The sequence below is a fragment of the Hymenobacter taeanensis genome, assembly GCF_013137895.1.
GTDB classification, from domain to species: Bacteria; Bacteroidota; Bacteroidia; order Cytophagales; family Hymenobacteraceae; genus Hymenobacter; species Hymenobacter taeanensis.
The window spans coordinates 878714-934414 of sequence record NZ_CP053538.1 but is presented as its reverse complement, the minus strand read 5'-3'; the positions used below and the strand labels follow the sequence as shown (position 1 = coordinate 934414).

Below are 55701 nucleotides of genomic sequence, written 5' to 3'. Positions count from 1 at the left end.
AGAGCCGCCGTGTAGGTGGTGCTACCTTCCAGGTGCCTACCGAAGTTCGCCCTGACCGTCGTATCGCTGTAGGCTCGAAGTGGTTGATTCAGTACGCTCGTCGTCGTGGTGAGAAAACCATGAAAGACAAGCTGGCTGGCGAAATCATTGCCGCTGCTAAAGGTGAGGGTGCTGCCGTTAAGAAAAAGGACGACACCCACCGGATGGCCGAAGCCAACAAGGCCTTCTCGCACTTCCGCTTCTAATTTAGACAGACAGGGGCTTTAGAAGTTGGTAGCTCTGGGAATGAGAAAAGTGATTTTCGTGTTCCCCAAGCTCAACTACTGAAGTCCCTACGTCACAAAAAAGCAATGGCTGTAAACAAAGACCTGCAATACCTCCGGAACATCGGGATTATGGCGCACATCGACGCCGGTAAGACCACGACTTCGGAGCGCATTCTCTACTATACCGGTAAGACCCACAAAATCGGGGAGGTGCACGAAGGTGCTGCCACGATGGACTGGATGGAGCAGGAGCAGGAGCGTGGTATCACCATCACGTCGGCTGCTACTACTACCTTCTGGAACTACCCTACCGTACAGGGTGATCCAACGCCGGAGACCAAGCAATACAAAATCAACCTGATCGATACCCCCGGTCACGTGGACTTCACCGTAGAGGTGGAACGTTCACTGCGTGTTCTGGACGGTGCCGTAGCTCTGTTCTGCGCCGTTTCGGGCGTAGAGCCGCAGTCGGAGACCGTGTGGCGTCAGGCTGACAAATACAAAGTGCCGCGCATCTGCTTCGTAAACAAGATGGACCGCGCTGGTGCTGACTTCTTCAAGGCTGTTAACGAGATCAAGGAGAAACTGGGCGCAACCCCCGTGCCTCTGCAAATCCCGATTGGCGCTGAAGATACCTTCAAAGGTGTAGTTGACCTGCTCACTGGCAAAGCCATCGTGTGGGACGACGAAACCCAGGGCAAAACCTACAAGGAAATCCCTGTTCCCGAGGACCTCGTGGATACGGTTGCCGAGTGGCGTGAGAAGCTCGTAGAAAGCGTAGCTGAATACGACGACACGCTGATGGAGAAGTTCTTTGATGATCCAGACTCCATTACCCGCGAAGAAATGATGGTGGTAATCCGCAAAGCGGTTATCGACATGAAGTTCTCGCCCGTAATGTGCGGTTCGGCCTTCAAAAACAAGGGTGTACAGTCGATGCTGGATGCCGTTATGGCCTACCTGCCTTCGCCGCTGGATATGCCTGCCATCATCGGTACCAACCCCGATACTGGTGAGGAAATCGAGCGTCACCCCGACAATGACGAGCCCTTTACTGCTCTGGCATTCAAAATTGCTACCGACCCGTTCGTAGGCCGTCTGTGCTTCTTCCGCTGCTACAGCGGTCAGCTCGACGCTGGTTCGTACGTGTTCAACAACCGCACCGGCAAAAAGGAGCGTATCTCGCGCCTGATGCAGATGCACTCCAACAAGCAGAACCCCATCGACAAGATCCAGGCCGGTGACATTGCTGCTGGTGTTGGTTTCAAAGACATCAAAACCGGTGACACGCTGACCGACGAGAAGTCGCGCGTAGTTCTGGAATCGATGTCCTTCCCTGAGCCCGTTATCGGTTACGCCATTGAGCCCAAAACTCAGGCCGACGTTGATAAGATGGGTATGGCTATTGCCAAGCTTGTAGAAGAAGATCCTACCCTAGTGGTACAGACTGACCCCGAGACGGGCCAGACCGTACTGAAAGGTATGGGTGAGCTTCACCTAGAAATCATCATCGACCGTATGCGTCGTGAGTTCAAGGTAGAGATCAACCAGGGTGCTCCTCAGGTGGCCTACAAAGAGGTTCTCACCAAAACAGTTGAGCACCGCGAGACTTACAAGAAGCAGACGGGTGGTCGTGGTAAATTCGGTGACATCGTATTCGAACTCGGTCCGAAACTGACCGACCCAGAGAAACCAGGTCTGGAGTTCGTAAACGATATCACGGGTGGTGTTATCCCCCGCGAATTCATCGCTCCGGTTCAGAAAGGCTTCGAAGAAGCTATGAAGAACGGTCCGCTGGCTGGCTTCCCTATTGAAGGCATGCGTGTACGTCTGTTCTTCGGTTCTTACCACGATGTTGACTCGGACGCCCTGTCGTTCGAACTCGCTGCTCGTGGTGGCTTCCGTGAGGCTGGCAAGCAGGCTGGTCCGAAACTGCTCGAGCCCATCATGGCTGTAGAAGTAGTATCGCCAGACGAGTACACCGGCTCGGTAACGGGTGACCTGAACCGTCGTCGGGGTATTATGAAAGGTATGGACACCAAGGGTGGTGCTAATGTTATCAAGGCTGACGTTCCGCTGTCGGAGCTGTTCGGTTACGTAACGTCGCTGCGTACCATCTCTTCGGGCCGTGCTTCGGCTTCGCTCACGTTCTCGCACTATGATCAGGTGCCGCAGAACTTGGCCGAAGGCATCATCGCTAAGCAAAAGGGTAACGCCATTCGCTAATCCGCTTTCTCATTAATTGACATGAACCAGAAAATTCGCATCAAACTGAAATCCTACGACCACAACCTGGTGGACAAATCGTCGGAGAAGATTGTGAAGGCGGTGAAGGCTACGGGCGCTATCGTAAGCGGTCCTATTCCACTGCCAACCGATAAGGAAAAATTCACCGTTCTACGTTCGCCCCACGTAAACAAGAAGTCGCGTGAGCAATTCCAACTCTGCACCTACAAGCGTCTCGTTGACATCTACTCGACCTCGTCGAAGACCGTAGATGCGCTGATGAAGCTGGAGCTGCCTAGCGGCGTAGACGTTGAGATCAAAGTCTGAGGACTGATTCCCGACTAATTAGGAACAACACCTCATCGATTCTTCGGAGTCGGTGGGGTGTTTTCGTTTTAATCGGTGCAACTTGTGGCGTAAGATGTAAGCTCTGCCGTATGATAGAGCTTTTGACAGCGGTAACTTTACTACAAGTCCGCTTATTCCGTACCCGCTTGCATGCCCTCCTCACTCAGTTCACAACTGACTATTCCACGAATATTAACGGCTAGCACCGTTTTTTGCGCCTGCGTAATTGTAGGCCTGTTTACAAGTACATTCTTTCGTATTCTCCCGAGCATCGGCATTGTAGGCGTGCTGTTATGTGGCCTACTCTCTTTTATTCTCCACGGTGATTCCTATACCCGTAACAGTAGAGCGGTCTATCTGCCCTTCGTACTCATTTACGGGATACATGCGGCATCGGGTCTGCTGACTAGTAACGCCAATTTGCGAGAGTATGAACGGGACATTGTGTTGCAGCTACCCTTTCTGGCATTACCTATTGGCTTTTGGCTTTTGCCCCCAATCCCAACCCGGCAGTTGCGTCTGCTTTGGTATTTGTTGATTGTGGTTACCGTCGTTAGTGCTGCAATAAGCACAGGCAACTACTTGTTCCATATAGACGAGATCAATGAGCTATACCTGCGTTCCAAGGTAATGCCCACTGAGCCAGATCATATTCGGTTCAGTCTCATTGTTACGTTGGCCATAGCAGTAGGCGCAGTGCTACTAGGCCAGTCAAAGTTGGAGCCACGTACTCGTACGATGCTACGAGTAGCAGTTATAGGCCTAGCCTTGTATCAGCATCTATTAGCTGTGCGAAGTGGCTTAGTAACCTTCTACGTGCTGGGGGGAATAGCCTTGCTTTGGCTGGTCCTGTACCGTAAGCAATATAAGAGAGCAACTGGCCTAGGAAGTATTCTGGTAGTACTTCCATTACTCAGCTACCTCTGCTTTCCAACCTTCAGAAATAAGTCGGCTAACACTCGAGAAGATGTAGGGCGAGTCGAGCATACAGCTTCCGCTAATAACTATTCCCTGGTTGGGCGGGTGTACTCGTACAAGGTAGCCTTGAAGGTTGTGGAAGATAATCCTTGGTTCGGTGTAGGTAAGGCAGACATGGAGCAAGAGCTAGCTCAGCATTACAAGCGAGAGTTTCCGAACATTCAGCCAGAGGCCTACATTTTGCCGCACAACCAATTCTTGTTTACTACCGTGGCACTTGGTTGTGTAGGAGTAGTCTTATTCATTATAGGGTTTTACTACCCTGGCATTACGAGCGGCACACGCTACGCCCCACTGCTGCTAACCCAATATATAATTGTTACTATATCATTTTTGGTGGAGTACACTATTGAGACGCAGATAGGCATTGCTTTCTCTCTGTTTTTCCTGCTACTAGCTTTAGAAGGGGCAAAGAAGGAAAATAATGAATCAGCAGAGGGGCTCTGGCGTCCTTGTTAGGCCTATTGGATTTTTCCGAAGGAATAGCTTAAGAGAATTTTATTGAAAAAGGTATTTCGTGGGAATCGAAAAGCACAAGTGATAGGGTAGGGGTAAAGGAAGTCATTAACTATTAGAAAGAGAGGTTTGATGGGAGCTAAGTAAGTGACGCTGAAAATATTTCAGAAGGTAGGTAGCTTATAACGTAACAATTTCCTAGCTTTGCACTCCATTTCCGAAAACGCCACTTGGGCGTTTTCAAGTGTGTCTTTTTCTAAAACCCCAATCGAATGCCTGGCATCATCGGTAAAAAAATCGGTATGACAAGCCTCTTCACTCCGGACGGGAAGAACATTCCCTGCACGCTCATTGAAGCGGGTCCGTGCGTAGTGACGCAGGTTAAGACCATCGAAACGGACGGCTACACTGCCATCCAGCTCGGCTACGGCGAGAAAAAAGCCAAGAATACCACCAAAGCACTGGCTGGTCACTTCGCTAAAGCCGGAACCACCCCCAAGAAAAAACTCGTTGAGTTCCGTACCGACGAGGTTGCCAATTTCGCCGCTGGCGCTACTATCGACGCTTCCCTCTTCGAAGAAGGTGAATTCGTTGATGTAGTTGGTACCTCAAAAGGTAAAGGTTTCCAGGGCGTTGTGAAACGCTACAACTTCGCCGGTGTTGGTGGCCAGACTCACGGTCAGCACAACCGTCTGCGTCACCCCGGTTCTATCGGTGCTTGCTCCTGGCCTTCGCGCGTATTCAAAGGAATGCGCATGGGTGGCCGTATGGGTAACGACCGTGTGAAAGTGCAGAACCTGAAGGTGATGCGCATTGTAGCCGACAAAAACCTCATCCTGGTGAGCGGCTCGGTTCCCGGTGCCAAGAACTCTTTCGTGGTCCTGGAAAAATAACCTAGCAAATGGAACTGTCAGTATATAACATCAAAGGCGAAGACACCGGCCGTAAGGTTACCCTGTCTGACGCCATCTTCGGTCTGGAGCCGAACGAGCACGTGATGTATCTCGACGTGAAGCAGTACTTGGCCAACCAGCGCCAGGGCACGCACAAGTCGAAGCAGCGTAACGAAGTGCACGGCACTACCAAGAAGCTGAAGAAGCAAAAAGGCACCGGTGGTGCTCGCGCCGGCTCTATGAAGTCAGGTGTATTCGTAGGTGGTGGCCGTATGTTCGGTCCTCAGCCCCGCGACTACGGCTTCAAGCTGAACAAAAAAACCAAGCGTCTTGCTCGTCTGTCGGCTCTCTCGAGCCTCGCTAAGGATGGCAAAGTAGCGCTGGTGGAAAACATCACGCTGTCGGCCCCCAAGACCAAGGATTTCCTAGACATCCTGAACGGTCTGAAGCTGAACAACGGCAAGAAGACGCTGCTCGTAACGGGCGCAGTTGATAAAAACGTGGTGCTGTCGGCCCGTAACATCCAGAAAGTAAGTGTTGCTACCCCCGTAGCTCTAAACACGCACGATCTGCTGAACACTGACACGCTGCTGCTGTCGGAGGATGGCCTGACGGCATTGGAACAACTCTATACCACTGCTGAGTAATGAGCATCCTGAAGAAGCCCATCGTGACCGAGAAGGCCACGGCTCTGAACGAAAAAGGCCAGTATGCCTTCGAAGTAGCCATCGACGCTAACAAGGTTCAGATCAAAAAAGAGATTGAGCAACTGTACGGGGTAACGGTAACGGGCATCAGCACGATCCGTACCATCGGCAAGCTGAAATCTAAGTTCACGAAAGGCGGATCAGTTTCCGGCCGTCGTGCACATGGCAAGCGTGCCGTGGTAACCGTGAAAGAAGGCGACGTAATCGACTTCTATAGCGGCCTGTAAGCCCGCCTTTTCGCAAAGAGCATTTTCTAAGCTAGAGTAATGGCACTCAAAAAACTAAGACCAACATCACCGGGTCAGCGCTTCCGCATTGCACCGGCCTTCGACGAGATTACTGCGTCGACGCCGGAGAAGTCGCTGTTGGCACCCATGAAAAACTCCGGTGGCCGTAACAACTCGGGCAAAATGTCTAACCGCTACATCGGTGGTGGACATAAAGCCAAGTATCGTATCATTGACTTCAAGCGTGACAAAGCTGGTGTTCCAGCCACGGTGAAGACGATTGAGTACGACCCTAACCGCACGGCCCGTATCGCTCTGCTGAGCTACGCCGACGGTGAAAAGCGCTACATCATTGCTCCTGCCGGTGTAACCGTAGGTGCAACAGTAGTGTCGGGTACGGGTGTGGCCCCGGAAGTAGGCAATGCCCTTCCCCTCCGCGAGATTCCGCTGGGAACTATCGTCCACAACATTGAGTTGATGCCCGGCAACGGTGCAGCAATGGCTCGGTCGGCTGGAACATACGCTCAGTTGGTAGCCCGCGAAGACAAATACGCCACCCTGAAACTGCCTTCCGGCGAGATGCGCATGGTACTCGTGACCTGCATGGCTACGGTAGGTACTGTGTCGAACGGTGACCACATGAACGTACGCCTCGGCAAAGCCGGTCGTAACCGTTGGTTGGGTCGTCGTCCACGTGTTCGTGGTGTTGCAATGAACCCTGTCGATCACCCAATGGGTGGTGGTGAAGGTAAGTCGTCGGGTGGTCACCCACGTAGCCGTAACGGCATCTTCGCTAAGGGTCAGAAGACTCGCAACAAGAACAAGTACTCCGAGCAGCTCATCGTTAACCGTAAAGGCAAGAAGTAATCAATGGCACGTTCACTAAAAAAAGGGCCGTACATTGACTTCCGGCTCGAGAAGAAAGTAACGGCAATGGAAGAAACCGGCAAAAAGTCGGTGGTGAAGACCTGGTCTCGCCGCTCGATGATTTCTCCGGATTTCGTAGGCCACACCTTCGCCGTTCACAACGGCAATAAGTTCATCCCGGTATATGTGACGGAGAACATGGTAGGACACAAACTCGGTGAGTTTGCCCCGACCCGTAACTTCCGCGGCCACATTGCCAAGAAAGATAAAGGCAAGCGCTAAGAATGGAAGCAGTAGCTAAACTCCGTAACGTGCCTACCTCGCCGCGCAAGATGCGCTTGGTAGCCAACCTGGTGCGCGGTCAGAAAGTGACCCGTGCTCTCGGCCTGCTGAAGTTCGAGGCTAACTCGGGCGCTGCTCGCATCGAAAAACTGCTCCTGTCGGCTTTGGCCAACTGGCAGCAGAAAAACGAAGACGAGCGTATCGAGGATGCGAACCTCTACATCAAAGAGATTTTCGTGGATGAAGGTCGCCAGCTGAAGCGTCTGCGCCCCGCCCCTCAGGGCCGTGGCCACCGCATCCGCAAGCGCAGCAACCACGTGACGCTGGTGATTGATTCTAAAGTAGTACCGCTGGGTAGCAAAGCTGCCACTCTGCAAGCTGCTGAGAGCAAGCCCGCCGCTACTACTGCTGAAGCCGCTCCGAAGAAAACTCGTCGTAGCAGCGCAGCCAAGAAATCCACTGAAACCACGGCGGAAGCCACCGCATAAGCACTATGGGACAGAAAGTAAATCCGGTTGGCTTCCGTCTGGGCGTCATCAAAGGATGGGACTCGAACTGGTACGGCGGCAAGGACTTTGCCGACAAACTGGTTGAAGACGAGAAAATCCGCAAATACATTAACGCTCGTATTCCGAAGGGTGGCATTAGCCGCATCGTTATCGAGCGCACTCTGAAGCGCGTCACCATCACTATCAACACGGCTCGTCCGGGTGTGGTAATCGGTAAGGGCGGTGCTGAGGTTGACAAGATCAAGGACGAGCTGAAGCAGATCACTGGCAAAGACGTTCAGATCAACATCTTCGAAATTAAGCGTCCTGAGCTTGATGCTAAACTGGTAGGTGAGAGCATTGCTCAGCAGCTCCAGGCTCGTATCTCGTTCCGTCGCGCCATGAAGATGGCCATCCAAGCTGCTATCCGCGTTGGTGCCGAAGGCATCAAGATCCAGTGCGGTGGTCGTTTGGGCGGTGCTGAAATTGCTCGCTCTGAGCAGTACAAAGAAGGCCGCACTCCGCTGCACACGTTGCGCGCTGACATCGACTACGCTCTGTCGGAAGCGCAAACTGTGTATGGCAAAATCGGCATCAAGGTGTGGGTAATGCGTGGTGAAGTGTTCGGCAAGCCCGACCTGTCGCCTAACCAGGTTCCTGCTAACCAAGGTGGCGAGAGCCGTGGTAACGACCGTGGCCCACGTGGTGAGCGTGGCGACCGTGGTGGTGACCGTGGCCCGCGTCGTGACCGGAATGACCGTGGTGGCGAAGGCCGTGGCGGTGATAACCGTGGTGGTCAAGGTGGTGGACAGCGTCGCGGTGGTGGCGGTGGTCAGAACCGTGGCGGCCAGAGTGGCGGTGCTCCGCGTCGCTAGGCTTTTTCTCTTCTTTCGAATTTCAATTCAAAATAAATCATGTTACAACCGAAAAGGACCAAGTATCGCAAGATGCAAAAGGGTCGCGTGCATGGCTTAGCCCACCGCGGCAGCTCCATTGACTTCGGTTCGTTCGCTATCAAGTCGCTGGAACAGGCTTGGATTACGGCTCGCCAGATTGAGGCTGCCCGTATTGCCATGACCCGCGCCATGAAACGCGAAGGTCAAGTTTGGATCCGCATTTTCCCTGATAAGCCGATCACCAAGAAGCCTGCTGAAGTGCGGATGGGTAAGGGTAAAGGTTCACCCGAATATTGGGTAGCCGTAGTTAAGCCCGGTACCATCATGTTCGAATCAGATGGCGTTAGCCTAGAAGTAGCACAAGAGTCGCTACGTCTGGCTGCTCAGAAGCTGCCGGTTCGGACTTCATTTGTTGTTCGTCGCGACTACGTAGAAAACAAGTAAGATGAAGAACGCTGAAATCCGTGCCCTCTCACTAGAGGACCTCAAAACCCAGATTAAAGCTGAGCAGACTAACGGCCAGAGCATGCGTTTTGCGCACGCTATTTCTCCCCTGGAGAATCCGATTCGTCTAAAGCAAGCCCGCAAAAATGTCGCCCGTCTGCTGACCGAGTTGAAGCGTCGCGAGAACGAGCAGGCAACTAACACTGCTAACTAACGATGGCAAGCAACGAAGAACAGCAGGCAACGACCGCAACCGAGCGGAACCTGCGTAAAGAAATCATCGGCCGCGTTTCCTCTTCCAAGATGGATAAGTCCATCACGGTAGTTGTGGAAAGCAAAATGAAACACCCCATCTACGGCAAGTTCGTTACCAAGTCGACCAAGTTCATGGCTCACGACGAGAATAACGAATGTGGCGAAGGCGATACGGTTCGCATCATGTCGACCCGTCCCCTGAGCAAAAACAAGCGGTGGAGACTGGTAGAAATCGTAGAACGCGCCAAGTAAGATGATACAGCAAGAATCCCGTCTGACCGTCGCTGATAACAGCGGCGCCAAAGAAGTTCTCTGCATTCGTGTCCTCGGTGGCACGGGCAAGAAATACGCCAGCGTAGGCGATAAGATTGTAGTAGCAATCAAGTCGGCTATTCCTTCCGGCAACGCCAAAAAAGGCACTGTATCGAAGGCTGTTGTAGTTCGCACGAAAAAGGAAGTACGTCGTAAGGACGGTTCCTACATTCGTTTTGACGACAACGCCGCCGTACTGCTCAATAATAACGACGAGCCCCGCGGTACCCGCATCTTCGGCCCCGTGGCCCGTGAACTTCGCGAAAAGCAGTTCATGAAGATCGTTTCGCTGGCTCCTGAAGTTCTCTAAGCAATGGCAACGAAAACGAAAGCAACGCCCGCGAAACTGCATGTGAAAACTGGTGATACCGTTTTGGTGATTGCTGGTGACGAGAAAGGCAAAACCGGTGTGATTAAGTCGGTGAACCGTTCTACGCAGCGTGTTATCGTGGAAGGCCTAAACCTGGTAACTAAGCACAATAAACCCAGTGCTAAGAATCCCCAGGGCGGCATCACCAAGATCGAATCACCAATTCACGTGAGCAACGTGAAGCGCGCTGATTCGACCAACGCCTAATCCGCTCTACGACCATGGCTCGACTCAAAGACAAATACAAAAAAGAAGTAGTACCCGCGCTCCAGGAGAAATTCCAGTTCAAGAGCATCATGCAGGTACCACGCATCACCAAGATCTGCATCAACCGCGGTATTGGCGCAGCTGTTGCTGACAAGAAGCTGGTAGATAATGGCGTAGACGAACTGACGACCATCGCTGGTCAGAAGGCCGTTGCTACTATCGCTAAGCGTTCGGTGTCGAACTTCAAACTGCGTGAAGGTATGCCTATCGGCGCCCGCGTTACCCTGCGTGGTGAGCAGATGTATGAATTCATGGACCGTCTGCTGACTATTGCTCTGCCTCGCGTTCGTGACTTCAAAGGCATCAACGACAAAGGCTTCGATGGCCGTGGTAACTATACCTTGGGCATCAAAGAGCAAATCATCTTCCCAGAAATCTCGATCGATAAGATCAAGTCAATTTCTGGTATGGACATCACCTTCGTAACGACCGCTGAAAACGACGAGCAGAGCTATGAGCTGCTGAAAGCTTTCGGTATGCCGTTCGCTAACGCTAAGAAACAAAGCTAATGGCTAAGGAATCCATCAAAGCCCGCGAGCGGAAGCGCATCGCAATGGTAGCTCGCTATGCTGAGAAGCGCAAAGCCCTCAAAGCTGCTGGTGACCTAGAAGGTCTGGACAAGTTGCCCCGCAACTCGTCGCCCGTGCGTCTGCACAACCGCGACAAGATTGACGGTCGCCCCCGTGGTTACATGCGTAAGTTCGGCATCAGCCGTGTACGTTTCCGCGAGATGGCATTAGCCGGCAAAATCCCCGGTGTAACGAAGTCTAGCTGGTAGTACAGCTTTTACTGCAGGATACATTTATCAGGCAGTTCTATTTGGCAGGTTGCCGAAAGAAACCATTGGCCGAGCCTAAATAAGTCGAGCCAAGTAGTCTTAACCGAAAATTTCGTCGCCACTTTCCGTGGCGGCGAAATTTTCCTATCTTTGCGGCTCCCTAAAAATGGGCGCCTCTTTTCTACAGAAATGAATACAGATCCAATTGCCGACTACCTGACCCGGGTACGCAATGCCATCAAGGCAAACCACCGGGTAGTAGAAATCCCGGCCAGCAACATCAAAAAGGAGATTACGAAGGTGCTCTATAAGAAGGGCTACATTCAGAGCTACCGTTTTGATGACAGCGCTGTACAGGGCACGATTAAAATCGCGCTGAAGTACAACCCCGCTACGAAGCAGCCTGCTATTACGAAGCTGGAGCGCGTGAGCACTCCCGGTCTGCGTAAGTATGCTCACGTAGAGAACCTGCCCCGCGTATTGAGCGGTCTGGGTGTTGCAATTCTGTCGACGTCGAAGGGCGTGATGACGGAGAAAGAGGCGAAAGCCGAGAACGTGGGCGGCGAAGTGCTGTGCTACGTCTACTAATCTGAAAGGAAAACGAGACTATGTCACGCATTGGTAAACTGCCCATCAGCCTGCCCGCCAACGTGCAGGTTGAAGTGAGCAACGAAAACACGGTAACCGTGAAGGGCCCGAAGGGTACCCTAGTGGTTCCAGTTGACCGCGACATTACCGTAGCTACCGAAGATGGTCAGCTAGTGGTAACGCGTCCGACCGAGCAGAAGCGTCACAAGGCTATGCACGGCCTGTACCGCTCGCTGCTGAACAACGCTATCAGCGGTGTTAGCAACGGTTTGGAAGAGAAGCTGGAGCTAGTAGGTGTAGGTTACAAAGCCGCTATGGCTGGAACCACCCTTGAACTTTCTCTGGGTTACTCGCACAACATCTTCCTGGCTCTGCCGAAGGAAGTAACTGCAACGGCTGTAACTGAAAAGGGTAAAAACCCTATCGTTACGCTGACTAGCATTGATAAGCAACTGCTAGGCCAGGTGGCCGCCAAGATTCGCTCGTTGCGCAAAGTTGAGCCATACAAAGGCAAAGGCGTGCGCTTCGTGGGTGAGCAAATTCGTCGTAAGGCTGGTAAAACGGCTTCGAAATAACATCACACCATGGCTTTCGATAAAGCAACTAGAAGAAAACGGATCCAGCGCATCATCCGCACTAAGGTGGCTGGCACGTCCGAGCGTCCGCGTTTGTCAGTGTTCCGCAGCAATACGGGCATCTATGCTCAGATTATTGACGACACGACTGGTCACACGCTGGCGTCTGCTTCCTCGAAGCACGTTTCGGTGGAAGGGGGCAACGGAGTAGCCCTCGCTGCCGCAGTCGGCAAAGAACTTGCCGCCCGTGCTACAGGAAAAGGAATTTCGAAAGTGGTATTTGACCGTTCCGGTTACCTCTACCACGGCCGCGTAAAATCATTGGCAGAAGGAGCCCGCGAAGGCGGCCTCAATTTCTAAATCATCATGGCAGAATTTAACACCGGCAACCGTGGTGGTAGCGGCGATAACCGTGGCGGCGGCAATGACCGTCGTGGTGGTGGCAATGACCGTCGCGGCAATGACCGTAACAATGACCAGTCGCGCACTGGTGATTCCGATCTAAAAGAAAAGGTTGTTGCTATCAACCGCGTAGCCAAAGTAGTAAAGGGCGGTCGTCGCTTCAGCTTCTCGGCTATCGTAGTAGTAGGTGACGGCAACGGCACCGTAGGCTACGGCCTTGGCAAAGCCAACGAAGTAACCGACGCCATTGCTAAAGGCATTGACGACGCGAAGAAGAACCTCGTGAAGGTGCCGCTGTATAAGCACACGGTTCCTCACGTGATGGAAGGTAAGTACTCTGGTGGTTTCGTGCTGGTTCAGCCGGCCGCTGCTGGTACGGGTGTAATTGCAGGTGGTGCTATGCGCGCTGTTTTCGAAAGCGCTGGTATCAAGGATGTGCTTGCAAAGTCGAAAGGCTCGTCTAACCCCCACAATGTGGTTAAGGCTACCTTCGATGCCCTTCTGAAAATGCGCGACCCTATGCAGATTGCCCAGGCTCGTGGCATTACTCTCTCCCAAGTATTTAACGGCTAAGAGCAGATGGCGCAGATCCACATTAAACTCGTTAAGAGCGTTATTGACCGCCCCGAGCGTCAGAAGCGCACTATTAAGGCCCTAGGCCTAGGCAAGATCGGCAGCACCAAGGCAGTGGAAAACACTCCCCAGGTAGCTGGTATGGTTAATGCCGTGAAGCACCTGTTGGAAGTAACCGAACTCTAGGAATCTCCCGAAAATGAATCTCAGCAATCTCAAACCCGCCGTTGGCTCTACCCGCAATGAGAAGCGCGTAGGTCGTGGTACGGGTTCCGGCCGTGGTGGCACATCCACGCGCGGTCACAAAGGTGCCAAGTCCCGTTCGGGTTACTCCAAGAAGTCGGGCTTCGAAGGTGGTCAAATGCCCCTTCAGCGTCGCATACCTAAGTTTGGTTTTACCAACATTAACCGCGTCGAGTACAAAGCTGTTAACTTGGACGTATTGGCTGCTCTGACCGAAAACGGCAGCACCACTACGCTTGACAAAGACTTCTTTGTAAATGCTGGTCTGGCTTCTAAGAACGCCAAGATTAAAGTTCTAGGCCGCGGTGAAATCACCAAAGCTCTGGAAGTACATGCCCATGCTTTCTCTAAGTCAGCTGTTGAAGCTATCGAGAAGGCAGGTGGTAAAGCTGTGACGCTTTAAGCCTGATTGGCAATGAACAAGTTCATCACCACGATTAAGAACATTTTTGCGATTGAAGATCTGCGTATGCGGATCTTCAATACGCTTTTCTTCATTGCCATCTATCGGCTGGGTTCTTACGTGGTGCTGCCCGGAGTGGATCCGAACCGACTGAAGAGCAATGCCGGCGGAGTACTAGGCATCCTAGATACTTTGCTCGGTGGTGCTTTCAGCCACGCTTCGGTTTTCGCGCTGGGCATCATGCCATATATCTCAGCCTCAATCGTGCTGCAGCTGCTCACGATTGCGGTGCCTTACTTCCAGAAACTACAGAAGGAAGGTGAGTCAGGTCGCAAGAAGATCAACCAATATACTCGGGTGCTTACAATCCCGATTGTAGCCTTACAGTCCATTGGGTTTATTGCTACAATTAACGCGGAGGCAATCACTAACCCTGGACCTTTCTTTACGATTTCTACGGCACTGATCATCACTGCCGGGACATTGTTTTGCATGTGGCTAGGAGAGAAAATAACTGATAAAGGTATTGGTAACGGTATATCTATGATCATCATGATCGGGATTGTGTCTCGTCTGCCCGGTGCCTTGATTGGTGAAGCAACTGCTCGCACAATGCGTGGCTCGCTGATCTTCCTGATTGAGCTTGCCGTGTTGTTCTTGGTTGTAATGGCCGTTATCATCTTGACTCAAGCAGTGCGCCAGATTCCGGTGCAGTATGCCAAGCAGGTAGGTGGTGCCGCTCAGCTAAGCTCACAGCGTCAGTACATCCCGATGAAAGTAAATGCTGCCGGCGTAATGCCAATCATCTTCGCTCAGTCGCTGATGTTTGTGCCCGCTATTGCAGCATCTGCTTGGAACAAGGATAGTGAGACTGCTGGTCTTATTGGCACCTGGTTCCAGCCTAATCACTGGGTGTATAACTTAGTGTTTGGTTTGCTTATCATCATCTTCACTTACTTCTACACTGCTATCAGCGTTAACCCCAATCAGATTGCGGATGACCTGAAGCGCAGTGGTGGTTTCATACCTGGTGTTAAGCCAGGCCGTGACACCTCAGAATACATAGATGAAGTGCTAACCCGTATTACCTTGCCGGGTGCAGTTGCTCTGGCAGCTATTGCTATCCTGCCTTCATTGGCTACGGTAGCAGGTGTTACCCGGCCCTTTGCACAGTTCTATGGCGGTACTTCGCTCATCATCATGGTGGGTGTAGTGCTCGACACGATGAACCAAGTGAAGAGCTACTTGCTCATGCGTCATTACGATGGCATGATGAAGTCAGGTAAGGTGAGAGGCCGCTCACAAAATATTGCGCTGGCTTCGTAACAAAATGATTGTTTACAAGACAGAGGAAGAAATTGAGCTCATGCGGGCTAGTGCGAAAGTACTAGCCCAAGCCCACGGAGAGGTAGCTGGCATGATTCGGGAAGGAATTACTACGCGAGAGCTGGATCAGCGCGCGGAGGAATTCATCCGGGACCATGGTGGGCAGCCTTCTTTCAAAGGGTATAATGGGTTTGAATATAGCCTGTGCATTTCTCCTAACTCGGTAGTTGTGCATGGTTTTCCGGGAGACTACACTCTAAAGAGTGGCGATGTTATCTCGGTTGATGCAGGCGTCTTGCTTAATGGCTATCATTCGGATAGCGCTTACACCTACCCAGTAGGGGAGGTGGCACCAGAGGTGCTTAAGTTACTGGAGGAAACCAAAAAGTCACTGTATCTGGGCATTGAACAGGCGGTGGCTGGGAACCGGATGGGCGACATTAGCTTTGCTATCCAAAACCACGTTGAAAAACAGGGTTATGGAGTTGTAAGGGAACTAGTCGGCCACGGAATTGGTAAGAAGCTGCACGAGCGGCCAGAGGTACCTAACTACGGTAAACGTGGAGCGGGCCTGAAGCTGCAAACCGGACTGACACTTGCCATTGAACCCATGGTAAATCTGGGCACGAAAAGCGTGGTACAGGAAAAGGATGGCTGGACTATCCGGACTAAAGACCTTAAGCCTTCGGCGCACTTTGAACACACAGTTGTTGTTCGCAAAGACAAGGCGGAAATATTAACCTCCTTCGAATACATAGAAAAAGCCTTACAGTAGCCTTATGGCCAAACAAACTTCCATTGAGCAGGACGGTGTCATCCTGGAAGCCCTTTCCAATGCCATGTTCCGAGTGGAACTGGAAAACGGTCACCAGTTGATTGCCCACATTTCGGGTAAGATGCGGATGCACTACATTAAGATTCTGCCGGGAGATAAGGTTAAACTCGAAATGTCGCCCTACGATTTGTCGAAGGGTCGAATTGTGTACCGTTACAAATAATCTGACGACATGAAAGTCAAAACCTCCGTTAAGAAGCGTAGCGTTGACTGTAAGCTGGTTCGCCGCAACGGCAAGCTTTACGTCATCAACAAAAAGAACCCCCGCTACAAACAGCGTCAGGGGTAGTAGCACCAGACTTTTTAAAAAAGCACATGGCTCGTATTGCAGGGGTAGATATCCCAGACAACAAGCGCGGTGAAATCGCGCTGACCTACATTTTCGGCATCGGCCGTCCTTCTGCTCAGCAGATCCTCACCAAAGCAGGCGTTGACCTGAACAAGAAGGTGAAAGATTGGACTGAAGCAGAGGCTGGCGAAATCCGCGGCGTGATTGCCGCCGAGTTTAAGACCGAAGGTGTGCTGCGCTCAGAAGTGCAGCTGAACATTAAGCGCCTGATGGACATCGGTTGCTACCGGGGTCTGCGTCACCGCAAAGGTCTGCCAGTTCGTGGTCAGCGCACCAAGAACAACTCGCGTACTCGTAAGGGTAAGCGCAAGACCGTTGCTGGCAAGAAGAAGGCTACTAAATAAACCGTAGTGGGAATCGAATGGTGACTTCTTCTGTTAGAAGCACTCTTCAACAACTCCCGCAGATTTTTGCGATAACCAAATGGCACAAAAGAGAAAAGACAAAGCCAAGAAGCGCGTTGTCGTTGTTGAGCCGGTAGGCCAGGTTCATATTAAGGCCTCGTTCAACAACATCATCATTTCCATCACTAACAACAATGGCCAGGTAATTTCCTGGGCATCGGCTGGTAAGATGGGTTTCCGGGGTTCTAAGAAGAACACCCCCTACGCAGCTCAGATGGCTGCTACGGACTGCGGCAAAGTAGCTCATGACCTGGGCATGCGCAAAGCTGAAGTGTTCGTGAAGGGTCCGGGCGCTGGTCGCGAATCGGCTATTCGTACGCTGGGTAACGTGGGTATTGAGGTAACGACCATTAAGGACGTGACGCCGCTGCCCCACAACGGCTGCCGTCCTCCCAAACGTCGTCGCGTTTAGTTAATTGAACAGGCCTACACCGTAGGTCAGCGATGTCGGGTTTCTGATGCGCCTTTACTCCCCTGCAAGGTGCGCCTCTGGAGCCCGACATGTGCGGTTCAACCCCCACATTACTCAACAACCCCGAAATGGCACGTTATACTGGTCCTAAAACCAAGATTGCCCGTCGCTTTAATGAGCCGATCTTCGGCCCAAGCAAGGCACTCACCAAGAAAGCATACCCCCCCGGCCAACACGGCCGTGGTCGTCGTAAGAAGCAGAGCGAGTACGCTGTCCAGCTGATGGAGAAGCAGAAAGTGAAGTACATGTACGGCGTACTGGAAAAGCAGTTCGAGAATCTGTTCCACAAAGCAGCAACAATGCCCGGCATCACCGGTGACAACCTGCTGGCTCTGCTGGAAGCTCGTCTGGACAACACGGTATACCGTCTGGGCATCGCTCCGACTCGCCGTGCTGCTCGTCAGCTGGTTCTGCACAAGCACATCACCGTAAATGGTGAAATCGTTAACATTGCTTCGTACAAACTCCGCGCTGGTGACGTTGTTGCCGTTCGTGAGAAGTCGAAGTCGCTGGAGGCCATCACTACGAGCTTGAGCGCCCGCAACGCACGCGCTTTCTCGTGGCTGGAGTGGGACGGCAAAGAAATGGTGGGCAAGTTCCTGAACGCCCCCTCACGTGACCTGATTCCGGAGAAAATCACGGAGCAGCTCATCGTCGAGCTTTACTCGAAGTAATAACGAAAGCGGCCCGGGAGTCTGGGCCGTTTTCCTGCTTCGACTTTTCCTTTGTTATAAATGGATTTGGGTAGCAGGTAGTAAGGAATTAGGCTAGATTGGCCGCATTCTTACTACCTGCTATTCACTACTTCAAACCGCCCCACTTATGTCAATCTTAGCTTTTCAAATGCCGGAGAAGGTCGTGATGGAGAAATCTGACGACTTCTACGGAACGTTTGAATTTAAACCGCTGGAGAAAGGCTACGGCGTCACGATCGGCAACGCTTTGCGCCGCATCCTGCTGTCGTCGCTGGAGGGCTACGCCATTACGTCGGTCCGCACCAGCAGCGTACTGCACGAGTTCATGACCATCGAAGGTGTGATTGAGGATATGTCCGAAATCATCCTGAACCTGAAGCAGGTCCGCTTTAAGAAGGTCAGCGACGCCATTGAGGACAAAATCACGGTCCGCATTAAGGGCCAGGACACGTTCACGGCGGGCGAAATCAACAAGTTCACCAATGGTTTTCAGGTGCTGAACCCGGATCTGGTGATCTGCAACGTGGACCCAGCTACTGAGCTGGAGTTCGAGTTCACGATTCAGAAAGGCCGTGGCTACGTTCCCGCTGAGGAGAACAAGCCAGCTGACCAAGTATTTGGTCAGATTGCTATCGACGCCATCTTCACGCCTATCAAGAACGTGAAGTACAGCATCGAGAACACTCGCGTGGAGCAGAAGACTGACTATGAGAAGCTCCTGATTGAGATTCACACGGACGGCTCTATCCACCCAGAGGATGCGCTTAAAGGTGCTGCCAATATTCTCATTCAGCACTTCATGCTGTTCTCTGACAGCACCATGACCTTCGAAACGGCTAAGGCTGAAGAAGAGGAGACTGTGGACGAAGAAACGCTGCACATGCGCAAAGTTCTGAAGACGCCGCTGGCGGATATGGATCTGAGCGTACGTGCTTACAACTGCCTCAAAGCTGCCGATATCAAAACCCTCGGTGACCTGGTGCAGCTGGACATGGCTGACATGATGAAGTTCCGCAACTTCGGTAAGAAGTCGCTGACCGAGCTGGAAAACCTCGTAGAGGAGAAAGGCCTGACCTTCGGGATGGACCTAGGCAAGTACAAGCTCGACGAAGAATAGAACACCTAGTGAAAGGTGCTGAGAATGAGAAAGTGGCCTAGTGCACTATTTCATCTCAGCACCTTTTTTGTGTCCAGGTATTGCGTACCTTTGCACTCCCATTTACACTTCAACCAGTGAGCCCAAGGGATGACGGTTCTAATGAGAAAGTGGCCTAGCGCTTTTCTTTCCGCCGTGGTCGTCGTTCGCAAGCCCACACATTCATTTTTTTATGCGTCACGGTAAAACCATCAACCACCTCGGCCGGACGGCCTCGCACCGCAACGCCATGCTTTCGAACATGGCTTCTTCGCTGATCATGCACAAGCGCGTGACCACAACGGTTGCTAAAGCTAAAGCTCTGCGCAAGTTCGTTGAGCCCTTGCTGACCAAAGCTAAGAGCGACACTACGCACTCGCGTCGTCTTGTTTTCTCGGTTCTGGAGAACAAAGAGACCCTGAAAGAGCTGTTCGGCACGGTATCCGCTAAAATTGGTACTCGCCCCGGTGGCTATACCCGTATCATCAAGCTGAGCGCTACCCGTCTGGGTGACAACGCTGAGATGTGCATCATCGAGCTGGTTGACTTCAACGAAACGCTATTGGCTACTAAGACTGCTGGTGAGGCCAAGGCTACCACTACCCGTCGTTCGCGCAGCAAGAAGAAGGCTGATGCTCCTGCTGGCGAGGCTGTAGCTCCCGCTGCTGTGGTTGAAACCGCTGCTCCTGAAGACACCGCTACTACTACGGTAAAAGAAGGTGAAACTCGTGATGAGGCTAAAGCTGACGAGGAAGCTGCTTCGTAGTTCGAGTAACTGCTGAAATACTAAAGGGACGTGCCGCGAGGTGCGTCCCTTTTTTCATTTTAGGCCAGTAGATTTCTAAATACAGTCACAGAATAACTGTGGCTAATAAGGGGCTACTGAATAGGCAATGACAGGAAATGAGAAGTAACAGACTTCAAACAAGAAATACATTATAGTACGCCTTTGGCTGTTTATGATGCTGGCTTTGCACTGGCAATATTTCGCACTGGGCAAAAAGGTCCAATTGAGTACCTTGCCGCCCCAACGCAACCGGGCCTAGGTCGGGTTTGGATTGTGAAATTTCCCAAGCCATTCTATTCTTCCATTCAACCCATTTCTCATGAGTATCATCACCGAAATCCACGCTCGCCAGATCTTTGATTCGCGCGGCAACCCAACCGTGGAAGTGGACGTGACCACCGAAAGCGGCGCCGTAGGCCGTGCCGCCGTGCCCTCGGGCGCATCTACCGGCAAGCACGAAGCCGTGGAACTGCGCGACGACGACAAGTCGAAGTACATGGGCAAAGGGGTGCTGAAGGCCGTGGAAAACGTGAACAGCAAAATTGCCGAGGAGCTGATTGGTTTCTCAGTGTTCGAGCAGGGTTTGCTCGATAAGATCATGCTGGAGCTCGATGGCACGCCTAACAAAGCCAATCTGGGCGCTAACGCTATTCTGGGTGCTTCGCTGGCTATTGCCCGCGCTGCCGCTGCTGAAGTTGGCATGCCCCTGTACCGCTACGTGGGCGGCGTAAACGCCACCACGCTGCCCGTACCGATGATGAACATCCTGAACGGCGGCTCGCACGCTGACAACAGCATCGACTTCCAGGAGTTCATGATTATGCCCGTGGGCGCTCCTTCGTTCTCGGAGGCGCTGCGCTGGGGCACTGAAATCTTCCATCATCTCAAAAACGTGCTCAAGAAGCAAGGGCTGAGCACGAACGTGGGTGATGAAGGTGGTTTCGCGCCAAACATCAAATCAAACGAAGACGCTATCAAGATTGTAATTCAAGCCATTGAAACGGCTGGTTACAAGCCCGGCGACGACGTAATGATTGCCATGGACGCCGCTGCTTCGGAGTTCTACTCCGATGGTCATTACCACTTCAAGAAGAGCACCGGCGACAAGCTGACTTCTTCGGAAATGGTGGCCTACTGGACCGACTGGACCAAAAAGTACCCCATTATCAGCATTGAAGATGGCATGGACGAGGACGACTGGACCGGTTGGAAAGACCTCACCAACAGCATCGGCTCGACCACGCAGCTGGTAGGCGACGACCTGTTCGTGACCAATGTAAACCGTCTGCAGCGCGGTATTGATGAGCAAATTGCTAACGCCATCCTCATCAAGGTAAACCAAATCGGTACGCTCACCGAGACGATTGATGCCATCAACCTGGGCCGTCGTAACGGCTACAAGAGCATCATGTCGCACCGCTCGGGCGAGACGGAGGACAACACCATTGCCGACTTGGCTGTGGCGCTGAACACCGGCCAGATCAAAACGGGCTCGGCTTCGCGCTCCGACCGGATGGCGAAGTACAACCAGCTGCTCCGCATTGAGGAAGAACTGGGCGAGGTAGCCTACTTCCCCGGCAAGAAAATGTAAGTGAGCTGAGCGTTGAGTAGCGCTGAGCCATATTTACAACGGAACGGTGTCGTTACCTACAAGGTGGCGACACCGTTTTTGCGTAGTGCTGGTGTTAGCCGAAATCGTGATATTTGTACACGCAGCTGCTGATGGGCAGCTTCTTTAGCCGCTTCTGCTATGAGTTTCTCCGATGCATTCAGCCGAGTGCCGCGCTTCCTGCGCAGCTTTTACTTCCTGACTGGCCTAGGCTTTCTGGTGTGGATGTTCGTGTTCGATGCCAACGACTTTGTGAAGCAGTACGACATGTACGCTAAGTGGCAGGAGCTGCGCACCGACAAGGACTATTACCTGCGCGAGATTGATAAGGTGAAGAAAGACCGCGCCGAACTGCTGAGCAGTCCTGAGCTGCTGGAGAAGTTTGCCCGTGAGAAGTACATCATGAAACGCCCCGGCGAGGACGTATTCGTGCTGGTGTCGCCGGAAAAAGAGGAGGAGTAAGCCCGGCCGATGTGGCGTGGTAGTTGCCCCTGCTTTTCGTAATGAATGTATTTCGATCTTTCTCAGTGCGATGGGCACTGCTAGGCCTGTTGGTGTTGGTGCCACTGCTGGCTAAGCCCGCTCAGGCTCCCACTTCTCAAGTGCAAGTGGCTCGTCAGTTTTTGCTAGCCGTTGTGCGTGGCGAGTGGGCAGTGGCCTACGGGCATTTAGCGCCCGAAGTCCGGCAGGGCTTATCGGCCCAACAATTCCGAAAAGCAGCTGAGCCCCTGTATAAGCAAGGCAAGCAGTACGGCCCAACCATTAGCCTCTACAAGCTAGGCTACCGCCTCCGCGACACGCAATTGCCGCAGCCCTTCGTGGCCTTTTCTTACAAAGCCGATACGCTGCAGCCGCACCCGCATTTTCAGCTCGATGTTACCTTCCGCGACTCTACGGCCCGGCAGGTGCTGGGCTTCGGGCTGGTGCCGTTGGTGGCGCCCGTGAAATAACGTAGACCACTTATAAAGCGAAAAGCCTCCTTCAATACACTGAAGGAGGCTTTTTTATATCTAACCCAACATCAAATAGCCGGATCAGCGGGTGTATTGGGGTTATTGACGCGTTCCTGCTGCGGATAAGGGTAGAAGTTGCGCGTGCGTTCCGTAAGTGAGGTAGGTGGTGCTGGGCGGCCAAAGCGGCGGCTGTCATCCAGGCGTAGGCCACTCAGGAACAGCTCGGCACTGCGCTGTTTGTACACTTCCAGCAGCAGAGCATCTACCGTGAGCGGGCCGGAGTAGGCAGGCAAGCCAGGGTATACCCCAAATGGGTCGCCGGTGGTTTGGGTGCGCACAGCATTGATATCGGTAAGGGCCGCGGCGATGTTGGGCGTGGCTGCCCGCAAGTTCGCTTCAGCCCTGATCAGGCGCATTTCGTCGGGCAGATAGGCGGGGATTGGGCTGGTCTGGCTGGTAAAGAAGCCAGCCAGGCTGCGGATATTGTCTGTGCTGCCATTGTTATTGTCTACCACCACGGGGCCCGTCAGGTAAAACGCCAAGCGTCCGTCGCCGGGCTCTACCAGGTTAGCGGGCAGCCCAAACCGGTCGCGGGGCCGGAAGTTGGTGCCGGGGAGAATAGTGAATTGGTAGACCGGGTTGGGGTTTTGCGTGGAGTAGGTAAAAGCTGAGCGTACCGTTAGGTTCACCAGGTTGGCAGCGGCCAAAGCCGCCGCATAATTGCCGGCCATCAGGTTGAAGCGGGCCCGGTAGGCCTGTACCGTATTGGGCAGGTTAAAATCGGGGCCAATCACCTGCGAATTAAACTCAGCTGATGGGGGAGTAGTAGCCAACTCCTGAGCCGCCAAATCGAGCAGTCGAATAGCTTCCTGGAGAAGCTGCTGGCGTGGAACAAACGTTGGCGCTGCATCGGCGCTTAATGGCCCCTGCTCAAAGCCCAACGCCACGCCAGCCAGTGATGCCGCTTTAAATAAGTAAGCATGGGCCAGTACTCCGCTGCGCGCGGCGGCATCAGCTGAAAAGACGGAGGGGGCCGCGGCAATCAACTGATCTGCAATAAGTATTACCCGATAATTGCGGGCGAACAGGGCGGAGGTATTGGCATTACTTGGGGACAGCTGCGCGCCGCCTTGCTCCAGCTCGGTAATATTGAAAAATGTAGTGATGCCCTTTACTTCCCGGCTGGTGGTGCCAGTAGTCAGGACAATGGGCTCCAGGGCAGCTGTGGAGTAGATTTGGCGGAGGCCTACACTGAGGGCAAACAGTCCTTCACGCGTGGTGAGGGTTTGCGCGTCGGTGGCGGCGTTGGGGTTAGGCAGGTCCAGGTCGCAGGCGGCGGTGCCTAGCAGCAGGCCCCCAAGCAGTACGGCGGCCAGCAGGCGGCGCGGCCTAGGTAGAAAGTGACGCATATCGGTAGAAAGCAAGGTCAGAGAAGGATTTAAAACGAGGCGTTGAAGCCCACCGACACGGACCGGGGGATAGGCACCTCTACGAAGTCGAAGCCACGCACGGCGTTGCTCTGGCCCGCGGCACTTACTTCAGGGTCGTAGCCGCTGTAGTTGGTAATCACCCACAGGTTGCGGCCGGCCACGGAGAAGCGCAGGTCGCGCATGCCCAGAAACTTGGGCGTAAGCAGGTAGCTGACAGAAGCCTCGCGCAGCTTGATAAAAGAGCCATCTTCAATCCACCGATCAAACGTGTTGTAGGTGGCCACGCTGGTACCCTTGGGCACCTCACCGCGCAGTTCTGGCTCATACTGGGCCAGGCCCCCGAAAATGTCGCGGCTACCTACACGCTGGGTGAAGTTGAACACGTCGAAATCCTGCTGGGTATCAAACTGCACCCGCAAGGAAAGGCGACCATTAAGCAGGCCCACCTCGTTGATAAGTGAGGCCACGTAGCGCGGATTTGGGTCGCCGAGCACCGCGTTCAGCAAAGCCCCGGAGGGTTGCCCGTCGGCGGCGCGTTGGGGTGTGTTGGCCGCCCCAAATGTTCCCTGAACGCCCCGCTCGCGCTGAGGCAGGCCGCCGGGGGTGAGCAGCAGAGAGCCGTCGGGTTTGCGGGCCGAGTAGGTGCCGTAATAGGTACCCAGCGGATACCCTTCAACGCCCGCCACCAGTCCGAATCCGTTCGGAAACGTCACGACCCCGCCCGGAATGTTGGTGATACGGTTTTTATTGTGACTAAACGTGCCCGTAATGTTCCAGGTAACGGCCTCTGTTTTCACGGCCGTAGCGCGCACTAGCAGCTCAACGCCTCGGTTGCGCATGTTGCCAATGTTGTCGAAGCGGTTCAGGAAGCCTGAGCTGAAGTTTAAGTCGCGCTGTAGCAGCAGATCCTGAACGCGCTTATTGTAGTAAGAAAATTCAATGCCTATCCGGTCATTGAATAAGCTCAGGTCGGTACCCACTTCAAACTCCTTCTGGCGCTCTGGTTTCAGGTTGTTGTTGCCCTGCAGGGTAGAGGTGCCCAGGCCTGGCAGTGCGCCCTGAATTAACGGGTTGAAGTTGGTGAAGCGCTGGTAAGAGCCAATGGCCGTGAGGTTGCCGGCTTCGCCATAGGAGGCACGCAGCTTAAGCTGCGGAATGAAGCGGGATAGGGCACTTTCCTTCCAGAAGTTTTCCTCCGATACCACGTAGGAACCACTGAGCTTGGGGTAGAATTGGGTGCGGTTGTTTGCGCCGTACACTGAGGCAGCATCCACACGAGCGGCAGCAGTCAGGAATAACCGGTTGTAAAACCCAAACGTTTGCTGAATGAAGGCACCCTGAATGGTACGCTCCGAGCGCTCCTCTCCAGCTACCGTGGTGCCATTGATAATTTCTACCACCGGCGCCAGGTTGATGGACTGAATGCCCGTAGAGAGGGCCCGCTCATACTGTAGCGTGCCGCCCGCCGTGGTGGTGCTGGCCAGCCATTCCGTGAAATCTCGCTTATAGCTGAAGGTCAGGTCGTTGTTGACGAGGAAGGAGGTGCGGTCAGCGCGGCGGGCAAGGCCAGTGGTATAGGTGGGCGCCGTGCTGTTAGTGGGAATGAAGCCCGTGGCTACCTGGGTGCTGGCGTCATAGCCCAGCACGTAGTCGATGGTGAAGCCCGCAAAAGGGGTGAGGTTCAGCTGAGCATCCCCAATAAAGCGAGACGTGCGCTGGCGGAAGTTAAAGCGGTTGATGGCCTCTAGGGGGTTGGTACGCGCAATGTTTAGGGCGGTGCTGGGGTAGCGGCCGGTTATGGGGTCGGGGCTGGGGTCAATGAAGTTATTCGAGAAGATAAAGCCCGTGAGGGCGCCGTAGGCCTCATTGATGCCGCCGTTGGGCACTTCCTGGCTTTGGCTCAGGGCGTAGTTGGCCCCCACACTCAGGCTAGCTTTCGAGCCCAGGGTTTGCTGAAGCCGCAGCCGGCCACCGCCCCGGTTGAAGTCAGTGTTCTTGACAATACCCTGGTTATTGAAGTAGTTGCCCGAAGCAAAGTACTTGGTGCCCGTGCTGCCACCCGTCACCGATACGTAATTATCGGTGCCAATTGCGGTGCGGAAAATCTGCTTTTGGTAGTCGTAGCGCTGCACCGGCACTTGGCTTAGATCAGTGGCAATGGTGTTGGTGAAGCGAAAAGGGTACTCGTTGTAATCAAGCGTTTTGCGGATCTGGGAAGTCAGGAACTGCGACGACACCGTGACCTGGGGCTTGCCTTCCTTACCACGCTTCGTGAAAATCTGCACTACGCCGTTGGAAGCCCGTGACCCGTAAATAGCGGCGGCGGCAGCGCCCTTAATCACTTCAATCCGATCAATATCGTTGGGACTGATATCTACGAGCCGGTTTTGGGCGTAGCCGCCCAGGTCGAGGAGCTGCGGGGAGTCGTTGTTGATGATTACCCCGTCAATGATATACAGCGGATCAGAGGAGCCCGCCACGGTGCTGGGCCCGCGCAAGCGCACCGAGATGCCGCCGGCGGGGTTACCGGAGTTTTGGGTGATCTGCACGCCGGCAAACTTGCCCTGCAGGGCTTGGTCAATCTGGGTAGGTACGGTAGTGCGCAGCTCCTCGCCCGAAACGGTAGCAATAGTATTGCCGAGCTGCTTCTTGCTGGTAGCTACGGAGGTACCCGTCACGACCACATCATTCAGCCGAACCAGGTCTTCGCTCAGCGTCACGTCGGGTACCGTAACGGTGGTTTCAGTACCCAGCACTACTCTTCGGCGCACGGGGCTGTAGCCCACTGAGCTAAGTTCAAGCTGGTATGTTCCGGGATCTAGGCCAGCAGTTAGCTCGAAGCGCCCTTCACTGTTGGAGGTAACCCCCAGCACTGTGTTGAGCAGGCGCACGGTGGCTCCGGGTAATCCTTCTGCCCGGGCATCAAGCACGCGGCCCTTAATGGTGTAGCGGGTATTCTGAGCCAAAACGGGCTGCATAGCTCCCAGCCAGAGCAGGAGCAGCGCTACCCACATCCAACAGTAACTGCGGCGTTCCGCAAAAAGGTAGGCGTGTGGCATAGAGAGAGGATTAGGGGTGAAAAAGGAGGGCTTACTACGGAGCCCAACGGCACCGATAGCAAGCCACTAAACATAGCAAAAAGAAGAATCTTTTGTGCTTTTTATCGTTCTGTTTATCTGGGGAACGAAACCTTGCCCATGCTCACCGCCGGTACCCGCTGGCGCCCCGCGCCAATGCTCACTGGCTGGCCTGCTACCGCTTCATTAGCCAGCAGTGCAAACAGGATAGCCTCCTTGGCATCGGGTAATATTCCGAGGGTCTCGGTGGTATCGAAGCGGCAAGCGGGTAAGTGGCGCTGCAGAGCCGCCCGTAGTGCCGGATTGTGGGCACCGCCTCCGCTGGCATAAACCGATAAAGCCGGCTTAGGTCCGAAAACCTGCGTTGCGGCTCGGGCCACCCCCATAGCACTCAATTCCGTGAGCGTTGCTAATGTGTCTTCCAGGCCTAAGCCAGTGGTATTGCTGCGCTCCTGCGCCTGTTGCAGATACGCGGGTCCGAAGAGTTCGGGACCAGTGGTTTTGGGTAGTGTTGCCGCAAAGAAGGGGTGGCCTAGCAGCTCAGCTAAGAGGCCTTCGTGTATTTGGCCGGCACTGGCTAAGCGGCCATCTTCATCGTAGGCCAGGTTGGGGCGGTGCTTGCGCACGGTAGCATCGAGCAGGGTGTTGCCGGGGCCGGTGTCGGTGCTGAAGGCCGTACTGGCATCCTGGCCGGCGCGGGGCAGGTACGTGAAGTTGGCAATGCCGCCCAGGTTAAGGAGCAAGCGTTCTTCCTTGGGGCTGCTGAGCAGAAGGTAGTCGCCGTAGGCAGCCAGGGGAGCCCCCTCGCCACCAGCTGCAATGTGCTTCTGCCGAAAATCACTGAGGGTGATGATACCGGTGCGCACGGCTACATGGTCACCATCGCCTAGTTGTAGCGTGGCGTTTAGGTTAAAATCGGTGCGTAGATGTTGATGCTGGGGGGCGTGGTACACCGTCTGGCCGTGGCTGGCTATGAGGTCTACTTCCGGGGGGGCAATGTTCCACTGCTCCAGGCATTGCAGAATCATATCGGCGTGCAGGTGGCCTAGCCAGGGGTTGAGCAGCGTCAGATATTCCAGGCTCACTTGCTCACGGGCAAATACCTGCCGGATGCGGTAGCGCACATCCTCGTGGTAGGGTACGGTGGCAAAGTGCTCCAGCTCCAGCCGCGTAGTAGTGCCGTGCCCATGCAGGCGGCAGAGCGCCACATCCAGCCCATCCAGAGAAGTACCCGACATTAGCCCAATAATCCGCCGGCTAGGCTGCTGAGCAAATTGATAGAGGCGGCGAAGGTCTGGATTCATGGCGCAGTGGGTGCTTTGTACCGTTTACAACTAGGTTCCCTAGCCTAAAATATTTTTTGTGCTTCCTAATACTAAATCACCGGCAGGATGGAACAATCTATTGCGGCGTAAATAACGCAAAAGGGCTCCACCGACATGCAGTGGAGCCCTTTTATAAATGGTTCTAAGTAAGCAAGAAGGAGTTTAGTCCTGCTATTGTATTACTGGTTATTCAATCTTCTTGCCCGCCATGGCTTGGCTGATGCTGATGTTCATTACGCGTTCGGCGAAGGGGCGGGTGAGTTCTTCCAGCTCATCCACGGCCTTCAGGATAGTGTCTTTCTCCTGGGTGGCAAGGGCGGCTTTGAGTTTCTCCACGCCAGCAGTGGTTTGGCTGGTTTCCTCGGCGGTGAGGTGCTGGCCGTTTTTGCTGACAAAGCGCTCTACTTGGTAAAGCATTTGCTCGGCTACGGTACGGGCTTCAATCACCATGCGGGCCGCAATATCCTCGCGGGCGTGGGTCATGGAGTCCATTAGCATCTGCTCCACCTGCTCATCAGTGAGGCCGTACTGGGGTTTGATTTCTACCGCCTGGCGAGTGTTAGAACGCAGCTCAATGGCCTCTACTTTTAGAATGCCATCGGCGTTCAGGATAAAGTTTACGTCAACCTTCGGCAGGCCCGCCGGCATGGCCGGGATACCGCGCAGGTCAAACTCGGCTAGTTTGCGGTTTTCCTTCACCAAGTCCCGCTCACCCTGATACACGGAAATTTTCAGGTTCACCTGTCCATCAACGGAGGTAGTGTACTGCCGGCCGGCTTTGGTCGGGATCTTGGAGTTACGCGGGATGATGGGGTCCATCAGGCCGCCCAGCGTTTCGATACCCAGCGTGAGCGGCGTCACGTCAAGCAGTAATACGTCGCGGCGGTTACCACCCAGAATGTCGGCCTGAATGGCGGCACCCAGGGCCACTACTTCATCGGGGTTGAGGGAATTGTTGGCAGGCTGCTGGAAATATTCTGATACCGAGTCATACACCAGCGGCACGCGGGTAGAGCCACCTACCAGCAGCACAGCGTTCAAATCCTGGGGTGTGAGCTTAGCATCGGCCATTGCCTGGCGGCACGATACTAGCGTGCGCTCAACCAACGGCGCAATCAACTCATTAAACTTAGCTTTAGTGAGCGGAAGCACGGTGCCCCCAAACTCCGCGGCAAACTCCTCGTTTTGGCTCAGATGCTTCTTAGCCGATTCAGCCAGCAAGCGGAGCTCCTGCTGGGCCCCGCTGTTCTGAAAGAGCACTGTAGCCAGCTGATACTCGCCACTCCAGTACTCAATGATGGCGCGGTCAATATCGTCGCCGCCCAGGTAGGTGTCGCCGTTGGTGCTCAGCACTTCGAAGATGCCCTGCTGAATGCGCAGAATGCTCACGTCGAAGGTGCCACCGCCTAGATCATACACGGCTACGGTCTTCTCCTCATCCGGCGATAGGCCTACGCCGTAGGCCAAAGCGGCGGCGGTGGGCTCGTTCACAATGCGCAGCACCTCCAGGCCCGCTAGGCGGCCGGCATCGCGGGTGGCCTGGCGCTGGGAGTCGTTGAAGTAAGCAGGTACCGTAATTACGGCCTTGTTCACGGGTGTTTTTAGCGCGTGCTCCGCGCGGGTTCTAAGCTCCTTCAGAATCTCGGCCGACAGCTCAATGGGGGAGTAGAATTTATCACCCACCCGAATCTTCACCATGCCTTCGGAATTATCGTCGATAACCTTATACCCTAAATCAGAGGCGTGCTGCCCTAGATCCTGGTACGACTTACCCAGCAGGCGCTTCACCGAGTAAATGGTGTTCTGCGGGTCAGTAAGCAGGTAGCTCTTGGCATCAGTGCCCACAATGGGGTCTTCGCCGCCTTGGGGGAAGTGTACCACCGAGGGTACAATGGTACCGCGGCCCTGGTCGTTGATGGCCAGGGGCTGGCGTGTATCGGGGTGAATGTAGGCCACCAGGGAGTTGGTAGTGCCCAAGTCAATACCCACAATGATTTCTTCCTGTTGGAGGCTGCCGGTGGACAGGTTAATTGCGACTTTAGCCATATGCAAGCGGCGTGCAAAAACACGCGGAAATGAGCGGAAAGAGGAGCGGAAAAAAGCTATAACAGCTACTGGGCTCGGAAGGCACAAAAGTAGCGAAGAAAATGGCCTGCCGGCTGGGAAGGCGAATGGCCTACTATTCAAAGAATAATATAGGTGCCATGAAAGAGCTGTGAAGTGATGCGTTAATTGTTAAAGGAGCAGCGCAAACTGAAAGCTTGCAATCGGGGCGGTAAATGCAGACTTTCGGGCCGAATTGTGCTGTTTGCCATGAATCAACTATTACGCTTGCTATCAATGCCTCGGGTGGCTGCTAGGCCACTACACATGGCCGCTGTGCTAAGCCTAGTTGGGCTGCTGCCTTCCTGCCAGACCTCCGTGGGCGAAACCAGCAACGCTTATGCAGCCAGCAAGCGGACGGTAGAAGCAGCTACGCCTCTCGGTTCAATGAGTACTACGGCAGAGCTGCCGGATTCTTTGCGCCTCACGCCGCTGGCATTGTTACCGGGCGTTCCAGATTCACTGCACCAGCAAATTCAGGCCCTGCACGCCAGCTTAGGCCCCAACGCCGCTGAACTCCGCCTAGAAGTGTTGGAACGGGCTTGTGTGGGCTACCTTAACCTGCGAAAAAAAGGCCGCGTGAGTAAGCCCGGGGTTTTGGCGGTTGCCGATATGGATATGCCCTCCTCCGCAAAACGCCTGTGGGTGCTAGACTTGAAGGCCGGCAAGGTGCTTCAGCGCAGCCACGTAGCGCATGGGGAGGGCTCAGGCTACCTGCGGGCACGGCGGTTTTCCAACGTGATGCGCTCAGAATGCACCGCTCTGGGTTTCTACCGCACCCAGGATACTTACCAGGGGAAACATGGCCTCTCGCGTCGTCTCCGTGGCCTCGATGTAGGCCAGAACGATAACGCCCTGCACCGTTACGTGGTCCTGCACGCCGCCGACTACGTGAGCAAGCGATATATAGAACGGCATGGGCAAGTAGGCTACAGCCGCGGCTGCCCGGCGCTACCGCCTGATCAATACCGGGCCATCATTAACGCGGTAGGAGAGGGGGGCTGTCTGTATGTGGGTGGGCCCGGCCTGAAGTCAAAATGGCTGGATGCTACTATTGCGGCCCAGCAATTAGCGGCCAGTGGGTGGCGGTAACTAAACAAGCGCACCTTTCGGGATGATAATAAGATAGCGCCATTATGGACAGCCGATGGATCACCAACACAAGCTTTATCATTGGAACATGCTAGAGCTTTTCTATAGTTAGTAGAAGTGTCATTTGGCCGACAAAGTAAGCAGATAAGTTTGCCTTTTAAAGGGGTTGGGAACTCTGAGCGGTAAGAGGAAGTTTTAAATAGAGTAAAAGCGCTATATGTCAACAAACAGTAAGGTGTATCGTTTGTTAGTGTAGTGCGTATAGCTCTCTGGCTCAGAAGTACTAGCTGGGCCTTTCTCACAACCACAACATTTCGTGCAGATGGAAAAGAAGAGTGTAGTAAGTCGTCAGCGCCTTAAGCGCCGGGCCCGCCGAATGGCACGTCGGGTACTCCCGTTTGTGGCTTCGCTGTTCTTGGCTACGCCCCTGGCGGCTCCTATTGCCCGCACGCAGGCCGCTACGCCTAAAATAGCGGTGCGCCGGGTAGCTGCCCCCACGCCTACGAAAGAGGCATTATATGATCAGCGTCTGCGTGATGTGTACCAAGACCTGGGCCTGACCCAGCAGGGCTTGCGTTACGAGGTGTTTGAGAAGGCCATGACCGGGTACCTCAACCTCGAAGATGAAGGCAAGCTTACTAACGACAAGCAGTTTCTGACCGTGGTTGACTTTAGCCTGCCTTCCACCGAAAAGCGCCTTTGGGTGCTGGATTTGGCGGCCAAGCAAGTAAAGTTTCATACGCTGGTGGCCCACGGCCATAACTCCGGCGAAAACATGGCGACTAACTTCTCCAACGAGAACGAGTCGAACATGAGCAGTCTGGGTTTTTACGTTACTAAAGGTGAGTATACCGGCAAGCACGGCCGCTCCCTGAAGTTGCAGGGCGTAGATGAAGGCTATAATACAAATGCCCTGAAACGCTCCGTAGTGATGCACGGCGCCGATTACGTTAGCGAAGATTTCATTAAGCAATACGGCCGCCTGGGGCGTAGCCTAGGCTGCCCGGCCCTGCCCATGGCTGAAAAAGACGCCATTATTGAAGCCGTAAACGGTGGCACCTGCTTATTCTTTAACGGACCCGACCAGCAGTACTCTTCTAAGTACCTAAATGAAGACATTGCCATTCAGCGCCTGCTAAACGACACCCAGATGATTTAACCGGCATACTGGCCTAGCGCATAAAAAGCCCGCTTTGCGAATGCAAAGCGGGCTTTTTTGTGTTAAGGGAAGTTGAGAAACAGCGTTACAGCTTCACGCCAAACTTTGCTCCTACTGATTCCAGATCCTTGATTACTGGGTCGAGCAGCGGGATGCCTTCAATCAGGCGCTTACCGCTCATTTCGCGCTCCGGGTCGCCGGGAATCAGCACGTGCTGGCCTTCAGTGGCGCGGGCATTGCGGAAGGTGGTAATCCAGTTATCCATGTGGGCCTTAAACTCGGCGGCGGGCCGGAAGGCATCTACGCGCATGGCTCCGAAGAAGTGGCCTAGGCCTTGCCCAACCGGATTGGCGGACGGCTGCAGAAACGCCACGAAGGGCGGTACCCAGGGGCCGTAATTGGCACCGCTCAGTACTGCCGAGAAAATATCAACCACTGCACCCAGGCCGTAGCCTTTGTGCGAGCCGGTAGCCCCGCCCAGCGGCAACAGTGCGCCGCCATTTTTCACGGCGTTGGGGTCGGTTGAGCCCGTACCGTCGGCGTTTTGGGCCCAACCTTCCGGAATGGGTAAGTTCTTGCGCTGGGCAATTTCCAGCTTGCCGTTGGCGGCCGTGGTGGTAGCCATATCAAGCACAAAGTCGGGCTGGTCGCCGGCGGGCACGGCTACGGCAATGGGGTTGGTGCCCAGCAGGCGTTCCAGAGAGTAGGTGGGTGCCACCAGCGGCGAAGCATTGGTCATGGCAATGCCCATCATATCGTGGGCCAGGGCCTTCATAGCGTGGTAGCCCGCAATACCGAAGTGGTTGGAGTTTTTCACTGATACCCACCCGGTACCTACTTGCCGGGCTTTCTCAATGGCTACATCCATGGCTTTAGGTCCTACTACCAGGCCTAGGCCACCATCGCCATCTACCACAGCAGTGCTGGGCGTTTCATAGGTCACGCCTACCCGGGGCGTGGGGTTGATGCGGCCGGCTTCCCAGAGCCGCACGTAGCCAATGAGGCGCGCTACGCCGTGAGAGTCGATGCCGCGCAGGTCAGCGGCCAGCAGGGTTTCGGTAGCCAGCGTGGCGTCCTCATCGGGGCAGCCAATGCTTTTAAAAACGGCTTCCGTAAAGCTGAAAAGGTGGGTATAGGAAAGCGTAGTTGCCATGAAGAAAAGTGTGGCGGGAAGCGTGGAGTTCCTCGCATCATGAAATAAGCCGGCTTGGCTGATTAGTGCTGAGCCGTGCCTTGCCTTGAGTAGGAAAAGAAAGCTTACTGGCTTAGCAGCTCACTCAGCAGGCCTTCCTTCAGAGCGTAAGCAGAGGCCGTGATGGTGCGGAGTCCATACGTTGTCAGCACGAAATCAATCAGCACACAAGCCACCACAATCATATCGGCCCGCAACGGCGTCATGCCGGGGAGGCTCAGGCGGCCAGCATGGTCTAGGTGCAGGAGCTGCTCGTAGCTGGTGCGGAAGCTCTCAAAGGAAATACGGGTGGCCGGGGCGGCGTGGCCCACCAGCTCCGGCTGGCCGGCCCTGGCGGCTTGCAGGTCGCAGAGCGTATCGAAAGTGCCGGAAGCGCCCACCAGCGCCGCGGGGTGGTACTGGGCTATAGCTGTCGTTAGAGGCGCGAGCACCTCCGCAAGGTAGGCCTGCTGGGCCTGCACGGCGGAAGCGGGCAATGGATCGGCGGTGAAAAACTTATCAAGCAGGCGCTGCGCCCCAATTTCAAAGCTCTGCTTCCAGAAGGTGGCATGCTCATCAGCAATGATAAACTCCACGGAGCCGCCCCCAATATCCATGAGCAGATGCGGCACCTGGCCTAGCGGCACTGCCTGCCGGATGCCTTTGGCTATCAGCTCCGCCTCCCGGTCGCCGGGAATAACCTCCACCCGAATACCCGTCTGCTCAAAGATCTCCTTCACCAGCTCCGGTCCGTTTTTGGCTACGCGCATGGCGCTGGTGGCAGTAGCACGTACTTCCGTAACCTGGTGCAGCTCAATTTCCTCCTTAAAGCCAATCAGCGTCTGGAGCGCCCGCGCGTAAGCCTCCGGTGCAATGTGGTCGGCACTGATGCCGCCCTCTCCCAGGCGCACCCCTACTTTGGTGCGCAACAGCGTAATGGGCTCCTGGTGCTTGGGCTCGGGCAACTCCACAATCAGCAGGTGGAAGGTGTTGGTGCCCATGTCAATCAGGGCCAGACGACGGTGGCGGGGAGGGTGCTGTGACACAGAGTGATTAATGAGGTGATGACGTGATAGGGGGAATGAGGTTACTGAGTGATGAGGTAATGGGATAAAGTATTCAGCGCTTTTCAGCTTGTTACTATTCACCCCATCACCCCGTCACTTTATCACCTCAGGTAGCAAACCGGCAAAACGTGCCGAGCGGCAGTTTGCGCGCACCGGCGTCGTGCAGGTATATCTCCCCAATTTCGCGCTTCTGCTGCATGCCGGGGAAAATTTCCGATACTAGATTGTCGAGAATCAGGGCTGAGAAACCCAGCGAGTATAGGTTGATCAGGAAGAAGTGGTCCTCGGGGTCGAGGAGCTCTTTGCAGAGCTTGAGCATCTCGTTGAGCTCATCTTCCAGCTGCCATTTCTCCCCGTTGGGGCCGCGGCCGTAGGCGGGCGGGTCGAGAATGAGGCCCTGGTACTTGCTGCCGCGCTTTACCTCGCGCCGCACGTACTTCATGGCATCTTCCACCAGCCAGCGCACCCCATCCAGGTTAGAGGCCTCCATATTGTCGCGGGCCCAAAAGTTCACCTGCTTCACGGAGTCGAGGTGAGTAACGTCGGCGCCGGCGGCGCGGGCGGCCAGCGTGGCGGCGCCAGTGTAGGCAAACAGGTTCAGCACCCGCGGCTGAGCGGCTTTGCGCTGGCGGGTTTGGTTGTAGATGAACTGCCAGTTGGGATCTTGCTCCGGGAACAGGCCTACGTGCTTAAACGACGACAACCCCAGCCGAAACCGCAGCTTTAGGCCATCAGGACGCTCATAGCCAATAACCCATTGCTCGGGCGTGCCAGGCTTTATCTTCCACTGGCCGCGCTCCTGGCTGCCTTTCTCGCGGGTGAAGGTGGCATGGGCGCGCTGCCACTCGCTTTGCGCCAGGTGCGGGTCCCAGATAGCCTGCGGCTCGGGCCGGGCCAGAATATGTTTACCAAAGCGCTCCAGCTTTTCAAAGTTGCCGGCATCGAGTAGCTCGTAATCGGCCCAGGGGCTGGTAGTAAGGAAAGTGTACATAAGGCTATCTTTACGCTGCCCAGCAGGGCAGGGCGGCAAAGGTACGGTACAGTTTGGACCAGCAACCTATACGAGCCGCCACGGATGGAAGGGGAGAAGTGGGCCGAAGGCGCTGGTACTTATTTTCACCTGGGGTTTGGGCTGGGTACTGGCCTAGCCCACTGCTTGCTAGTAAACTGTTTTATGGCGAGCGGGTGTCCTATCTTTACTCTAACAAACCAGTAGCTTTTTAAGCTGATTTCACTGCCATACGCATTATACCGTGACTCTCACCTTCTACAAATACCAAGGCACCGGCAACGACTTCGTGATGGTGGACGACCGCGCCCAGCAGTTCGACGCCGGCAACCACCAGCTGGTGCGCTTTCTCTGCGACCGGCGCCGTGGCGTAGGGGCCGATGGCCTGATTCTGCTCCGCCTGCACGCGCAGTATGATTTTGAGATGGTGTACTTCAATGCCGATGGCTATTTGGGCTCCATGTGCGGCAATGGCGGCCGGTGCACCGTGGCTTTCGCCCGGCAGATTGGCGTAATTGAAAATGAAACCAAGTTCCTGGCTGCCGATGGTCCGCACGAGGCCCGTATTGACGCCGATGGCACCGTACACCTACGCATGCAGGACGTGCTGGGCCAGCAGGAAGTAGAGGAGTACGGCGTGTTCCTCGACACGGGCTCGCCCCACCTGGTACGCTTTCAGCCCATGAGTACTCTGGCCGAACTGAACGTGTACAGCGAAGGCCGCGCCATTCGTTACAACGACCGGTTCCGGGAGAAAGGCACCAACATCAACTTCGTGGAAGCGCCCGTCGTGCCCGGCCAGCCCTGGCAGGTGCGCACCTATGAGCGCGGCGTAGAAGACGAAACCCTGAGCTGCGGCACTGGCGTAACGGCCGTGGCCCTGGCTGCTTCCCGCCGCGGCGCCACCAGCCCCGTGCACCTGCGCACCCCCGGCGGCGACCTGCGCGTAGCCTTCGATGCCAAACCCGACGGCTCATTCACCAACATCTTCCTAAGCGGCCCCGCCACCCGCGTCTTCGACGGTGCTATCGAGGTGTGATCTGGCTTCTAGGCCACTAAAAAGCTGTCATTCCGAGCGGCAGCGAGGAATCTGAGTTGCTCACCAGAGCTCCACCCAGATTCCTCGCTGCCGCTCGGAATGACCGTTTTGCTGAACACCAAGTAGCAGGCCCAGTAGCGCCTGCTTATCTTCGCTATATGTGGTCCGACCTACGTGTTGAAATTGAGCAGGCCCGCCAACGGCTGCGGTTACCCAAGCAAGAATTTGCGCCTTTGCCCTTCACCACTGAGTGGGCCAGCTTGGAAGAGCGGATTTATCACGCGTTTTGCCGCTTAAATCACCCCACAGTTCGCCCTTGCTGGTTGTGGGAGCGCTTGCGGCCAGGAGCAGTGGGGTTAGTGTGTGAATACGATCCGCTTACACAACTGACTTCTTTAGTCGACCCGGAAGAAATCGTCTGGCTAGTGCTCAACGAAACGGTCAGCTTTAGAGACAAATTCTGGTTCTACTGGGGAACACCCCACGCTATCCACAGTGTACTGGCCGAGTGCTACTATCTAGACGAAGTCTATCTGATTTCGAAGAAGTACACGTGGTTGCTATGCTTAAACCATCACGACGCGCTCTACGGCATTGGCTCTCCCATACAGGAAAGACTCTTAGCTCGCGGAGCTAAGAGTCTTTCCTAAGGCGTAAACAAGTGATTTTCTAGACCGTTTTTACTTACTGTAAAACCAGCAGACCTAGGCCTGTCGGTCGCCTTTGGTGAAGTCCAGCATCCAGCCGGGATATTCGGGAGACAGCTTGCTTACGTCATCCAGCTGCTGAAGCTCCTCGGGCGAAAACTGCACGTCCACGGCTTTGAGGTTGTCTTCGAGTTGCTCCATCTTTTTGGCCCCGATAATTACACTAGTAACTACCGGCTGATGTAGCAGCCACGCCAGTGCGGTTTGCGCTACTGAAACGCCTTTAGCTTCGGCTAGGGGGCGCAACGCATCCACTATATCAAAGCCCTTTTCTTTATCCACGGGCGGAAAGTCAAAGTTGGCACGGCGGGCACCCTCTTCCGTTTCGTTCTCGCGGGTGTATTTGCCACTAAGGAAACCGCCGGCCAGTGGGCTCCACACCATTAGGCCCACTTTCTGATCTTGCAGCAGGGGCACCAACTCCCGCTCTAGGTCGCGGCCGGCAATGGTGTAGTAGGCCTGCAGCGACACATATTTCTCCACGTGGTTGTAGATTGAGTAGCTGAGAGCTTTCATCAGCTGCCAAGCCGCCACGTTGCTGGCGCCAATGTAACGCACCTTGCCGCTGCGCACCAGGTCGTCGAGGGCGCGTAGGGTTTCCTCCAGGGGCGTGAGCGGGTCGTAGCTGTGGGTTTGATAGAGGTCGATGTAATCGGTTTTCAGGCGGCGCAGGCTATCCTCTACCTGCTGGAAGATGTGCTTGCGCGTGAGGCCGGCATCATTGGGGCCTTCACCCATTTTGCCCCGTACTTTGGTGGCTAGCACAATATCATGGCGCGAGAGGCCTAAGTTGTGAATGGCTTGGCCGGTGAGTTCTTCCGATAAGCCTTCGGAGTACACGTTGGCCGTGTCAATGAAGTTGATACCCGCCTCTACGGCGCGCTTTACTTGCTCGTCTACGGCTTGCTGATCCAGCGAGCCAATAGCGGCTGCCCAGCCTTTGCCTCCGTAGGTCATGGTGCCCAGGCACAATTCTGATACTTTCAGGCCTGTGTTACCTAGCAGGTTGTATTTCATAGTAGAGAGGATTAGAAGTGAATCCTTGTCAAACTCCCGGCTAAACCGGATTGTTGACGTATAATTTCGGCTTCTGCTCTCGGCTGTCCTGTAGTGAGGGCTGATACTTACTGCCGCAGTAGCCCAAGAAGCCTGAAAAAACCGTTTCAGTAACTCATATGCTCTCCTCCAACCTCGTTTTTCTCCGCCCCCTCGAAGCCGAAGACCTTGAGTTTCTTTATGCGCTGGAAAACGACCCCGCAGTATGGGGAGTGTCGGATATGCTGGTGCCAATTTCCCGCTACACACTACGGCAGTATTTGGAGCACGCTAGCGCAGATTTTCAGGAAGTACGGCAGCTTAGATTAGTACTATGTCGGCAAGATACCCAAGCAGCCGTTGGTACCGTAGATGTTTTTGATTATTCGCCCCTGCACCAGCGGGCCAGCGTGGGTATTACGGTGCTAGGCCAGCACCGCCGCCAGGGGTACGGGCGTGCTGCATTGGATTTGTTAGTGCTCTATGCTCATCAGGTGCTTCAATTACACCAGATGTATTGTACTATAGCTGTAACAAATCGGGCTAGTATCAGGCTGTTTAAAGCAGCAGGTTTCAAGAAGATTGGAGTACGCCGGGAGTGGTTGCGCACCCCCAGTGGCTGGCAAGATGTAGTGGAGATGCAACACCTTCTGGTAAACTGACTATTTCCGGCCTAGCAAGCGCTAGAGTGCAAAACGCAGATACTCAAGCTCGGCTATATCCTTTTAATAAAGGGGGCGTATAGAGACCTAACCAGACAAGCACTGCCAGTTATTGCTGGTTCGTAAAGGGGCAGTGTCGTCTGTAGAACGATTTATTCTAAACCCTATGTCGCTGTCTCCACCAGCGGAGTCGCCCGTGCGTGCCTCTGCCCTCTCTCCCTCAACCAAAAACTCTGCTTCTGCCGAAAACCTACCCTATGCCCTGCCTGATTTAGTGTGCTTTGCCCATTTGCATTGGGACTTTGTGTGGCAGCGCCCCCAGCATCTTCTCTCTCGTTTTGCGCAGCATGGCCGCGTGTTCTACGTTGAAGAAGCATTTTACCATGCCGATGACCTCATTGAGCCTCATATGGAGGTAAAGGAGCGGCAGAATGGGGTTAACGTATTAGTAGTACACCTGCCGGCCCGCCTGCGCGGCCAAGATGATGCCGCCGACCAAGCCCAGGAGAAAGTACTAACCAGCTACTTCCGGGAACAGCATATTGAAAAGTACATCTTCTGGTATTATACCCCCATGGCGCTGGGCAAATCACGCTCCTTCCAGCCCATCCTGACGGTGTATGACTGCATGGATGAGTTGGCCGCCTTTAAGTTTGCACCCCCTGCTCTGCGGGAGCGGGAGCAGGAGCTGTTCAAAAAAGCAGCACTGGTATTTACCGGCGGCCACACGCTCTACGAGGCCAAAAGCCAGCAGCATAACGATGCGCACCCTTTCCCCAGCAGCATCGACAAGGCCCACTTTGCTCAGGCCCGGCAGCCACAGCCCGACCCCGCCGACCAAGCCGGAATTGCTCACCCCCGCGTGGGTTTCTTTGGCGTAGTAGATGAGCGCCTGGATATTGAGCTGCTCCGCCAGCTAGCCGATGCCCACCCTGAGTGGCAGTTTGTGATTATTGGCCCCGTAGTGAAGATTGACCCAGCCACGCTGCCCCGTCAGCAGAACGTGCATTACCTCGGTGGCAAAGACTACCAGGAACTGCCTTCCTACTTAAGTGGTTGGGATGTAGCAACGTTGCTCTTTGCTGATAATGAGAGCACGAAGTTTATCTCGCCCACTAAAACTCCCGAATACCTGGCCGCCGGACGGCCAGTCGTGAGCACCCCGATCCGAGATGTGGTTCGGCCCTACGGCGAGTTGAACCTTGTACAGATTGCCGCTACGGCGGATGAATTTGGGCAGGCCATTGAAAAGGCGCTGATCCAGACCCAGGACGCCGACTGGCGCCAACGCACCGACGATTACCTGGCTACTATCTCTTGGGACCAGACCTGGGAACAGATGGTACAGCTGATGCAGCAGAAGCTTACGCCGGCTGCCAGCAAACCGCATACCGCAGCACTCTCTTAGTTCTGCACTCTACTACCTCCATCACCTGTTCTTTCCCCCTCATTTCTTTCCAAACACCGCTTCGTTATGTTCGATTATCTCATCGTAGGGGCCGGCTTTGCTGGCAGCGTGTTGGCCGAGCGGCTTGCGACTCGTTCCAATAAAAAAGTACTGGTGGTGGACAAGCGCAACCATATTGCTGGGAACGCCTATGACCATTACAACGAAGAAGGTATCCTGGTCCACAAGTATGGCCCGCATATTTTCCATACCAATTCGAAGGACGTATTCGAATACCTATCCAACTTTACCGACTGGCGCCCATATGAGCACCGGGTACTGGCTTCCGTAGATGGCCAGCACGTGCCCATGCCCATCAACCTCAATACCATTAACATGCTGTATGGCCTCTCGCTGAACAGCTTTGAGGTGGAGCAGTTTTTAGAGTCATTGGCCGAGAGCGTGCCAGTTATTAAAACCTCTGAAGATGTAGTGGTAAGCAAAGTAGGGCGCGAGCTGTACGAGAAATTCTTCCGCAACTACACCCGTAAGCAGTGGGGCATGGACCCCTCGGAGCTGGATAAGTCAGTAACGAGCCGCGTGCCCACCCGCACCAACCGCGACAACCGTTACTTCACCGACACCTATCAGGCTATGCCGCTGCACGGCTACACCCGCATGTTTGAGCGTATGTTGGATCACCCCAACATCAAGGTGATGCTGAATACTGACTACCACGACATCATTGATTTCATTCCTTTCAAGGAAATGATTTTCACGGGGCCGGTAGATGAGTACTTCGATTTTAAGTACGGCAAGCTCCCCTACCGCTCTCTGGAGTTCAAGCACGAAACGCTCAACACGGAGCAGTTCCTGCCCGCTCCGGTAGTAAATTACCCCAATGAGCACTTATACACCCGCATTACGGAGTTTAAGCAGCTTACAGGCCAGCAGCACCCCAAAACCAGCGTGGTGTATGAGTACCCCAAAGCAGAGGGAGACCCATATTACCCCGTGCCACGCCTGGAGAATGCCGAGCTGTACAACAAGTACAAGAAGCTGGCCGACGAAACACCTAAGGTGCACTTTGTAGGCCGCTTGGCTACGTACAAGTACTACAACATGGACCAGGTAGTAGCCCAGGCGCTTACCCTGTACAAGAAGCTCACGGAGAAAACCGAAGAAGCCCAAAAGGTTACTATGCCTGCCATCACGGGCTCGGCCTCCATTATAAACAAGCTCGTACCGCGCGATCCGGCCAAGGAATAGCGGTTTCTAAAACTGGCTGTCAGATGCTGTCATTCTGAGCCGCTGCTGTGAGGTTTACTGGTTGCTAGGCCACTTGGCTTGCTACCAGTAAACCTCACAGCAGCGGCCCAGGATGACAGATCTGTTTTCAGGTGTTTCAAACTCAACACTTCGCCATCTGAAGCTGCAGCCGTACGTGAAAGCAGCATGGAACACGTAGAAATGTGGGGCGGAATAGAATGCACCATTCGGCGCATGGGAGATGGGTATTCTGACCAGCTCGTCAGTAGTGGCCACCGGGACCGGATTGAGGATCTGGACCAGTTTGCAGAGTTGGGAATTCGCAAGCTTCGGTACCCCGTTCTGTGGGAGCAGGTGGCCCCCGAAAGTCTGGACAGTCCCGACTGGACCTGGACCGATGAGCGAATGGCTCGCCTCCAAGAATTGGGCATTGACCCTATTGTAACGCTGCTGCACCACGGCAGTGGCCCACGCTATACGGCGCTCCATCAAGCAAACTTTGTGGCGGGGCTGGCCCGCTTTGCCGGCATGGTAGCCGAGCGCTACCCTTGGGTAAAGCACTTCACCCCCGTAAATGAGCCCCTAACCACGGCTCGGTTCAGCGGCCTCTACGGCATCTGGTACCCTCACGGCCTCGACGATAAAACCTTCGTCCGGATTCAGCTGAACCACATTAAGGGCACCCGCGAGGCTATGAAAGCCATCCGGAAGGTAACGCCTGACGCCCAATTGGTGCAAACCGAAGATCTGGGCAAAACTCACTGCACGCCCAAACTGGCCTACCAGGCGGAGTTTGAAAACAACCGGCGCTGGCTCACTTTCGATCTGCTGTGCGGCCGTATAAATGAGCAGCACCCCATGTGGAGCTACCTCCGCGAGAATGGAGCCTCCGAAATAGAACTGCTGAATCTGGTAAATGACCCAATGCCGCCCGATGTGCTTGGTATCAATTATTACATCACAAGTGAGCGGTTTTTAGATGAAAACCACCAATACTTCCCCGCCCAGCATTTGCGGCAAAGTGAAGCGCGGGTTAATTATGCTGATGTAGAGGCCGTGCGGGTCCGGTGGGTCCGGATGGCGGGAATTCATGACCTGTTGCGGGAAGCGTGGGAGCGGTACCACCTGCCCATGGCCATTACGGAGGTACACTTGCAATGCACCCGCGAGGAGCAGATGCGCTGGATCCAATACGCCTGGGATGCTGCCAACCAACTGAAAGCCGAAGGAGTAGATATGCGCGCCATTACCATTTGGTCGTTGCTGGGCGCCTATGACTGGAATACGCTGCTCACGCAGGAAGGCGCTTACTATGAAAGTGGGGTGTTTGACCTGCGCGGAGGCAGCCCCAGGCGCACGGCGCTTTTTAAAATGGTGCAAAGCCTGGCTACCGAAGGCCATTATCATCACCCCCTGCTACACAACAAAGGCTGGTGGGAGCGTAACGACCGTTTTGTTTACCATCACCACCGGCCCATCTCCACCAATACCCTTGAGCTATGAGAATACTTGACTCACTAGAGGCACCAGCAGGCTTATCTCCTGTGCAGCCCCTGCTAATCACTGGTGCCAACGGCACGCTAGGCCAGGCATTCAAACGCATTTGCGCTATCCGGGGGATAGAGGTAGTAGCCCTTGGGCGGGCTGAGCTGGATATATCCGATCCGGTGGCGGTTGAGCGGGTACTACTGCAGCATAACCCATGGGCAGTAGTAAACACCGCTGGCTACGTACGCGTTGATGACGCCGAGCACGAGTATGCGCGCTGCTACCGCGAAAACACAACAGGCCCGGCCATTTTGGCGGCGGCGTGTGCCTACCAGGAAATTCAGCTGCTCACGTTTTCCTCTGATCTGGTCTTCGACGGCAACAAAGCCGAGGCCTACTTAGAGCATGACACGCCGCGGCCCCTAAACGTGTATGGCAACAGCAAGCGGCTGGCGGAGCGCGATGTGCTACAGCGCATGCCCGAGGCCCTGGTGGTACGTACCAGTGCCTTCTTCGGCCCCTGGGATGAGTATAACTTTGTGTACGCGGCCCTGCGGGCTGGCCACAGAAACCTGCCCTTCGCAGCGGCCGACGACGTGCTAGTGTCGCCTACGTTTGTGCCCGACCTGGTTAACGTGGCGCTGGATCTGCTCATTGACGAGGAGCGGGGCGTATGGCACCTGGCAAACCAGGGCTCCTATACCTGGGCTGATTTGGCTCGCCTAGCCGCCGATATGGCTGGTTTGGCTACTTCCTTTGTAGTGCCTCGTGCCCAGCATAGCTTTGGCTTGGCAGCTCCACGCCCTGGTTATAGCGTACTAGGCAGTAAGCAGGGCAATCTGCTGCCATCCGTAGAGGAGCGCCTGCATGAATGTGTTGCAGAAGTTACGGAGGGCATCAAGCAGCTTTCTGAAGAACGCATGGCAGTTGCCTCCTAACAGCGTTCGTTACGGCTACAGCTATCTGGCCGCACGCTGGCGTAGCTAATCACCGCTCTGAAAATCCTTATTTTCGTGGAAACCCCGCAGTCTTAGCAAAGCAGTGGGGTTTCATCATTTTGAGCCTCATGTAAGTGACCTAGGCTAGTAGCAAGGCCAGGTGGCATTCAGACAGGACCTGTAATTTGCGGAGCGTACCTCTAGCTTCCCTCCATGCAAAATAACTTCGATGCCGTGCGGCTGGGCCTGGCTTTGGTAGTTGTGTTCTGTCATTTGGCCGTGTTAACGGGGCTGCCGGCGTTTCAGCCTTTCTTGGCATACCTCTCGGCTGATTTTGCGGTGAAGGGCTTTTTTGTGCTCAGCGGCTGTCTGGTTACGCGCAGCTTCCTTAGCAGCACCTCCGGCCTTGACTACGCTGAGAAACGTGTGCGGCGTATTTACCCCGCTTACCTAACCACCATTCTGGTGGCCTGGCTGGTAGGCCTAGCCGCTACCCACCTGCCCGCAGCGGAGTTTCTGGGTACAAAAGAGGCCTACAACTACCTCGTGGCCAACGCTACGTTCCTCAACTTCCTGCAGCCTACACTGCCAGGGGTGTTTGAGCAGCACCCGGTGCCAGTCATGAATGCATCGCTCTGGACTATTAAGGTAGAGCTGTGCCTGTACTGTTGCGTGCCAGTTTTAATGTACCTGTTCCGCCGCATTGGGCCATACGCCGTCGTGGTGCTGGCTTTTGGGGTTGCGCTAGGGTGGGAGTGGCTGCTAGGCCAATCTGCCGCCCTCACCCCTAAAATGGTAGCTGAGCTAGGCCGGCAGTTTCCGGGTATGCTGCACTTGTTTGCGCTGGGTGCCTTGTTTGGGGTGGAGGAGCGGCGGCTAGGCCAGTATATGGGCTGGGTGGCGCTTGTGTCAGGGCCGCTCTTTTGGCTCCTGCATGAGCATAGCCTGCGCGCCGTAGTGGAGCCCATCTGCTATGCCTCGGTGGTACTATTTCTGGCTACGCGGCTACCCTTTCACTGGAAGGCCGGGAAATGGGGAGATTTATCATATGGTGCTTACTTATTGCACTTTCCTCTTATTCAGCTGTTTATACACGTAGGCCTGTTTCGTGGGTATCCGTGGCTGGGGCTGACAGCATTGTTGCTGGTGCTGCTGGCTGCCGCTTTTCTCTTGTGGCATGGGGTAGAAAAGCCCTGGCTTAAGCGAAATTCGCACTACGTTGCGGCCGAAATAGTTAGATAAAATAGTCAGGGTTTGGCTCAGGTCCATTCCGCCTCCTGCTTGTCATCGGTGCAGTACCCGAACTGGTTAAAATCGGTCAGATTGACGGTGTGTTATGATATGGGGCGGTTTTGGCTAGAAATCTTGTAAATTTGAGGTGCGCCCCGGCGTTTCAATTAAGGTAAACCAGCATGTTTGATTTTCTAGGGAAAACCGTCGCCAAGATTTTCGGTTCTAAGTCGGACCGGGACTTGAAGGAGATTGTTCCGTATGTGGCGTTGATAAACGCCGAATATGCCAATCTGGCACAACTCAGCGACGATGAGCTGCGCGCCCGCACCAATGAGGTGCGCGCCCGGATTGATGCTCACCTCAAAGCTATTGACGACCAGATTGCGGCCCTACACCAGCGTGTGAACGAAGACGCTTCGCTGGACGCTATCCAGAAGGAGCAGCTCTTCGACCAGATTGATGCCCTGGAGAAGCAGCGCAACAAGGAACTGGAAGTAGTGCTCATGGAAGTGCTGCCCGTTTCCTTTGCCATTACTAAGGAAACTGCCCGCCGCTACGCCCAGAACGGGCAGCTGGTGGTAACCGCCACCGACTACGATCGGGAATACGCCAGCCGCAAGAGCAACGTCACGATTCAGGGCGATAAAGCTATCTGGAGCAATAAGTGGCTGGCTGCCGGCGCCGAGATTACCTGGGACATGGTGCACTACGATGTGCAGCTGATTGGCGGCGTAGTGCTGCACCAGGGCAAGATTTCAGAAATGGCGACGGGTGAGGGCAAAACCCTCGTATCCACGCTGCCGGCTTTCCTGAATGCCTTGGCTAAGCGCGGGGTGCACCTGGTAACCGTAAACGACTACCTCGCCAAGCGTGACTCCGAGTGGAATGCGCCGCTGTTCGAGTTCCATGGCATTTCGGTTGACTGCATTGATAAGCACCAGCCCAACACGGATGCCCGCCGCAAGGCTTACCTCGCCGACATCACTTACGGCACCAACAACGAATTCGGCTTCGACTACCTGCGCGACAACATGGCCCGCGACCCCGAGGAGCTGGTGCAGCGCAAGCATCACTACGCCATGGTCGACGAAGTGGACTCCGTACTGATTGATGATGCCCGGACCCCGCTCATCATCTCCGGCCCCGTGCCGCGCGGTGATGTGCACGAGTTCTACCAGCTGAAGCCTCGCATTCAGATGCTGGTGGATGCTCAGAAAAAGCAGGTGCAGAACTACCTGGTGGAGGCCCGCAAGCTCATCAAGGAAGGCAAAGATGGCCCGAAAGAAGGAGAGGGTGGCCTAGCATTGTTCCGGGCCTTCCGTGGTTTGCCCAAGAGCAAGCCGCTCATCAAGTTCCTCTCAGAAACCGGTATGCGGGCTGTTCTGCAGAAAACGGAGAACTTCTACCTGCAGGACAACCAGCGCCAGATGCCCCAGGCCGATATGCCGCTGTTCTTCACGATTGACGAGAAGAACAACCAGATCGAGCTGACGGAAAAAGGCATTGACCTCATCACCGGCCAGGGCGAAGACCCGCACTTCTTCATCATGCCCGACATTGGCTCGGAGCTGGCTGCCATTGAAAACAGCAAAGAGCTGAGCGGTGAAGAGAAGCTGCACACCAAGGAGAAGCTCATGGATGACTTTCAGATAAAGTCGGAGCGGATTCACACCATCAACCAGCTGCTGAAAGCCTATACCCTGTTCGAGAAGGATGACCAGTACATCCTCACCGACGACGGCAAGGTGAAAATTGTGGATGAGCAGACCGGCCGCGTGATGGAAGGCCGCCGCTACTCCGATGGGTTGCACCAGGCTATTGAGGCCAAGGAAAACGTGCGCGTAGAAGACGCCACCCAGACCTACGCCACCGTAACGCTGCAGAACTACTTCCGCATGTACCACAAGCTGGGCGGCATGACGGGTACGGCCGAAACCGAAGCCGGCGAGTTCTGGGAAATCTACAAGCTCGATGTGGTGGTAATTCCCACCAACCGCGGCATCGCTCGCAAAGACGAGCACGACAAAGTTTACAAGACCGTTCGCGAGAAGTACAATGCCGTAGCCGAGGAAATCCAGACGCTGGTGCAAGCTGGCCGTCCGGTGCTGGTAGGTACTACGTCGGTTGAAATTTCGGAGCTGGTAAGCCGTATGCTCAACCTGCGCAAGATTCCGCACCAGGTGCTGAATGCTAAGCAGAACCAGCGCGAGGCCGAGATTGTAGCCGCTGCCGGCTACCCTGGCACCGTAACCATTGCTACCAACATGGCCGGCCGTGGTACCGACATTAAGTTGCGCGGCACCGCTAAGGAGTCGGGTGGCTTGGCCATCATTGGCACGGAGCGCCACGAGTCGCGGCGCGTTGACCGCCAGTTGCGTGGCCGGGCCGGCCGCCAGGGTGACCCAGGTTCTTCGCAGTTCTTCGTGAGCCTCGAAGACAACCTGATGCGCTTGTTCGGCTCTGACCGGATTGCCAAACTTATGGACCGCATGGGCCTGGAGGAAGGTGAAGTAATTCAGCACTCGATGATTACCTCTTCTATTGAGCGTGCTCAGAAGAAAGTAGAAGAGAACAACTTCGGCACACGAAAGCGCCTGCTGGAGTACGATGACGTGATGAACGCCCAGCGTGAAGTGGTGTACAAGCGCCGCCGCAACGCCCTGCACGGCGAGCGTTTGGAGCTGGACGTGTGGAATATGATCTACGACGTCTGCGAAGACATCGTGATAGGCCACAAAGGCAGCAACGACTTCGAGGACTTCAAGCTGGCCATCATCCGGGTGTTCGGGTACGACACGCACCTGACGGCTCAGGAGTTAAGTGGCATGCAGCCCGGTCCGCTCACGCAGAAGCTCTACGACGAGGCTCTCGGCTACTATCAGAGCAAGAACGATTTCATCGCCGGTAACAACATGCCGCTGATCAATGACCTGCTCAGCCAGAACTCGCCCTACGAAAACATTGCCATTCCCTTCACCGATGGCCGCAAGCAGATTCAGGCTATTGCCAACCTGCGCCGCGCCCAGGCCACGGGTGGTCACGATGTAATTCGGGCCATGGAGAAGGTGGTGGTGCTGTCGGTTATCGATGAGGCCTGGACCAAGCACCTGCGCGCCATGGACGACCTGAAGCAGGTGGTGCAGAACGCGGTATACGAGCAGAAAGACCCACTGCTGGTGTATAAGTTCGAGTCGTTTGAGCTGTTCAAGCAGATGATCGGCAAGGTAAACGAGGACACTATCCAGTTCTTGTTCCGCGCCGACGTGCCCATGCAGGCCGGCCAGGATGGTTACGACGAGCCCGAGTACTTCACCGAGGATGAGCTGCCCGTAGCGCCGCCCATGCCCAAGCTGAAGGCCGAGAAAGAAGTTTCATCGGTGTCGTTGGGCGCTGGCCCCGAGGATCTGGAGCAGGCCGCTGGTCAGCCCCAGGTGCTAGAGAAGCAGCAGCCGGCTAAGTCGCAGAAAGTGGCGAACCGCAACGAGAAAGTAAGCGTGCAGTACATGGATGGTCGCATCGTGCGCGATGTGAAGTTCAAGTCAGTAGAAGACGACTTACTGAACGATCGTTGCGTGCTGGTTGACTAAGCAACGGGTAAGCAGTAGTAAACGGGCCGCGTTTCCAATCTGGAAGCGCGGCCCGTTTGTTGTAGGGCACATCCACTGCTCTGCAGACCTTCCCGGCAAGGTTAGCGTATGAGTTGTTATGTACCTACGCCAATCACCCAGACGCGCACTACCAAGTTCGTGCTACATACCCCTACCTTTACCCCGTGAACCTCGCCTCGTACATCGACCACACTCTCCTCAGACCTGACGCGCAGCCCGAGCAGATTGAGCAGCTCTGTCAGGAAGCCGCCGACAACCAGTTCGCCAGCGTGTGCGTGCCGCCGTGCTACGTGCGGCTGGCGGTAGAAACCCTACGAGATACGGGGGTACCGGTGTGCACAGTTATTGGCTTTCCGCTGGGGTATGGGCTGGCTAAAGTCAAGTTTTTTGAGGGGCACCAAGCCTTATCAGAGGGCGCGACGGAGCTGGATATGGTGATTAATATTGGGGCCTTGAAAGCCGGCAGGGTAGAAGAAGTAGAGGAGGAGATTGGTGAGCTGGCCGAGCTTTGCCACCTGCGGGGTGCACTCCTGAAAGTTATTATTGAAACGGCCCTCCTGACGGAGGATGAAATTGTGCTGGCCTGCGAGATATGCGCGGAGGCCGGCGCCGATTTTGTAAAAACTTCCACGGGTTTTGCGGGTCGGGGTGCCTCCATCTCCGACATTGAGCTGATGCGCCAGTCACTGCCCACCCACATTCGTATTAAAGCTTCCGGCGGAATTCGCACGCGCGAAACGGCCCTGGCCCTCATTGCTGCCGGCGCCGACCGCATTGGCTCGTCTAATAGTCTGGTACTGCTGGAAGACAACTCCCATGAAACACTCGCTTCGTAACGTGCTGCTGCTTTCCACCCTGTTTTCGCTGGGCGCCTGCGCATCTTCGGGGCCGGCAGCACCATCGGCCTCCGCTGCTGATACCACGCGCCGGCCGGCCACAACAAGCACTGCGCCGGCAGAAGACCTGAGTAAGTACCGGCCGGTTTTTGCTGCGCCCAAGGCACCTGCCGCGGCCCCCGTAACGGCGGCCAGGCCTGTAACCCCTACCAACCAGGTAAACGCTCAGATTGAGCAGCGCCTGCGTGACCAGGCTTACACCAACAAAAATGTGAAGTACGCTCAGGGCTTCCGAATACTGGCCTACGTGGGCCTGGAGAAGGAGCAGGCTATGAGCATCCGGCGGAGTATCATCAGCCGCTACCCCGAAGAAACCGACTACCTGGCCTACAAGCAGCCTATCTTCCGCCTCTGGGTAGGCGATTATACTACCCGCCTCGAAGCCGAGCAGGCTTTGCAGCGCATTAAGCAGCTGGCTCCCAAAGCACAGCTGGAGTCGGCGCAGGTAGTACTCAATAAAACCACGTTTTAGCCGTTTCGCACCGTGTGTCAGTGGGCCAAATCTCACTGACACAGAGGTAAGCCGTACAGATGAGGGCGGAGGTACGCCTCTACCATGGCTAAGCCACTTCCCGCGAATCAGTGATACTTTATGCAACACCTGATACCCCGCATTCAAACGCTGGCTGCTGAAGCTGCCGCCGAAACAATAGCCTTGCGCGAGCATCTGCACGCCAACCCGGAGCTTTCCTTTCAGGAGTTCAATACGGTGGCTTACGTAACCAAACAGCTGCAGGAGTTAGGCCTGCAAACGCAGCCCATTGCCAATACGGGCGTAGTAGCGCTTATTGAAGGACGTAATCCCAGCGTCCGCACCGTAGCCTTGCGGGCCGATATGGATGCGCTGCCTATTACGGAGCAGAATGAAGTAGCCTATAAATCTACAAATCCAGGCGTGATGCACGCCTGCGGCCACGATGTGCACACATCGTCGCTGCTGGGCACGGCCCGTATTCTCACCCAGCTCCGCGACGAGTTTGAGGGCACCGTGAAGCTGATGTTCCAGCCCGGTGAAGAGCTGCTGCCCGGTGGCGCTTCTCTGATGATTAAGGAAGGCGTACTGGAAAATCCCAAGCCAGCCAGCGTACTCGGTCAGCACGTGTTTCCGCGTCTGCCCGCCGGTAAAATCGGTGTTCGGGCGGGCCGCTATATGGCCAGCACTGATGAGCTGTACCTAACTGTGCGCGGCAAAGGGGGCCATGGTGCCATGCCCGAGCAGAACATTGACCCCGTGCTGGTAGCGGCTCACATTATTGTGGCCGCCCAGCAGATAGTTAGCCGCCGGGCCAACCCAAAGCTACCTTCAGTGCTGTCGTTCGGGAAAGTTATTGCCCAGGGCGCCACCAACGTCATCCCGAACGAAGTGTATATGGAAGGCACCTTTCGGACTTTGAATGAGGAATGGCGCAACGAGGCCCATGAACACCTGCGTCGGCTGTGTGAAGGCCTGGCCGAAAGCATGGGAGCTACGTGCGAGCTGGAAATCCGCCGGGGCTACCCTTACCTGGAGAATGAGCCGGAGCTGACCAGCCGCGTAGAGCAAGCTGCTATCCAATACCTGGGAGCCGAAAACGTAGTGGAGCTGGATCAGTGGATGGCCGCCGAGGACTTCGCTTACTTCTCGCAGGCTGCCAGTGCTTGCTTCTACCGCTTGGGTACTGCCGCCGCCGACGGTAGCGGCCGCTATACCTCCTCGGTGCACACCCCGACTTTCGATATTGATACCAAGGCGCTCGAAACGGGCCCGGGCCTAATGGCCTGGCTCACACTACGAGAGCTGGCTGAGCAACCGGCCTAGTTCTATGCCACTTTTTATTCGGTTGATGATACCTGCCCGAGCTTATTTGATACTACCAGCGCTGCTACTCGCTGGCCTTACGGCATCTGCCCAGCGTCGCCTTGGGGGATACACCGCATTACGGCCTGAGGTGCAGGCTGAATTAGCGTTAAAAAGCAACGATTACTTGTTTATGGGGCTAAGTGGCCTGCACGTTAAGGAAAGCGGTACGGCCCTTTCTGGCGGTCAGCTTCGGCTGGGCTATGAGCACTTCTGGAATGAGCAGTGGAGCGGAGGGGCCACCCTGCGGCTGCTAGGCCAGTATCGTCAGGGCCTCGGCGACTTTCTGGGCCAGCCTGGCAACGTAATACCCGGCGTGTTTGTACGCCACACCAATAAAATTGGGTCCTTCAACTTTGGGCAGCGTCTGGGGGCAGAGTACGCCATCAATACAGGTAGGCTGCTAGAATCTGATGCTACTGGCCGCGCCCTGGCCCGCCTGCGCCTCGATGTAGACCGCCTGTTTCCGTTGAGCGGGAAAATTGTGCTGCGCCCACGGGTAGCGTACGAAGCAGCTGCTTACCTACGCTTCCAGCGCGATGAGAATCAGCTGAAGGAGCGGACCATTGACTTTGGCGTACTACGCGCCGAGGTTGGGGTACGCCTATCGCCGCACGTAGATGTTACTCCGTGGTTTGCCTCGCAAACTGCCTATGCCTTCTTCGTGCCTCAGTATGATGCCCTAGGCCAGCAGGTAAGCGGCGGCAGCACCAACACCGTGTCGCCCGTGGTTGGGTTGGATGTTCGCTTTACACTGTTTAGCGGTGAGCCCTCGGCTGAGCGTCGTCAGCTCCCAACGCAGCATTAGTCACGCTTAGGCGTAGCTCCAATCGCACTGCCTCTCAACACGGCCCAGGCTACGTTGCCCGGATAACGCACCTGCTGTTTCCAGACTTCGTGGCCTGGGCTGTGTTGCGTGGTGCCTGTGACAAATTGAAAAATATTATGACAAAATGTCTTTGCCTGCAGATCAAGTAAAAGTGGTTAAATAGGCGTTAAGAGAAGAATGTCAGCCAAAGGGGTAGCGAATGTCTATACCTGTTTATAGTCTAAATGTCATTTTGTCTTGAAAAATAGATGGTGTGCCGAGTGGTACAAAATTTATTAAGGCAGGGTGTATCAGTTACGGTACTCATCCAATTCTGACTCTAGACTTTGACTTTAAACAGTAGTAAACCCATGGCAACGCTTCTGTATAATAACCTCCCCACTCTGCGTCCTACTCGTGCTTTAAACTCTGTTCTGAACGAAATGCTGCGCGAGACACTCCCAACTGCTCAAAAGCAGCCATCCAAAGCTTTCGTGCCTCAGGCCGATGTGCTGGAATCTGCGCAAGGCTTTGAGCTGCACCTGATGCTGCCCGGTGTTCCGAAGGAAGCCATCAAGATTGACTTCCAGGAAGGCCAACTGACGGTAAGTGGCGAGCGGAAAGCACCCGAAGCTTCGGAGGAAGCTCCTACGTTTCGCCGCGTAGAATCGGGCTACGGCTCCTTCTCGCGCACCTTCCGCCTGCCCGACACGGTAGACGTTACTGCCATCGACGCTCAACTGGTAGATGGTGTGCTGCGCCTCACGCTGCCCTTCGATAGCAAGAAGGTAACCAAGCATCAGATTGAGATTCACTAAGCCAAAATATCTAAAAAAAGGCACCTTAGCGGGTGCCTTTTTTATTGGTTTTAGTGTTAGTATAGTAGTTAGCTGTTCAGGGACTTGAAAACGGTCAGGCCTACTTATTCAAGCAGGCCAGCTACAAGAACCTAGAGCAACCTGCTATAACAACTGCCTGCGGGTGCGGATGAAGGGCTTATAGTTGAGATAATCTACCAACGGGCCGTTTTCATCCTTCAACAGGCATGCAACCGAATACGGGAGAGTCGGCATCTAGCGTTAATACAGCGTAGGTTCACGGCTTATTCACCTTTCTGTTGTATTTTCAGTTCTGACATTTTTTCATTTTCAACCTTATTCATACCCATGCAAGCAAAACAAATGATGCTCGGTCTACTAAGCTCCGCCATCTTAGGTGGTGGTGTGGCCGTAGGTGGGTACAAGCTGCTGGAGCCCGAGCGTAATAACACGCCCCAGGCTATTGCAGCTGACCCCAATGTTCGGTACGCCAGTGAGCTGCGCAGTAGCACGTACACAGTGCCGGAAGGCTTAAATTTCACGGCCGCGGCTGCCACCGTAACGCCGGCCGTAGTGCACGTAATGACCGAGTACGCCCCGAAGGCCAGCGACAATAGCGCTATGCGCATGGACCCGTTCCTGCGGCAGTTCTTCGGTGATGATATTGACCAGTACCAGGGCCATGGCCGCTCCCAGGGCCCGCAGCAGGGCTCGGGCTCGGGCGTTATTATTGCCGCCAACGGCTACATCGTCACGAACAACCACGTGATTGAAAAAGCCGATAAAATTGAGGTGGTTCTTGACGATAAGCGCAAGTACAAAGCCACTTTGGTAGGCGCCGACCCCAACACAGACCTGGCCCTGCTGAAAGTGGAGGCTGATAATCTGCCCTTCATCCGGTACGGCAACTCCGACAACGTAAAAGTAGGCGAGTGGGTGCTGGCGGTAGGTAACCCCTTCAACCTGAACTCAACCGTAACGGCTGGTATCATCTCGGCCAAAGGCCGGAACATCAACATTCTGCGTCGCGAAGATGGCATGGGCGTGGAGTCGTTTCTGCAGACTGATGCCGTTGTGAACCCCGGTAACTCTGGTGGCGCACTGGTAAACCTGAATGGCGACCTGATTGGTATTAACTCGGCTATTGCTTCGCAGACGGGTTCCTTCGTAGGCTACTCCTTTGCCGTGCCCAGCTCCATTGTGAGCAAAGTGGTGTCTGACCTGCTCAAGTATAAGGTAGTGCAGCGCGCTTTGCTGGGTGTGCAGATTAGGGAGGTAGATGCAACGCTGGCCTCAGAGAAAAAGCTCAACTCTTTGAATGGCGTGTACGTGATGGGCCTGGGCAAGAATAGCTCAGCGGCGGAAGCCGGAATTAAAGAAGGCGACATCATTACTGAAATCAACGGCGTGAAGGTGAACACCTCTTCGCAGCTCCAGGAGCAGGTAGCCCGCTTCCGTCCTGGCGACAAGATTAAGGTAACGTACCTGCGCGGCAGCGACTCCCGCACCACTTCTGCCACGTTGCGCAACTCCACTGGCACCACCGATATCATTCGGGAAGAAATAGCTTCTACGGTGAAATATGAGGGTGCCACGCTGGCTCCCGTAACCCGGCAGGAGTTGAGCAAGCTGGGCATTGAGGGGGGCGCCAAAATCAACGGTATTAAGGATTCTAACTTCCGCGAAACCGGTATTGCCGATGGCTTCATCATCACCCGCATTGATAAAAATAAGGTAACCAAGCCCCAGGACGTGCAGCGTTACCTGGAGGCGGCTAAGGAAAGCCAGGGCGCGCTGGTAGAAGGTGTGTATCCTGACGGCCGTAAGGCATATTACCCCATTGGGCAGGCTGAGTAAGCAAGCCCCCTATTAGAATAAAAAAAGCCCTCCGCTGACACAGCGGAGGGCTTTTTCTATGGTTAAACGCGTAAGCAGGAAGTGCAAGGTGGCCTGACTTCTGGTGCTAGGCCAGTAGCCAGGTAATGGCCGGGCCTTCTTCAATAAACAACCGAAGCTGGTAGGGCCGCTCAGAGGCAATACCGTACTCAATGTATTCCTGCTGATCAGGTGAAGACTCGTACACCAGCAAACGGGCGGGCGAGCAGTGTACCGCAATGCGCAGCAGCCCGGACGC

General features: G+C 54.9%; 60 protein-coding genes and 2 pseudogenes (2 of these 62 only partly in view). 53 read left to right on the top strand and 9 right to left on the bottom strand.

Going from position 1 to position 55701, the window contains the following annotated elements; all coding sequences use genetic code 11:
- From rpsG to HMJ29_RS03845, 36 genes and pseudogenes are all read left to right on the top strand, one after another.
- A protein-coding gene (rpsG, locus tag HMJ29_RS04020; protein WP_171590262.1) for a 30S ribosomal protein S7 crosses the window boundary here: on the top strand, positions 1-245 show its 3' portion. Its footprint begins 223 nt before the window's first position; only the last 245 of its 468 coding nucleotides appear in the window; its start codon lies beyond the left edge, outside the window; its stop codon occupies positions 243-245.
- Between the two features lie 105 nt (positions 246-350).
- Entirely contained in the window at positions 351-2492 is a 2142-nt protein-coding gene (gene fusA, locus HMJ29_RS04015; protein ID WP_135529762.1) for an elongation factor G, read from the top strand.
- Positions 2493-2513: 21 nt separating this feature from the next.
- Positions 2514-2819, top strand: coding sequence for a 30S ribosomal protein S10 (rpsJ, locus tag HMJ29_RS04010; protein WP_022822123.1), 306 nt, complete (start codon positions 2514-2516; stop codon positions 2817-2819).
- Between the two features lie 171 nt (positions 2820-2990).
- Positions 2991-4277, top strand: a complete 1287-nt coding sequence (locus HMJ29_RS20655) for an O-antigen ligase family protein (RefSeq protein WP_171590261.1) — start codon at positions 2991-2993, stop codon at positions 4275-4277.
- Positions 4278-4546: 269 nt separating this feature from the next.
- Positions 4547-5167, top strand: coding sequence for a 50S ribosomal protein L3 (rplC, locus tag HMJ29_RS04000; protein WP_171590260.1), 621 nt, complete (start codon positions 4547-4549; stop codon positions 5165-5167).
- 8 nt (positions 5168-5175) lie between these two features.
- Positions 5176-5814: a 50S ribosomal protein L4 gene (rplD, locus tag HMJ29_RS03995; protein ID WP_135431245.1), complete on the top strand. Its 639-nt coding sequence runs from the start codon at positions 5176-5178 to the stop codon at positions 5812-5814.
- Positions 5814-6101 (top strand): 50S ribosomal protein L23, encoded by a 288-nt coding sequence (gene rplW / locus HMJ29_RS03990; protein ID WP_088844276.1) that lies wholly within the window; start codon positions 5814-5816, stop codon positions 6099-6101. Before rplD ends, rplW begins: the two co-directional genes overlap by 1 nt.
- A gap of 39 nt (positions 6102-6140) precedes the next feature.
- Complete coding sequence (gene rplB / locus HMJ29_RS03985) at positions 6141-6968, top strand: 50S ribosomal protein L2 (protein ID WP_135431249.1); 828 nt, start codon at positions 6141-6143, stop codon at positions 6966-6968.
- Positions 6969-6971: 3 nt separating this feature from the next.
- Entirely contained in the window at positions 6972-7250 is a 279-nt protein-coding gene (gene rpsS / locus HMJ29_RS03980; protein ID WP_088844274.1) for a 30S ribosomal protein S19, read from the top strand.
- Positions 7251-7252: 2 nt separating this feature from the next.
- Positions 7253-7591: pseudogene (rplV, locus tag HMJ29_RS03975) on the top strand (50S ribosomal protein L22); the annotation flags it as partial.
- 152 nt (positions 7592-7743) lie between these two features.
- On the top strand, positions 7744-8613 hold the full coding sequence (rpsC, locus tag HMJ29_RS03970; RefSeq protein ID WP_171590258.1) for a 30S ribosomal protein S3: 870 nt from the start codon (positions 7744-7746) through the stop codon (positions 8611-8613).
- Between the two features lie 39 nt (positions 8614-8652).
- Positions 8653-9078, top strand: coding sequence for a 50S ribosomal protein L16 (gene rplP / locus HMJ29_RS03965; RefSeq protein WP_135431255.1), 426 nt, complete (start codon positions 8653-8655; stop codon positions 9076-9078).
- A gap of 1 nt (position 9079) precedes the next feature.
- The gene (gene rpmC / locus HMJ29_RS03960; protein ID WP_171590257.1) at positions 9080-9292 is read left to right on the top strand and encodes a 50S ribosomal protein L29; all 213 of its coding nucleotides are present in this window, start codon (positions 9080-9082) and stop codon (positions 9290-9292) included.
- A gap of 2 nt (positions 9293-9294) precedes the next feature.
- On the top strand, positions 9295-9585 hold the full coding sequence (rpsQ, locus tag HMJ29_RS03955) for a 30S ribosomal protein S17 (RefSeq protein ID WP_088844269.1): 291 nt from the start codon (positions 9295-9297) through the stop codon (positions 9583-9585).
- A 1-nt stretch (position 9586) separates the two neighbouring features.
- The gene (gene rplN, locus HMJ29_RS03950) at positions 9587-9955 is read left to right on the top strand and encodes a 50S ribosomal protein L14 (RefSeq protein ID WP_044003245.1); all 369 of its coding nucleotides are present in this window, start codon (positions 9587-9589) and stop codon (positions 9953-9955) included.
- Between the two features lie 3 nt (positions 9956-9958).
- Positions 9959-10207 (top strand): annotated as a pseudogene (gene rplX, locus HMJ29_RS03945) (50S ribosomal protein L24); the annotation flags it as partial.
- Positions 10208-10236: 29 nt separating this feature from the next.
- Positions 10237-10791, top strand: coding sequence for a 50S ribosomal protein L5 (gene rplE, locus HMJ29_RS03940; protein ID WP_135529759.1), 555 nt, complete (start codon positions 10237-10239; stop codon positions 10789-10791).
- Positions 10791-11060, top strand: a complete 270-nt coding sequence (rpsN, locus tag HMJ29_RS03935; RefSeq protein WP_088844267.1) for a 30S ribosomal protein S14 — start codon at positions 10791-10793, stop codon at positions 11058-11060. The genes rplE and rpsN overlap by 1 nt, the downstream gene beginning before the upstream one ends.
- Positions 11061-11249: 189 nt before the next feature.
- Entirely contained in the window at positions 11250-11648 is a 399-nt protein-coding gene (rpsH, locus tag HMJ29_RS03930) for a 30S ribosomal protein S8 (RefSeq protein WP_088844266.1), read from the top strand.
- A gap of 20 nt (positions 11649-11668) precedes the next feature.
- A complete protein-coding gene (gene rplF, locus HMJ29_RS03925; protein ID WP_171590256.1) occupies positions 11669-12223 on the top strand; it encodes a 50S ribosomal protein L6 in 555 nt (184 codons plus the stop codon).
- A 9-nt stretch (positions 12224-12232) separates the two neighbouring features.
- Positions 12233-12583 (top strand): 50S ribosomal protein L18, encoded by a 351-nt coding sequence (rplR, locus tag HMJ29_RS03920; protein ID WP_044003239.1) that lies wholly within the window; start codon positions 12233-12235, stop codon positions 12581-12583.
- A 6-nt stretch (positions 12584-12589) separates the two neighbouring features.
- Complete coding sequence (gene rpsE / locus HMJ29_RS03915; protein ID WP_171590255.1) at positions 12590-13198, top strand: 30S ribosomal protein S5; 609 nt, start codon at positions 12590-12592, stop codon at positions 13196-13198.
- 6 nt (positions 13199-13204) lie between these two features.
- On the top strand, positions 13205-13384 hold the full coding sequence (gene rpmD / locus HMJ29_RS03910; protein WP_171590254.1) for a 50S ribosomal protein L30: 180 nt from the start codon (positions 13205-13207) through the stop codon (positions 13382-13384).
- 13 nt (positions 13385-13397) lie between these two features.
- On the top strand, positions 13398-13844 hold the full coding sequence (gene rplO, locus HMJ29_RS03905) for a 50S ribosomal protein L15 (protein ID WP_135529757.1): 447 nt from the start codon (positions 13398-13400) through the stop codon (positions 13842-13844).
- A 12-nt stretch (positions 13845-13856) separates the two neighbouring features.
- The gene (gene secY / locus HMJ29_RS03900; protein WP_171590253.1) at positions 13857-15170 is read left to right on the top strand and encodes a preprotein translocase subunit SecY; all 1314 of its coding nucleotides are present in this window, start codon (positions 13857-13859) and stop codon (positions 15168-15170) included.
- Positions 15171-15174: 4 nt separating this feature from the next.
- Positions 15175-15945: a type I methionyl aminopeptidase gene (gene map, locus HMJ29_RS03895; RefSeq protein ID WP_135529755.1), complete on the top strand. Its 771-nt coding sequence runs from the start codon at positions 15175-15177 to the stop codon at positions 15943-15945.
- Positions 15946-15949: 4 nt separating this feature from the next.
- On the top strand, positions 15950-16168 hold the full coding sequence (gene infA, locus HMJ29_RS03890; RefSeq protein ID WP_022822146.1) for a translation initiation factor IF-1: 219 nt from the start codon (positions 15950-15952) through the stop codon (positions 16166-16168).
- Between the two features lie 9 nt (positions 16169-16177).
- Positions 16178-16294: a 50S ribosomal protein L36 gene (gene rpmJ, locus HMJ29_RS03885; RefSeq protein WP_044016053.1), complete on the top strand. Its 117-nt coding sequence runs from the start codon at positions 16178-16180 to the stop codon at positions 16292-16294.
- 26 nt (positions 16295-16320) lie between these two features.
- On the top strand, positions 16321-16698 hold the full coding sequence (gene rpsM, locus HMJ29_RS03880) for a 30S ribosomal protein S13 (protein ID WP_022822148.1): 378 nt from the start codon (positions 16321-16323) through the stop codon (positions 16696-16698).
- A 79-nt stretch (positions 16699-16777) separates the two neighbouring features.
- On the top strand, positions 16778-17170 hold the full coding sequence (gene rpsK, locus HMJ29_RS03875) for a 30S ribosomal protein S11 (protein ID WP_022822149.1): 393 nt from the start codon (positions 16778-16780) through the stop codon (positions 17168-17170).
- A gap of 128 nt (positions 17171-17298) precedes the next feature.
- Positions 17299-17904 carry a 30S ribosomal protein S4 gene (gene rpsD / locus HMJ29_RS03870; protein WP_171590252.1) on the top strand — a complete coding sequence of 202 codons (606 nt, stop codon included), beginning with the start codon at positions 17299-17301 and terminating at the stop codon, positions 17902-17904.
- Between the two features lie 148 nt (positions 17905-18052).
- Positions 18053-19042 (top strand): DNA-directed RNA polymerase subunit alpha, encoded by a 990-nt coding sequence (locus tag HMJ29_RS03865; protein WP_171590251.1) that lies wholly within the window; start codon positions 18053-18055, stop codon positions 19040-19042.
- A gap of 211 nt (positions 19043-19253) precedes the next feature.
- Positions 19254-19826 carry a 50S ribosomal protein L17 gene (gene rplQ, locus HMJ29_RS03860; protein WP_171590250.1) on the top strand — a complete coding sequence of 191 codons (573 nt, stop codon included), beginning with the start codon at positions 19254-19256 and terminating at the stop codon, positions 19824-19826.
- A gap of 340 nt (positions 19827-20166) precedes the next feature.
- Positions 20167-21438: a phosphopyruvate hydratase gene (gene eno, locus HMJ29_RS03855; RefSeq protein ID WP_171590249.1), complete on the top strand. Its 1272-nt coding sequence runs from the start codon at positions 20167-20169 to the stop codon at positions 21436-21438.
- 159 nt (positions 21439-21597) lie between these two features.
- The gene (locus tag HMJ29_RS03850) at positions 21598-21918 is read left to right on the top strand and encodes an FtsB family cell division protein (protein ID WP_171590248.1); all 321 of its coding nucleotides are present in this window, start codon (positions 21598-21600) and stop codon (positions 21916-21918) included.
- Positions 21919-21959: 41 nt separating this feature from the next.
- Positions 21960-22406 carry a hypothetical protein gene (locus HMJ29_RS03845; RefSeq protein WP_171590247.1) on the top strand — a complete coding sequence of 149 codons (447 nt, stop codon included), beginning with the start codon at positions 21960-21962 and terminating at the stop codon, positions 22404-22406.
- A 71-nt stretch (positions 22407-22477) separates the two neighbouring features.
- Here the strand turns inward: HMJ29_RS03845 and HMJ29_RS03840 are convergent, their stop codons facing one another.
- From HMJ29_RS03840 to hscA, 4 genes are all read right to left on the bottom strand, one after another.
- Positions 22478-23818 carry a RagB/SusD family nutrient uptake outer membrane protein gene (locus tag HMJ29_RS03840; RefSeq protein ID WP_244678767.1) on the bottom strand — a complete coding sequence of 447 codons (1341 nt, stop codon included), beginning with the start codon at positions 23816-23818 and terminating at the stop codon, positions 22478-22480.
- A gap of 29 nt (positions 23819-23847) precedes the next feature.
- On the bottom strand, positions 23848-26898 hold the full coding sequence (locus tag HMJ29_RS03835; protein ID WP_244678766.1) for a SusC/RagA family TonB-linked outer membrane protein: 3051 nt from the start codon (positions 26896-26898) through the stop codon (positions 23848-23850).
- Positions 26899-27011: 113 nt separating this feature from the next.
- Complete coding sequence (locus tag HMJ29_RS03830; RefSeq protein WP_171590246.1) at positions 27012-28220, bottom strand: anhydro-N-acetylmuramic acid kinase; 1209 nt, start codon at positions 28218-28220, stop codon at positions 27012-27014.
- Between the two features lie 207 nt (positions 28221-28427).
- Positions 28428-30287 (bottom strand): Fe-S protein assembly chaperone HscA, encoded by a 1860-nt coding sequence (gene hscA, locus HMJ29_RS03825; RefSeq protein WP_171590245.1) that lies wholly within the window; start codon positions 30285-30287, stop codon positions 28428-28430.
- A gap of 267 nt (positions 30288-30554) precedes the next feature.
- Between hscA and HMJ29_RS03820 the strand changes: the two genes are divergently transcribed.
- Together HMJ29_RS03820 and HMJ29_RS03815 are read left to right on the top strand one after the other, a co-directional pair.
- The gene (locus HMJ29_RS03820; protein WP_171590244.1) at positions 30555-31436 is read left to right on the top strand and encodes a murein L,D-transpeptidase catalytic domain family protein; all 882 of its coding nucleotides are present in this window, start codon (positions 30555-30557) and stop codon (positions 31434-31436) included.
- 322 nt (positions 31437-31758) lie between these two features.
- On the top strand, positions 31759-32595 hold the full coding sequence (locus HMJ29_RS03815; protein ID WP_171590243.1) for a murein L,D-transpeptidase catalytic domain family protein: 837 nt from the start codon (positions 31759-31761) through the stop codon (positions 32593-32595).
- Positions 32596-32680: 85 nt separating this feature from the next.
- On the opposite strand, the gene HMJ29_RS03810 is transcribed toward HMJ29_RS03815, so the two are convergent.
- The 3 genes from HMJ29_RS03810 to HMJ29_RS03800 form a co-directional block, all read right to left on the bottom strand.
- Positions 32681-33748 (bottom strand): Ldh family oxidoreductase, encoded by a 1068-nt coding sequence (locus tag HMJ29_RS03810; RefSeq protein ID WP_171590242.1) that lies wholly within the window; start codon positions 33746-33748, stop codon positions 32681-32683.
- A 104-nt stretch (positions 33749-33852) separates the two neighbouring features.
- Positions 33853-34812, bottom strand: a complete 960-nt coding sequence (locus HMJ29_RS03805) for a Ppx/GppA phosphatase family protein (protein ID WP_244678764.1) — start codon at positions 34810-34812, stop codon at positions 33853-33855.
- A 127-nt stretch (positions 34813-34939) separates the two neighbouring features.
- The gene (locus HMJ29_RS03800) at positions 34940-35824 is read right to left on the bottom strand and encodes a class I SAM-dependent methyltransferase (RefSeq protein ID WP_171590241.1); all 885 of its coding nucleotides are present in this window, start codon (positions 35822-35824) and stop codon (positions 34940-34942) included.
- A gap of 262 nt (positions 35825-36086) precedes the next feature.
- On the opposite strand from HMJ29_RS03800, the gene dapF reads away from it, so the two are divergent.
- Both dapF and HMJ29_RS03790 read left to right on the top strand, forming a co-directional pair.
- Positions 36087-36881, top strand: coding sequence for a diaminopimelate epimerase (dapF, locus tag HMJ29_RS03795; RefSeq protein ID WP_171590240.1), 795 nt, complete (start codon positions 36087-36089; stop codon positions 36879-36881).
- 158 nt (positions 36882-37039) lie between these two features.
- The gene (locus HMJ29_RS03790; protein ID WP_171590239.1) at positions 37040-37531 is read left to right on the top strand and encodes a DUF6756 family protein; all 492 of its coding nucleotides are present in this window, start codon (positions 37040-37042) and stop codon (positions 37529-37531) included.
- A 54-nt stretch (positions 37532-37585) separates the two neighbouring features.
- Here the strand turns inward: HMJ29_RS03790 and HMJ29_RS03785 are convergent, their stop codons facing one another.
- Complete coding sequence (locus HMJ29_RS03785) at positions 37586-38605, bottom strand: aldo/keto reductase (protein ID WP_171590238.1); 1020 nt, start codon at positions 38603-38605, stop codon at positions 37586-37588.
- 158 nt (positions 38606-38763) lie between these two features.
- Here HMJ29_RS03785 and HMJ29_RS03780 point away from each other — a divergent pair, with 158 nt between their 5' ends.
- From HMJ29_RS03780 to HMJ29_RS03725, 13 genes are all read left to right on the top strand, one after another.
- On the top strand, positions 38764-39285 hold the full coding sequence (locus tag HMJ29_RS03780; protein ID WP_171590237.1) for a GNAT family N-acetyltransferase: 522 nt from the start codon (positions 38764-38766) through the stop codon (positions 39283-39285).
- A 166-nt stretch (positions 39286-39451) separates the two neighbouring features.
- Entirely contained in the window at positions 39452-40693 is a 1242-nt protein-coding gene (locus HMJ29_RS03775; protein WP_216634088.1) for a glycosyltransferase family 1 protein, read from the top strand.
- A gap of 66 nt (positions 40694-40759) precedes the next feature.
- Positions 40760-41941: a UDP-galactopyranose mutase gene (glf, locus tag HMJ29_RS03770; RefSeq protein ID WP_171590236.1), complete on the top strand. Its 1182-nt coding sequence runs from the start codon at positions 40760-40762 to the stop codon at positions 41939-41941.
- 186 nt (positions 41942-42127) lie between these two features.
- Complete coding sequence (locus tag HMJ29_RS20300) at positions 42128-43444, top strand: family 1 glycosylhydrolase (protein ID WP_216634087.1); 1317 nt, start codon at positions 42128-42130, stop codon at positions 43442-43444.
- A complete protein-coding gene (locus tag HMJ29_RS20295) occupies positions 43441-44367 on the top strand; it encodes an SDR family oxidoreductase (protein ID WP_216634086.1) in 927 nt (308 codons plus the stop codon). The genes HMJ29_RS20300 and HMJ29_RS20295 overlap by 4 nt, the downstream gene beginning before the upstream one ends.
- Positions 44368-44580: 213 nt before the next feature.
- Positions 44581-45609, top strand: a complete 1029-nt coding sequence (locus HMJ29_RS03760) for an acyltransferase family protein (RefSeq protein WP_171590235.1) — start codon at positions 44581-44583, stop codon at positions 45607-45609.
- 170 nt (positions 45610-45779) lie between these two features.
- On the top strand, positions 45780-49187 hold the full coding sequence (gene secA / locus HMJ29_RS03755; RefSeq protein ID WP_171590234.1) for a preprotein translocase subunit SecA: 3408 nt from the start codon (positions 45780-45782) through the stop codon (positions 49185-49187).
- Positions 49188-49372: 185 nt separating this feature from the next.
- Entirely contained in the window at positions 49373-50044 is a 672-nt protein-coding gene (gene deoC, locus HMJ29_RS03750) for a deoxyribose-phosphate aldolase (protein WP_171590233.1), read from the top strand.
- Complete coding sequence (locus HMJ29_RS03745; RefSeq protein ID WP_171590232.1) at positions 50025-50576, top strand: sporulation protein; 552 nt, start codon at positions 50025-50027, stop codon at positions 50574-50576. The genes deoC and HMJ29_RS03745 overlap by 20 nt, the downstream gene beginning before the upstream one ends.
- Positions 50577-50696: 120 nt before the next feature.
- Complete coding sequence (locus HMJ29_RS03740; RefSeq protein ID WP_171590231.1) at positions 50697-51902, top strand: M20 metallopeptidase family protein; 1206 nt, start codon at positions 50697-50699, stop codon at positions 51900-51902.
- Between the two features lie 25 nt (positions 51903-51927).
- Positions 51928-52749 carry a hypothetical protein gene (locus tag HMJ29_RS03735; RefSeq protein WP_171590230.1) on the top strand — a complete coding sequence of 274 codons (822 nt, stop codon included), beginning with the start codon at positions 51928-51930 and terminating at the stop codon, positions 52747-52749.
- 371 nt (positions 52750-53120) lie between these two features.
- Positions 53121-53567, top strand: coding sequence for an Hsp20/alpha crystallin family protein (locus tag HMJ29_RS03730; protein ID WP_171590229.1), 447 nt, complete (start codon positions 53121-53123; stop codon positions 53565-53567).
- A 348-nt stretch (positions 53568-53915) separates the two neighbouring features.
- Positions 53916-55424 (top strand): Do family serine endopeptidase, encoded by a 1509-nt coding sequence (locus tag HMJ29_RS03725; RefSeq protein WP_244678760.1) that lies wholly within the window; start codon positions 53916-53918, stop codon positions 55422-55424.
- A 106-nt stretch (positions 55425-55530) separates the two neighbouring features.
- Here the strand turns inward: HMJ29_RS03725 and HMJ29_RS03720 are convergent, their stop codons facing one another.
- Positions 55531-55701: the 3' end of a hypothetical protein gene (locus HMJ29_RS03720; protein WP_171590228.1), read on the bottom strand. 234 nt of this gene lie beyond the right edge of the window; 171 of the gene's 405 nt are visible here — the last part of the coding sequence; its start codon lies beyond the right edge, outside the window — the gene reads right to left on this strand; it ends in the stop codon at positions 55531-55533.

Bases quoted from the DNA above. Each gene is read 5' to 3' on its own strand.
- fusA (WP_135529762.1), top strand. From the start codon at position 351: ATGGCTGTAAACAAAGACCTGCAATACCTCCGGAACATCGGGATTATG.
- rpsJ (WP_022822123.1), top strand. From the start codon at position 2,514: ATGAACCAGAAAATTCGCATCAAACTGAAATCCTACGACCACAACCTG.
- HMJ29_RS20655 (WP_171590261.1), top strand. From the start codon at position 2,991: ATGCCCTCCTCACTCAGTTCACAACTGACTATTCCACGAATATTAACG.
- rplC (WP_171590260.1), top strand. From the start codon at position 4,547: ATGCCTGGCATCATCGGTAAAAAAATCGGTATGACAAGCCTCTTCACT.
- rplD (WP_135431245.1), top strand. From the start codon at position 5,176: ATGGAACTGTCAGTATATAACATCAAAGGCGAAGACACCGGCCGTAAG.
- rplW (WP_088844276.1), top strand. From the start codon at position 5,814: ATGAGCATCCTGAAGAAGCCCATCGTGACCGAGAAGGCCACGGCTCTG.
- rplB (WP_135431249.1), top strand. From the start codon at position 6,141: ATGGCACTCAAAAAACTAAGACCAACATCACCGGGTCAGCGCTTCCGC.
- rpsS (WP_088844274.1), top strand. From the start codon at position 6,972: ATGGCACGTTCACTAAAAAAAGGGCCGTACATTGACTTCCGGCTCGAG.
- rpsC (WP_171590258.1), top strand. From the start codon at position 7,744: ATGGGACAGAAAGTAAATCCGGTTGGCTTCCGTCTGGGCGTCATCAAA.
- rplP (WP_135431255.1), top strand. From the start codon at position 8,653: ATGTTACAACCGAAAAGGACCAAGTATCGCAAGATGCAAAAGGGTCGC.
- rpmC (WP_171590257.1), top strand. From the start codon at position 9,080: ATGAAGAACGCTGAAATCCGTGCCCTCTCACTAGAGGACCTCAAAACC.
- rpsQ (WP_088844269.1), top strand. From the start codon at position 9,295: ATGGCAAGCAACGAAGAACAGCAGGCAACGACCGCAACCGAGCGGAAC.
- rplN (WP_044003245.1), top strand. From the start codon at position 9,587: ATGATACAGCAAGAATCCCGTCTGACCGTCGCTGATAACAGCGGCGCC.
- rplE (WP_135529759.1), top strand. From the start codon at position 10,237: ATGGCTCGACTCAAAGACAAATACAAAAAAGAAGTAGTACCCGCGCTC.
- rpsN (WP_088844267.1), top strand. From the start codon at position 10,791: ATGGCTAAGGAATCCATCAAAGCCCGCGAGCGGAAGCGCATCGCAATG.
- rpsH (WP_088844266.1), top strand. From the start codon at position 11,250: ATGAATACAGATCCAATTGCCGACTACCTGACCCGGGTACGCAATGCC.
- rplF (WP_171590256.1), top strand. From the start codon at position 11,669: ATGTCACGCATTGGTAAACTGCCCATCAGCCTGCCCGCCAACGTGCAG.
- rplR (WP_044003239.1), top strand. From the start codon at position 12,233: ATGGCTTTCGATAAAGCAACTAGAAGAAAACGGATCCAGCGCATCATC.
- rpsE (WP_171590255.1), top strand. From the start codon at position 12,590: ATGGCAGAATTTAACACCGGCAACCGTGGTGGTAGCGGCGATAACCGT.
- rpmD (WP_171590254.1), top strand. From the start codon at position 13,205: ATGGCGCAGATCCACATTAAACTCGTTAAGAGCGTTATTGACCGCCCC.
- rplO (WP_135529757.1), top strand. From the start codon at position 13,398: ATGAATCTCAGCAATCTCAAACCCGCCGTTGGCTCTACCCGCAATGAG.
- secY (WP_171590253.1), top strand. From the start codon at position 13,857: ATGAACAAGTTCATCACCACGATTAAGAACATTTTTGCGATTGAAGAT.
- map (WP_135529755.1), top strand. From the start codon at position 15,175: ATGATTGTTTACAAGACAGAGGAAGAAATTGAGCTCATGCGGGCTAGT.
- infA (WP_022822146.1), top strand. From the start codon at position 15,950: ATGGCCAAACAAACTTCCATTGAGCAGGACGGTGTCATCCTGGAAGCC.
- rpmJ (WP_044016053.1), top strand. From the start codon at position 16,178: ATGAAAGTCAAAACCTCCGTTAAGAAGCGTAGCGTTGACTGTAAGCTG.
- rpsM (WP_022822148.1), top strand. From the start codon at position 16,321: ATGGCTCGTATTGCAGGGGTAGATATCCCAGACAACAAGCGCGGTGAA.
- rpsK (WP_022822149.1), top strand. From the start codon at position 16,778: ATGGCACAAAAGAGAAAAGACAAAGCCAAGAAGCGCGTTGTCGTTGTT.
- rpsD (WP_171590252.1), top strand. From the start codon at position 17,299: ATGGCACGTTATACTGGTCCTAAAACCAAGATTGCCCGTCGCTTTAAT.
- HMJ29_RS03865 (WP_171590251.1), top strand. From the start codon at position 18,053: ATGTCAATCTTAGCTTTTCAAATGCCGGAGAAGGTCGTGATGGAGAAA.
- rplQ (WP_171590250.1), top strand. From the start codon at position 19,254: ATGCGTCACGGTAAAACCATCAACCACCTCGGCCGGACGGCCTCGCAC.
- eno (WP_171590249.1), top strand. From the start codon at position 20,167: ATGAGTATCATCACCGAAATCCACGCTCGCCAGATCTTTGATTCGCGC.
- HMJ29_RS03850 (WP_171590248.1), top strand. From the start codon at position 21,598: ATGAGTTTCTCCGATGCATTCAGCCGAGTGCCGCGCTTCCTGCGCAGC.
- HMJ29_RS03845 (WP_171590247.1), top strand. From the start codon at position 21,960: ATGAATGTATTTCGATCTTTCTCAGTGCGATGGGCACTGCTAGGCCTG.
- HMJ29_RS03840 (WP_244678767.1), bottom strand. From the start codon at position 23,818: ATGCGTCACTTTCTACCTAGGCCGCGCCGCCTGCTGGCCGCCGTACTG.
- HMJ29_RS03835 (WP_244678766.1), bottom strand. From the start codon at position 26,898: ATGCCACACGCCTACCTTTTTGCGGAACGCCGCAGTTACTGTTGGATG.
- HMJ29_RS03830 (WP_171590246.1), bottom strand. From the start codon at position 28,220: ATGAATCCAGACCTTCGCCGCCTCTATCAATTTGCTCAGCAGCCTAGC.
- hscA (WP_171590245.1), bottom strand. From the start codon at position 30,287: ATGGCTAAAGTCGCAATTAACCTGTCCACCGGCAGCCTCCAACAGGAA.
- HMJ29_RS03820 (WP_171590244.1), top strand. From the start codon at position 30,555: ATGAATCAACTATTACGCTTGCTATCAATGCCTCGGGTGGCTGCTAGG.
- HMJ29_RS03815 (WP_171590243.1), top strand. From the start codon at position 31,759: ATGGAAAAGAAGAGTGTAGTAAGTCGTCAGCGCCTTAAGCGCCGGGCC.
- HMJ29_RS03810 (WP_171590242.1), bottom strand. From the start codon at position 33,748: ATGGCAACTACGCTTTCCTATACCCACCTTTTCAGCTTTACGGAAGCC.
- HMJ29_RS03800 (WP_171590241.1), bottom strand. From the start codon at position 35,824: ATGTACACTTTCCTTACTACCAGCCCCTGGGCCGATTACGAGCTACTC.
- HMJ29_RS03790 (WP_171590239.1), top strand. From the start codon at position 37,040: ATGTGGTCCGACCTACGTGTTGAAATTGAGCAGGCCCGCCAACGGCTG.
- HMJ29_RS03785 (WP_171590238.1), bottom strand. From the start codon at position 38,605: ATGAAATACAACCTGCTAGGTAACACAGGCCTGAAAGTATCAGAATTG.
- HMJ29_RS03780 (WP_171590237.1), top strand. From the start codon at position 38,764: ATGCTCTCCTCCAACCTCGTTTTTCTCCGCCCCCTCGAAGCCGAAGAC.
- HMJ29_RS03775 (WP_216634088.1), top strand. From the start codon at position 39,452: ATGTCGCTGTCTCCACCAGCGGAGTCGCCCGTGCGTGCCTCTGCCCTC.
- glf (WP_171590236.1), top strand. From the start codon at position 40,760: ATGTTCGATTATCTCATCGTAGGGGCCGGCTTTGCTGGCAGCGTGTTG.
- HMJ29_RS20300 (WP_216634087.1), top strand. From the start codon at position 42,128: ATGGAACACGTAGAAATGTGGGGCGGAATAGAATGCACCATTCGGCGC.
- HMJ29_RS20295 (WP_216634086.1), top strand. From the start codon at position 43,441: ATGAGAATACTTGACTCACTAGAGGCACCAGCAGGCTTATCTCCTGTG.
- HMJ29_RS03760 (WP_171590235.1), top strand. From the start codon at position 44,581: ATGCAAAATAACTTCGATGCCGTGCGGCTGGGCCTGGCTTTGGTAGTT.
- secA (WP_171590234.1), top strand. From the start codon at position 45,780: ATGTTTGATTTTCTAGGGAAAACCGTCGCCAAGATTTTCGGTTCTAAG.
- HMJ29_RS03745 (WP_171590232.1), top strand. From the start codon at position 50,025: ATGAAACACTCGCTTCGTAACGTGCTGCTGCTTTCCACCCTGTTTTCG.
- HMJ29_RS03740 (WP_171590231.1), top strand. From the start codon at position 50,697: ATGCAACACCTGATACCCCGCATTCAAACGCTGGCTGCTGAAGCTGCC.
- HMJ29_RS03735 (WP_171590230.1), top strand. From the start codon at position 51,928: ATGATACCTGCCCGAGCTTATTTGATACTACCAGCGCTGCTACTCGCT.
- HMJ29_RS03730 (WP_171590229.1), top strand. From the start codon at position 53,121: ATGGCAACGCTTCTGTATAATAACCTCCCCACTCTGCGTCCTACTCGT.
- HMJ29_RS03725 (WP_244678760.1), top strand. From the start codon at position 53,916: ATGCAAGCAAAACAAATGATGCTCGGTCTACTAAGCTCCGCCATCTTA.